Origin of the sequence: Streptomyces sp. NPDC006326 (assembly GCF_040612915.1) — a bacterium.
Classification (GTDB): Bacteria; Actinomycetota; Actinomycetes; order Streptomycetales; family Streptomycetaceae; genus Streptomyces.
Genome location: NZ_JBEXRC010000022.1, coordinates 1 through 54,294 on the forward strand (window position 1 = coordinate 1; position 54,294 = coordinate 54,294).

Below are 54,294 nucleotides of genomic sequence, written 5' to 3' on the forward strand. Positions count from 1 at the left end.
GGTGGGCCGGGCCGTCAAGGGCGCTCCTTCGTCGCGTCGCTTCGCGATGGCCTGCAGCCCCCCTTGACCGCCCGGCCCGCCCCGGAAAGACAAAGACTGCCGGGAAGCCCCCGGGGAATGGCCGGGGGTACGGGTTCGGAGCGGGCCCGTCGGCGATGCCGGGGCCGTTTCCCGCCGCCGGTTCTTCGTTCGGGGCCGACCGCCCTCCTGTTCCGGGTTCAGCCCGGGTCAAGCTGCAGATGGCGACGATGAGATGACCATCGGGGGCCGACCGGGGCCACCAGCGCCTCAGATCGCTACGCGCTCCTCCCGGCTTGGCGTCCGACGACCGTCCGTGGCCGCTGTGGGGGCCGGCCCGCGAGACGTGCAGGTGGGGTGGGGACACTGCGGTGGTGAGTCGAGGATGAGCGGTCACCGCCGCGTCCGTTCGCGATCCCGCGAGGATCCGCGAGCCGAGACGAACTTCCGGAGTGGCACCACCCCGCCACAGGACGCTCCCGGGCAACGACACCGAAGCCGGCGGAGCCCGCCCCGGCCGCAGGCCGGCCCCGGGCAGCGACACCACGCCCGGCGGAGCCCCCGGGGCGCTAGGCCAGGGCCTCCCGCCACGTGGCCACCGCCGACGCGGAGACCGGGGCCGACCAGCCCGAGGGCCTGGCCGCGCCTCCGATGTGGAAGCCGTCCACCCCCGCCCCGAGCAGCACCGGCAGGTGCGACAGCTCCAGCCCCCCGCCCACCAGCAGCCGCGCCCCGTACCCCGGCTCCCCCCGCCGCCCCGCCTCGGCCACCAGCACCGGCAGCCCCGCCCCGACCCCCTCCGCCGACCCGGCCGTCAGGTAGGTGTCCAGCCCCGGCAGCTCCGCGAGGGACTTCCGCAGCTGGTCCCGGTCCGCCGCCCGGTCGATCGCCCGGTGGAAGGTCCACCGGCAGCCCCCCAGCTCCCCCAGCACCGCCTCGATCGCCGCCAGGTCGGCCGCGCCGTCCGGCTTCAGGAACCCGAGGACGAACTCCTCCGCCCCCTCCGCCCGCAGCTCCCGCGCCTGCTCGACGAGGAGGTCGACGGGACCGGCGGCGAACCCGTCCGTCCTGCGGAGCATCACGCGCAGCGGGATGTCGACCGCCGCCCTGACCGCCGCGAAGGTCTCGCGCGACGGGGTGAGCCCGTCGGCGGCCATGTCGGTGACCAGTTCAAGACGGTCCGCCCCACCCGCCTGGGCCGCGACCGCGTCCTCCACGTCGAGGGCGATCACCTCCAGGACTGCACGGTTGCTCATGGGCCCCACTCCTCCGGAAAGCTGCTGGTACGAAAAATAGGTCTAGTCCAATATTTAGAGTACGGGCCCCTGCCCACCCACCACCAGCACAATCACGCCGCCCGCAGAATGTGCCCATGGACACCGCGACCGCAGACCTCCGCGCCCGCTGGGCCGCCACCACCGCCGCCGCCGGCGCCGACCCCGGCCTCGACCCCGCCCCCTACGCCGACCGGCTCCTCACCGCCTGGGCCGAGCCCCAGCGCCGGTACCACACCACCGCCCACCTGGCGGACGTCCTCGCCCGGATCGACGTCCTCGCCCCGCACGCCGCCGACCCCGCCGCCGTCGAACTCGCCGCCTGGTTCCACGACGCCGTCTACCGCCCCGACCGCTCCGAGAACGAGGAGCGCAGCGCCGCCCTCGCCGAGCGGGCCCTGCCCGAACTCGGCATCGACGCGGCCCGCACCGCCGAGGTGGCCCGCCTCGTACGGCTCACCGTCACCCACGACCCCGCCTCCGGCGACACCAACGGCGAGGTGCTGTGCGACGCGGACCTGGCCGTCCTGGCGGGTGGCCCGGAGGCGTACGCCGCGTACACCGCCGCCGTCCGCGCCGAGTACGGCTTCGTCCCCGACGACGCCTTCCGTACCGGCCGGGCCGCCGTCCTGCGCCAGCTGCTGGACCTGCCCCGCCTCTTCCGGACCCCGCACGGCACCGCCCACTGGGAGGCCCCGGCCCGGCACAACCTGGCCGCGGAGCTCGCACGCCTCACCGGCCCCGGGGAATGAGATCCCTTTCGCGGCGGTTCGGCAGAGACATGCCCCCCGCCTCCGCCCGCTCCCGCATGCCCCTCGCCGTCTACGTCCTCGGCCTGTCCGTCTTCGCCCTCGGCACCAGTGAGTTCATGCTCTCCGGGCTGCTGCCCCCCATCGCCGGGGACATGGGCGTCACCATCCCGCAGGCAGGCCTGCTGATATCCGCCTTCGCGATCGGCATGGTCGTCGGCGCGCCCCTGCTGGCCGTGGCCACCCTGCGCCTCCCGCGCCGCACCACCCTCATCTGCCTCATCAGCCTCTTCGGCCTCGGGCAGGTCGCGGGCGCGCTGGCTCCCTCGTACGCGCTCCTCTTCGCCTCCCGCGTCGTCTCGGCGCTCGCCTGCGCCGGCTTCTGGGCGGTCGGCGCGGCCGTCGCCATCGCCATGGTCCGGCAGAACCAGCGCGCCCGGGCCATGGCCGTCATGATCGGCGGCCTGTCCATCGCCAACGTCCTCGGCGTCCCCGCAGGCGCCTTCCTCGGCGAGCACCTGGGCTGGCGTTCCGCGTTCTGGTCGGTCGGCGCGGCCTCGGCGGTCGCGCTCGCCGGCATCGTCGCGCTCATCCCGAGGATCCCGCTGCCCGCCGAGCGGCCGTCACCGGTACGCGAGCTGCGCATCTACCGCGACCGGCAGGTGTGGCTCTCCATCGGCGTCACGGCCCTCGCGGCGGGCGGCGTGTTCTGCGCCTTCAGCTACCTCTCGCCGCTGCTCACGGACGTCGCCGGGCTGGACTCCGGCTGGGTGCCGTGGGTGCTGGCGCTGTTCGGGGTGGGTGCGCTGGCCGGTACGACGGTGGGCGGCCGGTTCGCGGACGCGCACCTGTTCGGGGTGATGCTGTGGGGCATCACCGCCTCCACGCTCTTCCTCGTGGCGCTGGCCCTGCTGGCCTCGTCGGCGGCCGCCGCCGTCGGGCTCTCGTTCCTGATCGGGTTCTCGACCTTCTTCACCGCGCCCGCGCTCAACGCCCGCATGTTCAACGTCGCGGGCGCGGCCCCGACCCTGGCCGGAGCCACCACCACGGCCGCGTTCAACCTGGGCAACACCGGCGGCCCGTGGCTCGGAGGTACGGTCATCGCCGCCGGCCACGGCTTCGCGGCCACCGCCTGGGCCGGATCCGCGATGACGCTCACCGCGATCGGCCTGGGCGCGGTCGCCCTCCGCCTGGAGCGGCGTACGCCGCCGTCCCCGACCCGCATCGTCGCCTCGTCACCCGCCCGCCCGACACCGGCGGACCGCGTCACCACGGGTACGTGAACCACTGCGAGTGCCCCTGACGACCCCCCAGGCGCGGTCCCCGCGCCGCCCCGCTCCCGGCGGCTACGCCGGGCGGCCCTTCGGGCGGCGCAGGCCCGCCGCCGTCAGGCGGCGGACCAGTTCCTTGCTGCCGACCTCCACCGCGCCCGCGTCCACCGCGTCCGCGTACCGGTCCTCGGGGACGTCGTAGTGGTCGCCGTCGAAGGCCCGCGGCGGGCAGCCGATCTTCGCCGCGAAGGCGTGCAGTTCCTCCACCGAGAGGTCGCTGACCATGTGCGACCACATGCGGCCGTGGCCCGGCCACGTGGGCGGGTCGATGTAGATCGTCACCGGCGGCTCACCGGCCGAAGACGGGGCCGAGGCCGCCCACCGCGGCGACCTTCACTCCCGCCTTCCCGCACACCCAGTGCGGATCGGGTCCGAGTTCGGGTTCGACGTCCAGCGCGTGCGGATCGCCGTGCGAGCAGACCGGGCACAGCGGCCAGCGCCCGTACTTCTCCAGCAGTGCGTCCTGTACGTCCTGGGCGACGAGTCCGGCGAGGTAGTCGACCCCCTCCGGCCACTGCTCCACCCACCACCGGCGGTGCATGACCGAGTCCTCGACGAGGGAGACGACATCGGCCTCGGCGACCTCGCCCGCGACGAGATCGGCGAGTACCAGGGCACGGGCGGCGTGCAGCGCCTGTTCCAGGGGGGTCGCGTGGTCCATGGGGCCATTGTGAACCCGCACCGGCCGGGTGGTGAAGGTCGGTCGGTCCCCGCCCGGCGGCTTGCCGCTCCGAGGTTTCCGAAAATAGATTTCACACATGAGTGAGGTCATGAAGGAAAGTTTCGCCGAGGCGTTCACCGCCCGCACCCCGCTGCACGCCCGCGTCCGCGCGCTCGCCCCCTCCATGACCCGCTCCGTGCTGGCCGTCGCGGAGGCCGTCGCCGCCGACCCGGCCGGGTGCGCCCGGCTCACCGTCACCGCCCTGGCCGAGCACACCGGCACCAGCGAGGCCACCGTCGTCCGCGCCGCCCGCCTCCTCGGCTATCCGGGCTACCGCGACCTGCGCCTGGCCCTCGCCGCGCTCGCCGCGCAGCAGGAATCCGGCGCCGCGCCCGCCGTCACCGTCGACATAACCGTCGACGACCCCCTCCCCGACGTGGTCGCCAAGCTGGCCCGCGAGGAGGCCCAGACCCTCGCCGACACGGCGGCCGGGCTCGACCTCGCCGCGCTCGCCGCCGCCGTCACCGCGCTCGCGACGGCCCGCCGGATCGACATCTACGGCGTCGGCGCCTCGGCGCTCGTCGGCCAGGACCTGGCGCAGAAGCTCCAGCGCATCGGGCTCCTCGCCCTCGCCCATGCCGACCCGCACCTGGCCGTCACCAACGCCGTCCAGCTCCGTCCGGGCGACGCCGCCGTCGCGATCACCCACTCGGGCGCCACCGGTGACGTGATCGACCCCCTCCGTACGGCCTTCGAGCGCGGCGCCACCACCATCGCGCTGACCGGCCGCCCGCAGTCCCCCGTCACCCGGCACGCCGACCACGTGCTGACCACCTCCGCCGCCCGCGAGAGCCGGCTGCGTCCGGCCGCCATGTCCAGCCGCACCAGCCAGCTCCTCGTCGTGGACTGCCTGTTCGTCGCCGTCGCGCAGCAGACGTACGAGACCGCCGCGCCCGCCCTCGCCGCCTCCTACGAGGCACTCGCCCCCCGCCACCGCCCCACCAGCCGCCAGGAGCAACGCCCATGACCGCGTACGCCGACCTCCGCGCCCAGCTCGCGGCCCTGACCACCGAGGCCTTCCGCCCCGAACTGGCCGAGATCGACCGCCTCCCCACCCTGGAACTCGCCCGCCTCATGAACGCCGAGGACGCCACCGTCCCGGCCGCGGTGGCCGGCCAGCTGCCCCGGATCGCCGCCGCGATCGACGCCATCGCGCCCCGCATGGCCCGCGGCGGGCGGCTCGTCTACGCGGGCGCCGGCACTGCCGGCCGCATCGGCGTGCTCGACGCCAGCGAATGCCCGCCCACCTTCAACACCCACCCGGCCCAGGTCGTCGGCCTGATCGCGGGCGGCCCCTCCGCGATGCTCCGGGCCGTCGAAGGCGCCGAGGACTCCGCCGAGCTCGCCGAAGCCGACCTCATCGCCCTGGACCTGGGCGCCGACGACACCGTCGTCGGCATCTCCGCCTCCGGCCGCACCCCCTACGCGGTCGGCGCCATCGGCTTCGCCCGTACGCGCGGTGCGCTCACTGTCGGTCTGGCCTGCAACGCCGGCTCCGCGCTCGCCGCGGCCGCCGAACACGGCATCGAGGTCGTCGTCGGCCCGGAGCTGCTGACCGGCTCCACCCGCCTGAAGGCCGGCACCGCGCAGAAGCTCGTCCTGAACCTCATCTCGACGCTCACCATGATCCGGCTCGGGAAGACGTACGGGAACCTGATGGTCGACCTCCGCGCCACCAACGACAAGCTCCGCGCCCGCTCCCGCCACATCCTGGCCCTCGCCACCGGCGCCCCCGACGAGGAGATCGAGGCCGCGCTCACCGCCACCCGCGGCGAGGTCAAGCAGGCCCTCCTCGTCCTCCTCGGCGGTGTCGACGGACCGACCGCCGCCGCCCTGCTCACCGCCGCGGACGGCCATCTCCGCGCGGCCCTCGACCGCACCCCGCAGGCCCCCTGACCGCACCGCCCGGCAGCACCCCGCACGCCTCCCGACCCCACGGTTCCCCTCCCCCGGTTCCCTCACGGCAAGGCGACCCTCACATGAGCACAGACAAGAACCGCGCCACCGCCGCCGCGCTCCTCCCCCTGGTCGGCGGCCCCCACAACATCGCCTCCATCGCCCACTGCATGACCCGGCTGCGCCTGGCCCTGCACGACCGCTCGCTGGTCGACGACACGGCGCTGCGGGCGCTGCCCGGGGTGCTGGGCGTGGTCGAGGACGCCGACACCTACCAGATCGTGCTGGGCCCAGGCACCGTGGCCCGCGTGACCCCGGAGTTCGAGGCCCTGGTCGAGGAGGGCCGGGCCGCAGCCCCGCCCCTGCCGGTCACCGCCGCGGAACTCGCCGAGCGGGGAGCCGCGTTGAAGGAAGCGCAGAAGGCCCGCAACAGCACCCCCTTCAAGCTGTTCCTGCGCCGCGTGGCGAACGTCTTCGTGCCGCTGATCCCGGCGCTGATCGGCTGCGGCATCATCGCCGGGCTGAACGGCGTACTGGTGAACACGGGCCGGCTGCCCGCCGTGGCCCCGGCGCTCGCCGCCCTCGCCTCCGGCTTCATGTCGCTGATCGCGGTCTTCGTCGGCCACAACACCGCGAAGGAGTTCGGCGGTACGCCCGTCCTCGGCGGCGCGGTCGCCGCGATCATCGTCTTCCCGGGCGTCGCCAAGGTGGATGCTTTTGGCCAACATCTCTCCCCCGGCCAGGGCGGCGTCCTCGGCGCCCTCGCGGCCGCGCTGCTGGCCGTCCACGTGGAGAAGTGGTGCCGCCGGTGGGTTCCGGAGGCGGTGGACGTCCTGGTCACCCCCACCCTCACCGTCCTGGTCGCGGGCCTGGTCACCCTGTTCGGCCTGATGTTCCTCGCCGGCGAGGTCTCCACCGCCATCGGTACGTCCGCCCACTGGCTGCTCGCCCGCGGCGGCGCCTTCGCGGGCCTGGTCCTGGGCGGGCTGTTCCTCCCGCTGGTGATGCTCGGCCTGCACCAGGCGCTGATCCCGATCCACACCACCCTGATCGAGCAGTCCGGCTACACGGTCCTGCTGCCGATCCTGGCCATGGCGGGTGCGGGCCAGGTGGGGGCCGCCCTCGCCGTCTACTGCCGGCTGCCGCGGAACCGCTCCCTGCGGACGACCATCAAGTCGGCCCTGCCCGCGGGCTTCCTGGGCGTCGGCGAACCGCTGATCTACGGGGTCTCCCTCCCGCTCGGCCGCCCCTTCGTCACCGCCTGCGCCGGCGGCGCGGCGGGCGGAGCCTTCGTCGGCCTCTTCCACCAGCTCGGCGTCACCTTCGGCTCCACGGCCATCGGCCCGTCCGGCTGGGCGCTGTTCCCGCTGCTCGACGGCACGGCGGGCCTGGGCCTGAGCCTCGCCATCTACGCGGGCGGCCTCGGCGTCGGCTACCTGGCCGGCTTCGTCGCCACCTACTTCTTCGGCTTCACCCGGCAGATGCTGACCGACCTGAACACGGACGCCGAAAACACGGATCCGGCCACCGTCCAACCGGCGCAGGGGCCCGCTATGGCCAAAATCTAGGGCGAACGGAGAGACTTTCCGGATGGAGTTCCCCGCCGACGCCGTTGCCGCCACCGCCCTGATCGAGGTCGTACGCCTCACCGAGCGCCCGCAACGGTTCGGCGATCCCGTCACCGGGAGCCGCCTCGCCTCCTGGACCGCCAAGGACGCCTCCGAGGCGCTCGCGCTGCTCTCCTCCATGGAGCCGGGCGGGCGCCGCGCCTGCCCGGCCCCGGGCTTCGGCCTGCGCGTCTACGACGCCGTGGAGGAGCTCCTGTTCGAGATGGTCTTCTGCTTCAGCTGCGACCGCACCTGGCTCTGGGGCCCCGCCGTCCCGCCCGACCTCACCCTCGGCGCAGAGCCCGACGCACTCCTGTCCCACTTCCACGACGCCGCATGATGGGCGCATGACCGACATACCCCCCGTGGTTGCGCCGGGCCGCCTGGCCGCCCTCGCACAGCCGTCCTTCGCCCTCCCGGGCGGACTCGTCCTGCGGCCCTGGGCCGCGCAGGACGCCCCGGCGCTGGTACAGGCCTGCCTGGACCCGGACATCCGGCACTGGAACCGCCCCGGGCTGCTGTCACCGGAGCAGGCGCGGGAGCGCATCGCCGCGTGGGAGGACCGCCGCCTGGCCGAACGGGCCGTGATGTGGGCCGTGGCACCGGCCGAAGGCGGCCTGCCCGTCGGGCTGATCGGGCTCGCCGACTTCGATCTGCCGGGTGGCAGCGCGGAGTTCCTCTACTGGCTGCTCCCGGCCGGCCGCGGCAGCGGCGCGATGGCCCCGGCCGTGGACCGGGTCAGCAGCTGGGCCTTCGAGGAGCTCGGCCTGCACCGGCTGCGCATCACCCACTCCGTGGCCAACCCGGCCTCGTGCCGGATCGCGGCCAAGGCCGGCTTCCCCCTGGAGGGCACCATGCGGGGCGCCCTCCTCCACGCGGACGGCTGGCACGACGAGCACCTGCACGCCCGCCTCCGCACGGACCCGGTACCGCCGCCCGCTCAGGCCGCCCGGGACGCGGTGCGCAGGAAGGTCACCAGGTCGTCGGTGCTGTAGCCGAGCTTCGGCGCCCGCTCCGCCGCCATCAGCAGCAACTGCCCGACGATCTCGGCGCCCCAGCCGTCCGTGCCGTCCTGCGACCACTCCCACAGCTTCTCGATCCCCAGGTCGGCCATCACCAGCCCGTACCCCGCCCGGATCTCACCGCAGAGCTCCGCCACCGCGTCCAGCAACCGCGCCCCCGGCCGCTCGCACCGCATCCCGAAGCACCCGCCGACGTCCTCGACCACGCACCCCTTCGGCGGCCGCACCCGGATCGCCTCGTAGCGCGGCTCGTCCTCCTCCGACGAGCCGTCCACCGGGCAGTGGATGAGCGTGAACCGGTGCCACCCCGGCGGCGGGGGCGGCTGCGGCCGCCACGCCGTCAGCCCGAGCGCCTCCTGCACCAGGGCCGTCGCCTCGTCCGCCGTACCGGCCATCTCCCGCACCCGCCGTTCCCCGTCATCACCGACGGCCGTCCACAGACCACTGCGCGCGTCCTGCTCCGCCCGGACCGAAAGGCCCGTGCCCGGACGCCGCCACCCTTCCCCGACCAAGCCCTTCTCCAACCAGCACAGCTTCCAGGCCAGCTCGAACTCCCACCCCCGCGCCACCTCGAAGAACCCCTCCAGGGCGGCCTCGCACCGGGCCCGCTCGTCCCCGCTCACGGGTGCGCCCGCTCGTGGAGCACGGCGGCCAGTCGCAGCGCGGTGTCGAGGTTGCAGCGGCCGAGTTCGACCAGCGGCAGCCCGTACGTCCCCGCCGCGGACACCACGTCCACCCCGAGCGACGGGAGCACCACACCCACCCCGCTGAGCGCCAACTTCAGCTGTGCCACCGCCTCTTCGGCCGCTTGCAGCCGCTCCTTGGGGGAGAGCACCATGACATGTCACCTTTCTACTCTGAGTGTTCGTCTTCTGTACACAGAGTGGTGACGGGATGGATAGCCTTCAAGGACGAACCCGAAACAACCGGACCTGTTGGCCAGGGAGTTGCCATGGCAGGCAAGAGCCTCGACCCGTCCTCCTCGCCCCGCGCCCTGCTCGGCGCCGAACTCCGCGTCGCGCGCGAGCGCGCCGGCCTCAGCCAGGCCGAGTTGGGCGAACCCCTCTTCGTCAGCGGCTCGTTCATCGGCCAGCTCGAAGCGGGCACCCGCCGGATGCACATCGAATTCGCGCGGCAGATAGACGAGATCCTCCACACGGACGGGTTCTTTGTCCGCAACTGCAACGCGGCGGCCAAGTCCAAGTACCCGGATCACTTCGCCGCGGCAGCCGAGGCCGAAGCCCTCGCGACGGCGATCCGTGAATACGCACCGTTGATCGTGCCAGGGCTGCTCCAGACAGAGTCGTATGCGCGGGCCGTCTGCCGTGCCTATCAGCCGACTGCGACGACGGACGTCATTGACGAGCTCGTGACGAACCGGCTGGAGCGGGCTGCACTGCTCAATGAGCCAACAACGCCGATGTTGTGGTGTGTCCTTGACGAGGCGGTACTTCGGCGGCAAGTCGGTGGCCCGGCGGTCATGGCCGAGGTACTTCGGCACATCGCTGGTTTGATCCGGTCCCACCGGATCATCGTCCAGGTCCTCCCGTTCAGCCACGGTGCACATGCGTCCACAGGCGGCTCCATCAAGCTGATGTCCTTCGAGGACGCTCCCCCGCTCGCCTATTCTCAAGGCAATGGAACGGGCCTGCTGTTCGACGATCCTGCTGAGGTCGCCCGCCACTCCCTGACCTACGATCTGCTCACGGCTAGTGCGCTGCCACCACACGAATCACTGGCCCTGATCGAGTCTGTAGCGGAGGATTACGCGCATGACCAGCACGCCTGAGTACGACCTGTCAGCGGCCACCTGGCACAAGTCGAGCTACAGCGACGGCAGCGGCGGCGACTGCCTGGAGATGGCCACCTGGCGGAAGTCCACTCACAGCGGCGGCGACGGCGGCGAGTGCCTCGGAGTGGCCGACGGCCACCCGAACCTCGTCCCCGTCCGGGACTCCAAACAGCCCGAAGGCCCGCACGTGGTGTTCCACGCACGGGCCTGGGCGGAGTTCGTCGCGTCCCTCTGACCGGCCAGGTCACAGCCCGCCGGTGAACAGCAGCCGGTTCGGGCTGCCCAGGCTGATGCTGCTCACGATGTCCTTGGTGGACTCGCGCTCCAGGAAGTCGCTGACCTCAGCCGGGTCGGCGTTCGGGTGGGTCGCCTTGTAGAGGGCGGCCACACCCGTGACGTGCGGCGCGGCCATCGACGTACCGTCGAGGGCCATGCTGCCGCCGCCGAGCTTCGCGGAGACGATGTCCTGCCCGGGGGCGTAGAGGCTGAGGCACGTGCCGTAGTTGGAGAAGCTCGTCTCCTGGTCGTACTCGTCGGTCGCGCCGACCGCCACCACGCGCTGCGCCGAGGCGGGCGAGACGCCGCAGGCGTCCTGCGCGGAGTTGCCCGCCGCGAAGACCGGCAGGACGCCCGCGTCGGACAGGGCGGTGGCGGCGGTGTTGACCGCGTCCGACTTGGTGCCGCCGAGGGAGCCGTTCAGGACGGCGGGCTGGACCGCGTTCTCGGCCACCCAGTCCATGCCCGCGATGACGCCCGACCAGGTGCCGCTGCCGTCGCAGCCGAGGACACGGACGCTGACCAGGTGCGCGTTGCGCGCCACCCCGTACGTCGCACCGGCGACCGTACCCGCGACGTGCGTGCCGTGGCCCTGGCAGTCCAGCCCGTTGCGGCCGTCGCCGATCGCGTCGAAGCCCGGCTCGGCACGTCCGCCGAACTCGGTGTGCGTGTAGTCGATGCCGGTGTCGAGGATGTACGCGGTCACCCCGGCCCCGTTGCCCAGCGGGGCGAAGCTGTTGTCGAGCGGCAGTGCGCTCTGGTCGATGCGGTCCAGGCCCCACGAGGCGGCGGGCGCCCGCAGGCCGGGCGCCTTGGTCGGCACCGGTACGGACTGGACCGCCGCGTCCTCCTCGACCGACTTCACCCCCGCGGTGCTGCGGACGGTCGCCAGCTGCGCCGCGGTCATCGATACCGCGAAGCCGTTCATCGCCGAGGTGTAGACGAACGACGGCTTCAGGCCCAGCTGCTGCGCGGCCACCGCACCGTCCACCCCCTTCTCCAGGGAGACGATGTACTGGCCGGGCACGGCGTTCGGCGAGGTGTACAGCGGCGCCGGGGTCGGCTCCGGGCCGGCGGCGGAGGCCGTACCGGCCGCGAGTGGGAGCGCGGTGAGGAGGACGGCCGTGGCCAGACGTGCGAGCAGGCGCATGGAGGTGACTCCCTGAAGGAGAGGGGGGCTCGGCATGGGTGAGGCCGCCTCCACGACGGCGCGTGTCCGTCCGTCCTGGTGCGGCCTTTCCTTCCATCGGGTTGCGCCCCGGTGCGGCTTGACCCGCCGCCGCCCGCCCGGCCGGTCGTCCGCGGTCCGCGTCGGCCCGCGCCGCGCTGTCGCACACCCCGCGCAAGGGGGCGGGCCCTTGCGGGTCAAGGCCGTGCGGGCCCGTCATCCCCGGCCGGCCGGGCCCCGGGCACCTGCGCAAGATCACCCGTATGGTCCGCCCCCGGACCGGCGAGCGCACGGCCGGTGCGCTCCCCGTGCCCCCGCCACACCTGCGGACGTCGTTGACCGGCGGCGGCGCCGCGTGGTGGCCTCACCCCATGCGCCTGCCCCTGAGCCGAGTCCTGCCCGTGGCCCTCGCCGTCCTGGCCGCCGTCGCCTGCCTGCCCGTGTCCGCGGCAACCGCCTCCGTGCGCGGACCCGTGCCGTACGTCTTCCCCGTCGACCACCCGACGTACATCGTCACCGTGCGGAGGGACCTGGACCCGGCCGAGGTGGCGGGGCTGGTCGGGGTCACGCCGGTGCACGTGTTCCGCTCCGCCCTGCACGGCTTCGCCGCCCGGCTCTCCCCCGCCCAGGTCGCGGCGCTGGAGGTGCTGCCGGGCGTGGAGTCCATCGAGGAGGACGGCACCGCCTCCCCGGGCTGGACGTTCTAGGCCGGATCAGCCGCGGGCGGCCTCGACGAAGGCACGGATCAGGTCCGGGGACTTCACGCCGCGGGAGCTCTCGACGCCGCTGGAGACGTCCACGCCCCAGGCGCCGGTGGTCTCCACGGCCTCGCGGACGTTGCCCGGGTTCAGGCCGCCGGCCAGCAGCCAGTGGCCCGCCGGGGCGGTGAACTCCTGCGAGGCCCAGTTCCAGGGCTTGCCGGAGCCGGGGTCGGGGGCGTCGATCAGGAGCAGGTCCTCGCCGAACTCCCCGCACCGGGCGACGTGCAGGGCGGTGGCCCGCAGCAGGGTGCGGCCCTCGGCGCGCAGGGCGTCGTAATACTCGGGGCCCTCGTCGCCGTGCAGCTGTACGCCGCGCACGCCGCTCTCCTCGGTCAGCCGCCGGACCTCGTCCACGGACTGCCCGCGGAACACCCCGACGGTGAGCACCCCGCCCGGCACCCGCGCGGCGAGCTCCCGCGCGGCGCCGGCGTCGACCGTCCGGGGGCTGCCGGGGGCGAACACGAACCCGACGGCGTCGGCCCCGGCCTCGACGGCGGTGTCGACGTCCCGCGCGGTCTTCAGCCCGCAGATCTTGACGAAGGGTGCCCTGCTCTCGCTCATGCCCCCAGTCAAGCAAAACCCCCCGTTCGGTGCCGAGCCGTCTCGGCACCCGGGCGCGGCCCCCCACGCGCCGCTAGCCTGGGACGAGGCTCATACCCGGCGGGCAGCACGCCACGGCGGAGGACGACGGTGACGATCATGATCGAACGGGCCACACCGATACAGCACGCGGCACCGCCGACCTTCGAGACCCTCCTGCGCACCGTCGAGGAGATGGACACGCCAGACGGCTTCAAGGCCGAGCTCATCCGGGGGAAGATCATCGTTTCACCGTGGTCCAAGCTGCGCTACTCCCGTCGCATGCGCGTACTGCGCGAGCAGCTTCAGGCCCACGTTCCGGACGGGCACTTCGCGGATACCTCCCCTTTCCTCTTCCGGTTCCCCACGGCAGAGCGCGGCTACGGACCGGACCTTACGTCGCGGATGAGTCCGCCTTCGACGAGGAAGGCCGGCACGCGGACGGCGCGGCCCTGTCGCTGGTCGGCGAGTTCACCTCCCTCTCCACCCATGACGCCGACTGGAACGAGAAGCTGGACGTGTACGGCCGGCTCGTACCGGTCTACCTGGTGATCGACATGGAGGCTTCCGAGATCACCTGCTTCTGGGACCCCTCCCCGCACGGCTACCGCTCCCGCACGACGGTCTCCTTCGGCGAGGACCTGCACGTCCCGAAGCCCTTCGACTGCGTGCTCGACACGAGCGGGTTCTGACGCAGGCCGGGCCGTCGCGGGGAGGCGTACGCGAAGCGGCGCCGACGGCCGCGGCGGCCGACGGGCGGTGAAACGCCCGAGGGCGGCACCCCCCGTACGGGGAGTACCGCCCTCGGTCGAGAACAGCCGATCAGCCGGGGCCGATCAGAAGTCCATGTCACCGCCCGGCATGCCGCCCGGAGCGGCGGCGGCCTTCTCCGGCTTGTCGGCGATGACGGCCTCGGTGGTCAGGAACAGCGCGGCGATCGACGCGGCGTTCTGCAGGGCGGAGCGCGTGACCTTCGCCGGGTCGATGATGCCCTCGGCGATCATGTCGACGTACTCGCCGGAAGCGGCGTTCAGGCCGTGACCGACGGGCAGGTTGCGCACCTTCTCGACGACGACGCCACCCTCAAGGCCACCGTTGACGGCGATCTGCTTGAGCGGGGCCTCCAGGGCGAGCTTCACGGCGTTGGCGCCGGTCGCCTCGTCACCCTCCAGCTCCAGCTTCTCGAAGACCGCGGAGGCCTGGAGCAGGGCCACGCCACCACCGGCGACGATGCCCTCCTCGACGGCCGCCTTCGCGTTGCGCACGGCGTCCTCGATGCGGTGCTTGCGCTCCTTGAGCTCGACCTCGGTCGCGGCACCGGCCTTGATGACGGCCACGCCGCCGGCCAGCTTCGCGAGGCGCTCCTGGAGCTTCTCGCGGTCGTAGTCCGAGTCGGAGTTCTCGATCTCGGCGCGGATCTGGTTGACGCGACCCTGGACCTGGTCGCTGTCACCGGCACCGTCGACGATCGTGGTCTCGTCCTTGGTGATGACGACCTTGCGGGCGCGGCCGAGCAGGTCGAGGCCCGCGTTCTCCAGCTTGAGGCCGACCTCCTCGGAGATGACCGTGCCGCCGGTGAGGATGGCGATGTCGCCGAGCATGGCCTTGCGACGGTCGCCGAAGCCCGGGGCCTTGACGGCGACGGACTTGAAGGTGCCGCGGATCTTGTTGACGACCAGGGTCGACAGGGCCTCGCCCTCGACGTCCTCGGCGATGATCAGCAGCGGCTTGCCGGACTGCATGACCTTCTCCAGCAGCGGAAGGAGGTCCTTCACGTTGCCGACCTTGGAGTTGACGATCAGGATGTACGGGTCGTCGAGCGACGCCTCCATACGCTCCATGTCGGTGGCGAAGTACGCCGAGATGTAGCCCTTGTCGAAGCGCATGCCCTCGGTGAGCTCCAGCTCCAGACCGAAGGTCTGGGACTCCTCGACGGTGATGACGCCTTCCTTGCCGACCTTGTCCATGGCCTCGGCGATGAGCTCGCCGATCTGGGTGTCAGCGGCGGAGATGGAGGCCGTGGAAGCGATCTGCTCCTTGGTCTCGACATCCTTCGCCTGCTCCAGCAGGGCGCCGGAGACGGCCTCGACGGCCTTCTCGATGCCACGCTTGAGGGCCATCGGGTTGGCGCCGGCGGCGACGTTGCGCAGGCCCTCGCGGACGAGCGCCTGGGCCAGCACGGTCGCGGTGGTCGTACCGTCGCCGGCGACGTCGTCCGTCTTCTTGGCGACTTCCTTGACCAGCTCGGCGCCGATCTTCTCGTACGGGTCCTCGAGCTCGATCTCCTTGGCGATGGAGACACCATCGTTGGTGATCGTGGGGGCGCCCCACTTCTTCTCAAGGACGACGTTGCGACCCTTGGGGCCAAGGGTGACCTTGACGGCGTCGGCGAGCTGGTTCATCCCGCGCTCGAGACCGCGCCGGGCCTCCTCGTCGAACGCAATGATCTTGGCCATCTGAAGTGGTCCTCCAGGACTGGGGTTCCCCCTGCGCCGCGAGGCGCGAGGGGAGGGTTGGATTGCTCCGGACCGCGCCCGCGCCCGCGACGGACGGCCTGCGTGCCCGGCGGTTCCTTCCCGCCGGACCCTGCGGGCCTCACCGACCCGGTCCTGTGTAGTAGCACTCTCAGCACGAGAGTGCTAACGCCAATGATTAGCACTCGACCCCCGCGAGTGCAAGCGGCTCAGCCCAACCCGGACCCGTGCGGCCCGCAACCCCGGACACGCACGAGGGCCCGCATCCCGGTCGGGGATGCGGGCCCTCGTGCGTGTGCGTCGGTGGTCGATCGCGCCGGGACTAGACGGCGAGCTTGACCATGTCCGCCTGCGGACCCTTCTGGCCCTGCGAGATCTCGAACTCGACCCGCTGACCCTCTTCAAGGGTGCGGTACCCGTCCATCTGGATGGCGCTGTAGTGGACGAACACATCCGCACCACCGTCGACCGCGATGAAGCCGTAGCCCTTCTCCGCGTTGAACCACTTGACGGTGCCCTGAGCCATGCCTAACTCCCCTATTACTGGCCCTTGCGCAGGACCGCACTTCGCGGTCCCGGGTCAGAACTTGCGCCGGAACGCCTCGACCGCGGCTGAATGTATCTGCACCGGTGCTGTGAGCAACAGGTCAATCCGACGAGAAATCTGGTCACGCAGATACATTGAAATAGAGTGAAAATTTGGCATCTACCCGGGCAACTCGGGCCCGACAAATCTCGCCAAAGCCCCATACCACGCGTGCATATTGACTCAATGTCAACCCTCACGCGACCCGCTCATATGCGGCGGGCAAGAACAGCGGAAGGGACTTCCCCAACTCTAGCGCGCCCAACCAAGCAGAATTACCCCCTCCGCTTATTAACGGAGGGGGTAATTACGGTTGCGCGTGTCAGCAGCCGCCGGCCACGGCGGGGATGATCGAGACCCCGGCGCCGTCCGGCGTGGCCGCCTGCAGGCCGCCCTCGAAGCGCACGTCGTCGTCGTTGACGTACACGTTCACGAAGCGGCGCAGCTTGCCCTGGTCGTCCAGGATGCGCGCCCCGATGCCCGGGTGGTTCTTCTCCAGCGACTCGATGACCTCGGCCAGGGTCGCGCCCTCGGCGGGAACCTCGGCCTGGCCGGCGGTGTAGGTGCGCAGGATGGTGGGGATGCGGACGTTGACGCTCATGGCGCTACTGCCTTTCCGGGGTACGGGGGGAGAGGGTCAGGCCAGGCCGGCGGCGCGGAACGCGTCCAGGCTGGGGCGGATGGTGGCGGTCTGACCGCTGTCCGCGGCCACCGCCTCCAGGGTCTTGAGGCCGTCACCGGTGTTCAGGACCACGGTGGTCAGCGCCGGGTCGAGCAGCCCGTTCTCGATGAGCTTCTTCGTCACGCCGACGGTCACGCCGCCCGCGGTCTCGGCGAAGATGCCCTCGGTCTGCGCGAGGATCTTGATGGCCTCGACGACCTGCTCGTCGTTGACGTCCTCCACGTAACCGCCGGTGCGGCGCGCGATGTCCAGGACGTACGGGCCGTCGGCCGGGTTGCCGATGGCGAGCGACTTGGCGATGGTGTTCGGCTTCTGCGGGCGGACCACGTCGTGACCGGCCTTGAAGGCGGTCGACACGGGCGAGCAGCCCTCGGCCTGGGCGCCGAAGATCTTGTACGGCTTGTCCTCGACCAGGCCGAGCTTGATCAGCTCCTGGAGACCCTTGTCGATCTTCGTCAGCTGCGAGCCGGACGCGATCGGGATGACGAGCTGGTCGGGCAGCCGCCAGCCGAGCTGCTCGCAGATCTCGTACGCGAGCGTCTTGGAGCCCTCGCCGTAGTAGGGGCGCAGGTTGACGTTGACGAAGCCCCAGCCCTCGCCCAGCGGGTCGCCGATGAGCTCGGAGCAGAAGCGGTTGACGTCGTCGTAGTTGCCCTCGATGCCGACCAGGTCGCCGCCGTACACCCCGGCCATGACGACCTTGCCCTGCTCCAGGTCGTGCGGGATGAACACGCACGAGCGGAAGCCGGCCCGGGCGGCCGCGGCGCCGACGGCGCCGGCCAGGTTGCCGGTGGAGGAGCAGGACAGCGTGGTGAAGCCGAAGGCGCGGGCCGCCTCGACGGCGATGGCCACGACGCGGTCCTTGAAGGAGTGCGTCGGGTTGCCGGAGTCGTCCTTGACGTAGAGCTTGCCGGTGACGCCGAGCTCCTTGGCCAGGTTCTCGGCGTCGACGAGCTTGGTGAAGCCCGGGTTCAGGCTGGGCTTGGAGGCCACGTCGGCGGGGACGGGCAGCAGCGGGGCGTAGCGCCAGATGTTGTTCGGGCCGGCCTCGATCGCGGCGCGCAGGGCCTCGGGGTCACCGGTGGGGAGCTCGTAGGCGACCTCCAGCGGCCCGAAGCACTCGACGCACGCGAAGACGGGGCCCAGCTCGAAGCGGGTACCGCACTCACGACACGAGAGGCCGGTGGCAGGTCCGAGATCGACAGAGGTGGCAACAGTCTGTGCAGCCATGATGGCGAGGCCCTTTCTCCTCATCTTCCCCATGGCGCACTTCGCCATGAGACGGAATTGGCACCTTCCCTAGCCGGGGACCCCGCGGCGTGCGTATCGCATCGCGAGAACCGACTGGAGGGTTGCCGGGGCTTCAACGGGCCGTGTCCCTCTGCCCCTCTGGATGAGCGGTATGGCACCGGGCCGCGCGCTCTGTGGCGCACCCGGGCGTTTGTGCACGAGGACCCCCGGCATGCGGCGGTCCTTCGCGTTGTTCAAGACTGTAACCGAAGTGCCCGGGCGGGTGAGACGGCCGTCCGAACCGCGAGATGGATCACTTTTCGGCCGAATGGGCCGGACCCACCGAGGAATCAAGGAGTGCCGATCGTGCTGGAAGAGGTGGAGCGCTGGCTGGCGGACCGCTCCTGGTCCGCTGCCGACCGACCGCTCGACCAGCTGCTTTCCGCCAAACGGGCGGCGGGCACCACGGTCAGCGTGGTCCTGCCCGCCTTGGACGAGGAGGAGACGGTCGGCGCCATCGTCGAGGTGATCCGGCGCGATCTCATCGACGGACTGCCGCTCCCGCTCGTCGACGAGCTGCTGGTCGTCGACTCGGGTTCCACGGACCGGACGGCCGAGGTCGCGGCCGGGGCCGGCGCCCGCGTCGTGCACCGCGACGAGATCCTGCCGCGGATACCGGCCCTGCCCGGCAAGGGCGAGGTGCTGTGGCGCTCGCTGCTGGTGACCGGCGGGGACATCGTCTGCTTCGTGGACGCGGACCTGCGGGACTTCTCCTCCGCCTTCGTCTCCGGGATCGTCGGCCCGCTGCTGACCGAGCCCGGCGTGCAGTTCGTGAAGGCCATGTACGACCGCCCCCTGGGCACGGAGTTCCAGGGGCCCGCCTCCGGCAGGACCCCCGGCCAGGGGGGCCGGGTCACGGAGCTGGTGGCCCGGCCGCTGCTGAACCTGCACTGGCCGCAGCTGGCCGGCTTCGTGCAGCCGCTGGGCGGGGAGTACGCCGTACGCCGCTCCCTGCTGGAGCGCCTGCCGTTCCCCGTGGGCTACGGCGTGGAGCTGGGCCTGCTGGTGGACGCGCTGCACACGGTCGGGCTGGACGCGCTGGCCCAGGTGGACGTCGGCGTACGGCTGCACCGCCACCAGGACGGGCAGGCGCTGGGCCGGATGGCCGCGGCGATCTACCGCACGGCGCAGCTGCGGCTCTCCCGCGCCCATCTGGTCCGGCCGGAGCTCACCCAGTTCGAGCGGGGGCCGGAGGGGTTCGTGCCGCGCACGTACCCCGTGGACACGGAGGAGCGGCCGCCGATGAGGGAGATCAAGGAGTACGCGGGCCGCCGCGTGGCGTGAGGAACATCCACGTTTGAGCGGGGCGGCCCCCGGCTAGGTTGGCGGCATGGCTTCCCAGGTACTCGTTGCAGCGAACCGCGGCCCGCTCTCGTACGCCCTCGACGCCGAGGGCGCCCTTTCCGCCCGGCGCGGCGGCGGCGGACTCGTCTCCGGACTCTCCGCGGCCCTCGCGCAGCAGCCGGACACGCTGTGGATCTGCGCGGCCCTCTCGGAGGGGGACCGGGAGGCGGTCCGCCGGGGCGTGGCCGAGCCGGGGGTCCGGATGCTGGACATCGATCCCGAGGTGTACGACGGCGCGTACAACGGCATCGCCAACTCGGTGCTCTGGTTCACCCACCACCACCTGTACGACATCCCGCGCGAGCCGGTCTTCGACGCCGAGTTCCGGCGGCGGTGGGGCGCGTACACGGAGTACAACCGGGCCTTCGCGCAGGCCCTCGCGCAGGAGGCGGCGGAAGGGGCCTGCGTCCTGGTGCAGGACTACCAGCTGGCGCTCGTGCCGGGCCTGCTCCGGGAGCTGCGGCCGGACCTGCGGATCGCCCACTTCACGCACACCCCGTGGGCTTCGCCGGAGTTCCTGCGGATGCTGCCGGAGGACATCCGCACGCAGCTGCTGTGGGGGATGCTCGGGGCGGACCGGCTGGGGTTCCACACCCGGGAGTGGGCCGCCGACTTCGTACGGGGTGCGGGCATCGACGACGCGAGCGGGAGCGCCGAGGGGGTCTGGCCGAGCGGCGCCGACGCGCCCGGGGTGTGGCACCGCAAGGCGGCCCCGGACGGAAGCGGGCTGTCGGCGCGCCGGTTCACCGAGGTGGCGGCGTACCCCCTCGGGGTGGACGCGGACGAGCTGCGGGCGCTGGCGCACCGGCCCGAGGTGAACGACAAGCTGGCCGCGCTGCGGGCGGAGGTCGGCGACCTGAAGACGATCGTCCGGGTGGACCGCACGGAGCTGTCGAAGAACGTCCTGCGCGGGCTGCTCGCCTACCGGGAACTGCTGGCCGCGCACCCCGAGTGGCGCGGCCGGGTGGTGCACCTGGCCTCGGCGTACCCGTCCCGGCAGGACCTGGAGGTGTACCGCACGTACACGGCGGCGGTGCGGGAGCTCGCCGACGAGATCAACGCGGAATTCGGCGAGGAGGGCGGCTGGCAGCCGGTCCTGGTGTCGGTGCAGGACGACTTCGCGCGCTCGCTGGCGGCGTACCGGATGGCGGACGTGGCGCTGGTGAACCCGGTGCGGGACGGGATGAACCTGGTGGCGAAGGAGATCCCGGTGGTGTCGGAGGAGGGGTGTGTGCTGGTGCTGTCTACGGGGGCGGGGGCGTACGCGGAGCTCCGGTCGGACGCGCTGACGGTGAACCCGTACGACGTGACGGCGACGGCGGAGGCCCTGCACACGGCCCTGTCGATGCCGGCCGCGGAACGCGCGGAACGCACGAAGCGCCTCTCCACCGCGGCCACGGCCCTCCCCCCGTCCCAGTGGTTCGCCAACCAACTGACCGACCTCCGCACCGCCCCGTGAGGCCCGCCTCGGGCCACCGGCCCCGCCGGCGCTTGAGGCGCAGATCCGGGCGAACCCATACCAGCCCCGCCGGCGCTTGAGGCGCAGGTCCGGGCGAAGCAATACCAGCCCCGCCGGCGCTTGAGGCGCAGATCCGGGCGAAGCCATACCAGCCCCGCCGGCGCTTGAGGCGCAGGTCCGGGCGAAGCAATACCAGCCCCGCCGGCGCTTGAGGCGCAGGTCCGGGCGAAGCCCGGGGAACGGTGGAAGGGCGGGTAGGGGACAGCCCCGCAGGGCCCGGCCGCGCCCGACGGGAGCGGTCCGGTCCGGGCAGAGCCACGGCGAGCCCCGGGCCCGGACGGCTTCGCCCGGGCCCGGGGGCCCCCGGGTCAGGTCGCGTCGGGCCCCGCGGAGCGAATGGCTTCGGCCAGGCCGGCCAGGAAGGCCGTGACCTGCCCCGGCCCCGGGAGGACCAGGTCGGCCCGCGCCGCCAGCTCCGGCACCTCCGCGGAGCCGCTGCACACCAGCAGCCCCGGCAGGCCCTCGGCCCGCCGCTTCTCGACCGCGGAGTACGCCGCGAGGTCACCCAGGTCGTCGCCGGCGTACAGCACCGCCTCCGCGCCCTGCTCCTCCAGGAATTCCGTGAGGGCCACGCCCTTGTCCATGCCCGGCGGCCGCAGCTCCAGCACGGCCCGGCCCGGCTCCACCATCAGCCCGTGCCGGGCGGCCAGCTCGGCCAGGGGCTCGCGCAGCGCGGCGAAGGCCGCCGCCGGGTCCGAGGCGCGCCGGGTGTGGACGGCCAGCGCCCGGCCCTTCTCCTCGATCCAGGTCCCGCGCCACGCGCCGATCGCGTCCAGGAAGCCGGGCAGCTCCGCCCGCACCGCCGCCACGCCGGGGTGCTCGGCCGGGGCGTGGACGATGCCGGTCACGGCGTCCCACCGCTCGGCTCCGTAGTGGCCGAGGACCACCAGGTGTTCGAGTCCGGCGACCCCGGCGAAGCCCCCGTACCGTACGGCGACCCCGGCCGGCCGGCCGGTGATCACGGCGACCGAGGCGACCTCGGGGGCGAGCGCCGCCACGGCCGGTACGGCGCCGGGGTGGGCGCGCGCCTGGTCCGGGTCGGGGACGATCTCGGCGAGGGTGCCGTCGAAGTCGAGTGCGACCACGGAACGGCGGGGTACCCGAAGCAGGGCTTCCAGTCCCTCGCGTCCGGCGGCGGTGACGGGCATCGGCAGGCTGCTGTGCGGATGGCTCCCCATAAGGACGACCCTAACGGGCCCGCTCCCTCCCGGCTACGGCGCCTGCGGCGCACTCAGCGCCGGGCCCGCTGCGCCTCGCGGAGCCGCCGCAACCGGTTCACGGTGCCCGGGGCGTGGGCCAGCGCCCGCGGATCGTCCATGAGCGCGTTGAGCAGCTGGTAGTACCGGACCGGGGTCAGCCCCAGGCCCTCCCGTATCGCCCGCTCCTTGGCCCCGGGGCCGGGCCAGCTGCGCCCCTCGTACGCGAGCACCGCGGCCTCGGTCGCCGTGAGCTGCCCGTCGTCCGTCATACGGCCAGATTAACGCCGCCCACCGACACGCCCCCGGGGCCGTCCCCTGCACCGCCGCCGGGCCGTCCCCGGTCCGGGGCGGGCGGTCAGTGCGCGTCCGCCGTCCGCGCGGCCAGCGCGATCTCCTCCAGCACCTTCGCCGGCTGCCCGCCCGGCTGCACGCTCGCGCCGATCTTCTGCTTGACGTCCTCGCTGACCCCGGCCCAGGACTTCTTGCCCACCGGGTAGAGCCGGGCGTTCGGCAGGGCCTGGAGGAAGACCTTCAGCTGCTGCGCCGAGGCGCCCGTGGCGGCCTCCATCGCCCGGTAGCCGCTCGTCGTCGCGGGCAGCAGGTCGTACTTGGCGGTGAAGGCGGTCACGTTCTTCGGCTCGTACAGGTAGTCCAGGAACCTGCCCGACTCCACCCGGTGCCCGTTCTTGAAGGCCATCACCCAGTCCGCGACGCCCATCGTCGGGTGCTCCGTCCCGTCGGCGGTCGGCATGGCCACCATGCCGAACTTCACGCCCTTCTCGGCCGCCTGCTTCAGCAGCGTCGGGTGGCCGTTGAGCATGCCGACCTCGCCCCGGGAGAAGGCGTCGAAGGCGGCCTGCCGGTCGGTCTTGCCCGGCTCCGCCGCGCCGGTCAGCCCCTGGCCGACCATCCTGTCCCGCAGGAACTCGAAGGTCTTGACGTTCTCCGGGGAGTCGATGGCGTAGGCCTCCTCGTTGTCGGTGTAGCCGCCACCGCCCGCGAGCAGCCACATCATCGTCTCGGCCTGCGCCTCCTCGCGGCCCAGCGGCAGCGCGAAGGGGGTGGGCACGCCTGCGGCCTTGAGCTTCTTCGCGGCCGCCTCCAGGTCGGCCCAGCTCTTGGGCTGCCAGCCGCCCTTGGCGTCCTTGGCGAGCACGCCGGCGTCGGTCAGCAGCTTCTCGTTGTAGAAGAGCAGCCGGGTGCTGGAGACGAAGGGCATGCCGTACTGGACGCGCTTGACCTTGCCCGCGTCCGCGAGCGGGGCGAGGAAATCGGCCTCGGTCTTCACGGCGAGCAGTTCGTCGGCCGTGTACAGCTTGCCGGCGGCCGCGTAGTCGGCGTAGGCGCCGATCTGTGCGATGTCGGGCGCCTTCCCGGCCTTGACCATCTCGGCGACCTTGGCGTCGACCTCGGACCAGGAGTAGACGCTGACCTCGACCTTGATGCCGGGGTGGTCCTTCTCGAAGCCCGCGGCGAGGTCCTTCCAGTAGCCGGACGAGGAGTTCTGCGGATTGTCCCCGTAGTCGGCCGCCACGACCCGCAGGGTCACCTCGTTGTCCTCGGTGAGGCTCTCCATGCTGCCGCAGCCGGTCAGCGTCACGGCGGTCAGGCACAGTGCGGCGCCTGCCGCGGCCAGGCTCAGGTAACGGCCCTTCACGGTTCTCGATCCACCCCTTGTTGTCCGTACGATCAACGTAAGGTCTACACCACTTTGGCGGCTCTTCCACATCCGGGCCAGGGGGAGGTCCCGAATTTGTATGGCAGGTCAACAATCCCTCTCAATGGACTAGACCTTTCCCCGCCGAGCACGCGAGACTGTCACCTGTGAAACCCGTGAAACACGTCATCGCCCTCGATGTGGGCGGCACCGGGATGAAGGCCGCCCTCGTCGGCGAGGACGGCACCCTGCTCCACGAGGCGCGCCGCGCCACCGGCCGTGAGCGGGGCCCCGAGGCCGTCGTCGAGACGATCCTGGACTTCGCCGCCGAGCTCGGCGTGCTCGGCCGCGAACGGTTCGGCCGCCCCGCCTCGGCGGCGGGGGTCGCCGTCCCCGGCATCGTCGACGCCGAGAACGGGATCGCCGTCTACGCCGCGAACCTCGGCTGGCGCGACGTACCGATGCGCGAGCTGCTCGGCGGGCGGCTCGGGTCGCTCCCGGTGGCGCTGGGCCACGACGTGCGCACGGGCGGGCTCGCCGAAGGCCGCATCGGGGCGGGGCGCGGCGCCGACCGCTTCCTGTTCGTCCCGCTCGGCACCGGCATCGCGGGCGCCATCGGCATCGCGGGCCGCATCGAGGCGGGCGCCCACGGCTACGCCGGGGAGATCGGCCACATCGTGGTCCGCCCCGGCGGCCCCGCCTGCGGCTGCGGGCAGTACGGCTGCCTGGAGACCCTGGCCTCCGCCTCCGCCGTCAGCCGTGCCTGGGCGGCGGCCTGCGGCAATCCGGAGGCGGACGCCGCGGACTGCGCCAAGGCCGTCGAGTCCGGCGACCCGGCGGCACGCGAGGTGTGGCGGACCGCCGTCGGCGCCCTCGCCGACGGCCTGGTCACCGCGATCACCCTGCTGGACCCGCGCACGCTGATCATCGGTGGCGGGCTGGCGGAGGCGGGGGAAACCTTGTTCACACCCCTACGGGCGGCCGTCGAGGAACGCGTGACGTTCCAGCGCCTGCCCCACATCGTGCCGGCGGCCCTCGGGGACACCGCCGGATGCCTGGGCGCAGGGCTGCTCGCCTGGGACCTACTCGCCACGGAGGTACCTGCCTGATGTCCGGAAGCGCACAGAGCACCGTTCTCTCCGGCGCCAGAGTGGTCCTGCCCACCGGAACCGTGGCGGGCGGCCGCGTCATCGTCGCCGGCGACCGCATCGCGGGCAGCGCCGAGGAGGGGGCGCGGACCGTCGACCTGTCCGGGCACTGGATCGTCCCCGGCTTCGTGGACATGCACAACCACGGCGGCGGCGGAGCCTCCTTCACCTCCGGCACCGCCGAGGAGGTGCTCCAGGGCGCGCGCACCCACCGCGAGCACGGCACCACCACCCTCGTCGCCTCCACCGTCACCGGCGACCTGGACGAGCTGGCCCGACGCGCCGCCCTGCTCGCCGAGCTGACGCAACAGGGCGAGATCGCGGGCATCCACTTCGAGGGCCCCTTCATCAACCCCTGCCGCAAGGGCGCCCACAAGGAGGAGCTGCTCCGCGACCCCGACCCGGCCGAGGTCCGCAAGCTGGTGGACGCCGCCCACGGCGCCGCCCGCATGGTCACCCTCGCCACCGAACTCCCCGGCGGCCTGGACTCCGTACGGCTGCTGACCGAGCACGGGGTCATCGCCGCGATCGGCCACACCGACTCCACGTACGACCAGACGCGCCAGGCCATCGACGCGGGCGCGACCGTGGCCACCCACCTCTACAACGCGATGCCGGGGATGGAGCACCGCGCCCCGGGGCCGATCGCCGCGCTGCTGGAGGACGAGCGGGTCACCGTCGAGCTGATCAACGACGGCACCCACCTGCACCCGGCGATGCTGGAACTGGCCTTCCACCACGCGGGCGCCCACCGGGTCGCGCTGATCACCGACGCGATGGACGCGGCCGGCTTCGGCGACGGGACCTACCACCTGGGCGCGCTGGAGGTGGAGGTCAAGCAGGGCGTGGCCCGCCTCGTCGAGGGCGGTTCGATCGCCGGCTCCACCCTCACCCTGGACACCGCCTTCAAGCGGTCGGTCACCCTGGACCGGCTCCCGGTGGAGTCCGTGGTCCAGGCGATCTCCGCCAATCCCGCCAAACTGCTCGGCCTCTACGACGAGGTGGGCTCGCTGGAGCCCGGCAAGTACGCCGACCTGGTGGTCCTCGACGCCGCGTTCGACGTCAAGGGCGTCATGCGGCGCGGCGAATGGATCGTCAGCCCGCCGGGTCCGCCGCTGGTCTGAGCGGGTATCCGGCGGAGCGGACCACCGGGGGGACTGGGCCGCCCGCACTTCTTTTTGGCATGATCCCGGCACACACCGAGACCGGGGCTTGCCATGATCCTGACCGTGACGCTCAACACCGCACTCGACGTCACCCACCGCGTACCGCAGTTGCTCCCGCACGCCTCGCACCGGGTCACCACCGTGACCGAACGCCCCGGCGGCAAGGGCCTCAACGTGGCCCGGGTGCTGGCGGCGCTCGGCCACGAGGTCACGGCGACCGGCTTCGCGGGCGGCCGCACGGGCGAGACGGTACGCGAACTGCTCGCCGAGGCGGGCGGGGTGACGGACGCCCTGCTGCCCTGCGCGGGCACCACCCGCCGCACCCTGGCCGTGGTCGACGCGGCCTCGGGCGACACCACGCAGTTCAACGAGCCGGGGCCGCACATCGGTTCCGCGGAATGGGCCCGGTTCCTGGAGCGCTACGAGGAGCTGGTCGCGGGCGCCGACGCGGTGGCCCTGTGCGGCAGCCTGCCACCGGGCGTGCCCGTCGGCGCGTACGCCACCCTCGTCCGGGCGGCCCGCGCCGCCGGGGCGCCAGTGCTGCTGGACACCAGCGGAGAGGCCCTGCGCCGCGGGGTCGCCGCCCGCCCCGAGATGATCAAGCCGAACGCGGCCGAGCTCGCCGAGCTGACGGGATCCCGCGAACCCCTCCAGGCCACCCGCGACGCCCGCCGCCGGGGCGCCCACGCCGTGGTCACCTCGCTCGGCCCGGGCGGCCTGCTGGCGGCCACCGCCGAGGGCACCTGGCAGGCGGCCCCGCCCCGCACCCTGGCAGGCAACCCGACCGGAGCCGGCGACTCCGCCGTCGCGGGCCTGCTCTCCGCCCTCACCGAAGGCCTGGACTGGCCGGACCGGCTGACCCGCGCGGTCGCCCTGTCGGCGGCCACCGTCCACGCCCCCACGGCGGGAGACTTCGACCCCCGCACCTACGAGGAGGTACGGGGGGCGGTGCAGGTCACGGCCGCGTAGGCGCCGTCGCGGGGCCGGGCGTCAGCCCTTTTCGAGCCAGAACTGGTCGATGTTGACGTTGCACTTGTTGCCGGTCTCGCAGGACAGCTTGATCGTGTTCGTGCCCTTGTCGAGGGTGACCTGGCCCCAGGTGGTCTGCCACCCCTTCTCCCAGTCCCCCTTGGGGGACTTGGCGAAGTTCCGCATGCTCAGGGGCGTGCTGTTCGGCTTCCCGTTCACGGCCAGGGTGCCGTCGGCGTCCTCGCCGGGGATGCCGAACCGGACGTAGAGCCGGTAAGTGCCCGCCTTGGGGACCTCCAGCGTCCAGGTGACCGCCGCGCCCGGCTGGTTGAAGTTGCCGACGTACTGGCCGCCGGTGCTCTTGGCGCCGGGCACCGTGGTCAGCCAGTTCGCTCCTCCCGTGAGGGCCATGCCGGAGCCGGCCGCCTCGCCCTTGGGCAGCGGCGCCTCCGAGGAAGACGGGGAGCCGCTCGGCCGGGGGGAGCCGGAGTTCTGCGGCTGTGCCGGCTGCTGGCCGCTCGCGGTGTTGCCCTGGTCGGCCTTGTCCTTGTCCTTGTCGCCGAAGGCCAGGGCCGCGCCGATGCCGATCACGACCGCCGCCACCACCGCGACCGCCGCGATCAGCATGCCCTTGCGGCTGGAGCCGCCGCCGTGGCCGCTGCCGTGGCCCGGTGCGGGGACCTGCGCGGTGGCGTGCTGCTGCTGGGGCGGGACGCCGTAGCCGCCCGCCTGGAGCGCCTCGGGGGCCTGGTACTGGGCCTGGTAGGCCGGGGGCTGCTGCTGCGGGACCTGCCCGCGCTGGCCGCCGTACGTCCGCTCGCCGACCGTCCGCACCTGGTTGTACGAGGTACGGGGGACGCCGGGCTGGGCACCGGGCTGACCACCGCCCGTCGGACCGGGGAAGCCGTATCCACCGCCCGAGCTGGGCGGGGTGGCTCCGGCGGCCTGGCCGTCCGCGTAGAGGTATCCGAACGGATCGTCGTCCTCGGGCTTGTTCGCCCCGCTGTTCGGGCCGTTGTTCGCGGGCGTCGTCATCGCAGGTCACTCCTTTCGACCCACGGGAGCCTACCCCGAACACGTGCACCCACGGGCGGCCGATCGCCTCAGCCCGCCCGCCGGTGGGCCTTGGAACGGGACCTCTTCTCGATGTACATCCTCTGGTCGGCCGAGCGCAGCACCTCGTCCGCCGACATGCCGCAGCTGGCCCAGCCGATGCCGAAACTGGCCCCGACCCGCACCGCGCGGCCGTCGACCCGGATCGGCGGGATGATCGCGTTGCGCAGCCGCACGGCCAGATCGGCGGCGTCGGCGGCACCGAGCCCGTCGGCCAGGACGACGAATTCGTCACCACCCAGCCGGGCGACGGTGTCACCGTCCCTGACGCAGGTCGTCAGACGCCGCGCCACCTCGATGAGCACCGCGTCACCCGTGTGGTGACCGAACCGGTCGTTGATCGACTTGAAGCCGTCGAGGTCGCAGAAGAGCACCGCGAGGCCCTTCGTCCCGTCGTCGATGTCCGCCGCGGGCGCCACCGTGTGCACGTGGTGGTCGTACGGCCCGGCGCCCGCCGCGGGAGCCGCTCCCGGGCAGGGGCCCTGGCCGCCGGGGTCGGGGCCCGCGCCCGGCCCGCCGGGCGCGCCGGCGTACTCGTAGGGGTCGGGGAAGCCGTCGGACCGGAACCCGTGCTCGCCGCCGGCCCCCGCGGCCGCGCCGCCCCGCTCGTAGGCCGCGTCCAGCGCCTCGACGGCCGTCGCCCGCACCGACTGCGGCCTGCGGCACAGCCGGGCCCCCAGCCGGGAGCGCAGCTCGGCGCTGTTGGGCAGGCCGGTCAGCGAATCGTGGCTGGCCCGGTGGGCGAGCTGGAGCTCGTGGCGCTTGCGCTCCTCGATGTCCTCGACGTGCGTGAGCAGGAACCGCGGTCCGTCGGCAGCGTCCGCGACCACGGAATTGCGCAGCGAGACCCATACGTACGTGCCGTCGCGCCGCCCCAGCCGCAGCTCGGCGCGGCCGCCCTCGGCGGAGGTCCGCAGCAGGGTCCCGATGTCCTCGGGATGGACCAGGTCGGAGAAGGAGTACCGGCGCAGCACGGAGGCGGGCCGCCCCAGCAGCCGGCACAGGGCGTCGTTGGTCCGCAGCAGCCGGCCGTGCTGGTCCCCGCCCATCTCGGCGATGGCCATCCCGCTGGGCGCGTACTCGAACGCCTGCCGGAAGGACTCCTCGCTGGCCCGCAGCGCCTGCTGCTCGCGTTCGAGCCGGACGAGGGCCCGCTGCATGTTGGCGCGGAGCCTGGCGTTGCTGATCGCAATCGCTGCCTGGAAGGCGTACATCTGGAGCGCCTCGCGCCCCCACGCGCCGGGGCGGCGCCCGTTGCGCGGTCTGTCCACCGAAATGACACCCAGAAGTTCCCCGCCGGACGCATACATGGGGGCGTAGAGCCGGTCCTCGGGGTGCCACTCGTCCTCGAAGCGCGGATCGGGGCCCTCGGTGTGCCACTGGGGTACGTCGTCCTCCAGGAGGACCCAGCCCTCGGTGTGCGGGATGAAGCGCAGGCCGTCCCAGCTCTCCCCCATCGTCAGGCGGCGCTCCCACGAGGAACGGGAGCCGACGCGACCGGTGATGAGGGCTTCGGCGGCGGGGTCGCCGGCGAAGGCGGCGACGACGAGATCCCCGTCAGGGCGTACGAGGTTGACACAGGCGAGTTCGTAGCCGAGGCCCACGACGATGCCGTCCACGACGGTCTGCAGGGTGTCCGCCAGGCTCCTGGCCGTATTGAGCTCGGCCACCACCTGGTGAAGCTGCCGCAGGGTCGCAAGACGGACGTACGGCTCCGACTCGGTCTCCATTGCTCGCTCTCCCCGAGACCTCGACAGCAACTCCAGGTTTGTCATCGGCGTTTCGTTGCGGTGTCCCGTCCACTGAATCACAGTGAGCTGTGCCGCAGGTACACAGGGTCAACAAATCTTGCTCTCTGTGACTCAAGTCACATGAGATGAATAAAGGTGCCCTCTGGGGGTGGTGCGGGCTGGGAGCGCTCCCCTGCCTTCCCGCACGCAAACGATACGCCCGGGCCTAGGCCGAGGGGCGGGGACGCGGCTCGGACCAGGGCCCGATGTGCGCGGCGGGAGGGCGAGACTAGCGTTCCCGGCCTGCCGAATACGACCCCTGTTCCCCTGGCTCCCGTTCCGACCCTTCATCCTGAGGGGGTGAGCAACGACGAGTTCCGGGCCGCGATGTCCCGACTGGCGGCAGGCGTGTGCCTGGTCACCGCGCACGAGGTGCCCCTGACGGCGGACGGCCCGCGCGGCGAGGACGTCGGCATGACCGCGACGGCCTTCATGTCGGTGTCCCTGGAACCGCCGCTGGTACTGGTGAGCCTGCGCGAGGGCTCCCGGATGGACGACCTGCTGGCGGAGCAGCCGCTGTGGGCGGTCTCCCTGCTGGCCGACCACCAGTTGCAGGTGGCGGGGCGCTTCGCGATGAAGGGCCGGATCAGCGACCGCCTGCTCTTCGCGGACCTGCCCTACGTGCGGGGCGAGGCCTCGGGGGCCCCGCTGCTGTCGGGCGCGCTGGCCACGCTGGAGTGCCGTACCGAGGACCGGGTCCCGGCCGGCGACCACACCCTGGTGATCGGCCGCGTCCTGACCTCGGCCCTGCCGTCCCCGGAGGGCGCGCCGCTGACCTACTTCCGCGGACGCTACCGCCACCTGGCCGGTTAGGCCGCCTCGTACGGGGCCCGGGCCCGTGGGCCCGTGGGCCGTTACCAGTCGCGGCCGGTGCGGCCGCGCTTCGTCTCGGAGCGGGCCTTCTTCTCGCGCAGGCGCCGCTCGTTGATCCCCTTCGGGATCTTCGTGGCGCGCCGCGGCTTGGGCGGCGGGGCCGTGGCCTCGGCGAGCAGCGAGGCAAGCCGGACCAGGGCCATCTCCCGGTTGCGCCACTGCGAGCGGTGCTCCGACGCCCGTACGGTGACCACCCCGTCCACCAGCCGCCCGGCGAGCCGCTCCAGCGCGCGCTCCTTCCACACCTGCGGCAGCGCCTTCGTCGCGGCCAGGTCGAACAGCAGCTCCACCCGGGAGTCCGAGGTGTTCACGTGCTGGCCGCCCGGTCCGGAGGAACGCGAGAACCGCCAGGCGAGCTCCGCCTCGGGGAGCACGACCGAACCGCGGATGACATGGGGACCAGGCATGCCCCCCATGATCCCGCCCCGGGCCGCGGCCGTCACCCGCATTTCCCCTCCGCTTTCCCCGCCGCGGAACCCGCGGGCCCCCTCGTCGCGTTATGAAGAGCAGCGGTAACTTGGCCCCACCTCGCGGCCATGCGACGACTGCGACGACGAAGGGACACCAGTCAAAATGGCAGTAAGCCTGTCCAAGGGCGGCAACGTCTCGCTCACGAAGGAGGCCCCGGGCCTCAGTGCCGTCACGGTCGGCCTCGGCTGGGACGTCCGGACGACGACCGGTGTCGACTTCGACCTCGACGCCTCGGCCATCGCGGTCAACGCCATGGGCAAGGTCGTCTCCGACGGGCACTTCGTCTTCTTCAACAACAAGTCCACCCCGGACCAGACCATCGTCCACACCGGTGACAACCGCACCGGCGAGGGCGCCGGCGACGACGAGGCCATCAAGGTCAACCTCGCGGGCCTGCCCGCCGAGGTCGACAAGATCGTCTTCCCGGTCTCCATCTACGACGCCGACTCCCGCAGCCAGAACTTCGGCCAGGTCCGCAACGCGTACATCCGCGTCGTGAACCAGGCCGGCGGCGCCGAGATCGCCCGCTACGACCTCTCCGAGGACGCGGCCACCGAGACCGCCATGGTCTTCGGCGAGCTCTACCGCAACGGCGCCGAGTGGAAGTTCCGCGCGGTCGGCCAGGGTTACGCCTCCGGCCTCACCGGCATCGCCCAGGACTTCGGCGTCAACGTCTGAGTTCCGCCCGGCGCACACGAAGCCCCCTCCCGGCCGGGGAGGGGGCTTCGCCCTGCGGGGCCCGTACCCGGCTTCGCGTTCGGCCAGAGTGCGCCGGGTGATCCTCCAGCCGCTCCGCCGGCCGGCTGGTCGGCCTCGCCGCCACCCTCGCCGCCCTCCTGGAGGACCGCTTCCGCGCGGCGGGCCGCAACGGCGTACGGATCGCCGTCCTGGACGACAACCCGGGCGCCCTCGCGTTCTGGCAGGGCCGAGGGCTACACCGTCCTGCACCACGCCAAGGACCTGGAACGCGGCCGCGACTGCACGGTCCTGCGCAAGCCCCTCCGGGCGGTCCAAGGCCCGGGCGCCTTCCCGGCTGCGGAGCTCTAGGAGGTGGCCCGCGCGGTGGGGCGGCCCTCGCCGTACAGCCAGACGTCCCAGACCTTCTTCAGGTCGCGGCCCGTCTTCTGGTCGGCGTACGCGGTGAAATCGGCCGTGCTCGCGTTCCCGTACCGGTGGTCGGCGGCCCAGCCGCGCAGCAGGGCGAAGAACTTCTCGTCCCCCACCTCCTGCCGGATGCGCTGCAACACCATCGCCCCGCGGTAGTACACCGGCGCCTCGGAGATCTCCTCGGGCCCGGGCGGCGCGGCCGGCGGGAACGCGGCCCAGTCGGAGGCCGCCTCCGGGTCGACGTCCGTGTCGCCCGCGAGGAAGGCGTCGAAGTACTGCTGCGCGGTGGTCCCGCCGCGGTCCTCCGACCACAGCCATTCCGCGTAGGTCGCGAAGCCCTCGTTGAGCCACATGTCCTTCCAGGACTTCGGCGAGACCGAGTCGCCGAACCACTGGTGCGCCAGCTCGTGCAGGACGAGCTTCTCGTCGGGGGCACCGGAGAAGACGGGTTTGGTCTGCGTCTCCAGCGCGTACGTGAGGGAGCCTTCCGGAAACACGATCGCGCCCGCGGTACCGAACGGGTACGGCCCGAAGCGGCCGCTCCCCCACTCCACCATCTCCGGCAGCCGCGCCAGCGCCGGCGCGCTCTTCGCCGCCTCGCCCGGCACCACGGCGTCGTACAGGGCGACTCCGGACGGCGTCCGGCCGGTCGTCACCTTGAACTTCCCGACGGCGGCGACGGCCAGGTAGCTCGCCATCGGCTGCGGGCTGTGCCAGCTGAACCGGGTCCGCCCCTCCGCGGTGTCGGTGCGCGAGGCCAACTCGCCGTTGGAGACCGCCTCGTAGCCCTTGGGCACGGTCAGGGTGATGTCGTACGTCGCCTTGTCGCTGGGGTGGTGGTTGCCGGGGAACCAGGCCATCGACCCGACCGGCTCGCCGACACCGACCGCCCCGTCGTCCGTGGTGATCCAGCCCTCCTTGGAGCGGTCCGGATCGGTGAGGGGCTGCGGCTTCCCGCGGTAGTCCACCTCCGTACGGAAGACCTCGCCCTTCTCCAGGTCCTCGGCCGGACGCACCGTCAGCTCCCGCCCGCTGCGGTTGTACCGGGCCGCGGCCCCCTGCACGGTGACCTCCTCGACCCGCAGGCCGCTGAAGTCGAGGTTGAAGGAGCTGAGGCCCTGTTCGGCGCGGGCGGTGATGACGGCGGTCGCGTTCAACTCCCCGTCCGCCGGGTCGTAGTCGAGGTCCAGGTCGTAGTGCTCCACCTGGTAGCCGCCGTTGCCGGCCTTGGGGAAGTACGGGTCGCGCAGCCCCGACGCACCCGGCCGCCCATGCACCGTGCTGCCCGTACACCCCGTGGTCAGGGCGATCAGGGCGGCAGCGGCGGGGACGGCCAGGCGGGAGAACGCGCGGTGTTTCACGCGCTCGATCCTATGTGCGCATGCTGATGCGGTTCGGGTTGTTTCTGCGGATTACTTCTCCAGGGCGTCGGCTTACTTCTCCAGGGCGTCGACGCCCGCCTTGGCGTACTTCTCGTCCAGGTCGCCGCTCGGGGCGCCCGCCACGCCGATGCCCGCCACCGGCGCGCCCTTGGCCTGCACCGGGGTACCACCGCCCAGGAAGAGGGTGCCGGGGATGTCCTTCAGGTTCGGGGCCTGGGCGAGGCGGCCCGCGAGGACCGAGGTCGGGGCGTTCCAGGACACCGCGGTGTAGGCCTTGCGCTGCGCCGACTCGTAGGACTGCGGGCCCGCGCCGTCGCCGCGCAGCGTGACGATGGTGTTGCCGTTGCGGTCCACGACCGCCACCGTCACCTTCTGGTTCTCCTTCTGCGCGGCCTCCAGCGCGGCCTGGGCCGCTCGGGTGGCGGCGTCGACGGTGAGGTGCGTCGTGGTGGTGAAGTTCTTCTCGTTCGTCTCCCCGTCCTTCTTCGCCACGGCGGCGGCCGGGGCCGACCCCGGCTGCGCGGCGCTGGCGCTGACCGCGCCGAAGGTGCCGGCGCCGAGTGCGACGGCGAGGGCGGTACCGGTGAGAACGCGGGTGCGGGTCTTCATGTCTGCTGCTCCTGAGGGCGTCGGCGAGGCGGCTGGTCCGCCGGGGGCTCCTTCGGTGTTCCGCTGGGGCTCCGTCGGTGCTTCCAGCCTGCGGCCGCGCACCCCGCCCGCCGGTCCCCGTACCGGCTCGGGACGGCTGCCGCACCGGATGACCCCGGGGTCGACCGATCGGTCGATGCGGAGCCGGTGCGGATCCGGATTGGCTGGTCAAAGGGGCACGATGGAGGTGCCCGCCCGATCCGCACACCTGCCCGAGACCCATCCGCACCGCGTCGCCCCGCACCACCCTCCATCGCCCGCATCGCCCCGCACCACCCTCCATCACCCCGCATCACTCCGCCCCGCCACACCCCGCACCCACCGCACGAGGAGCCCGCGTGACCCACCCACCGCCGCGGAAGGCCGACACCCGCGCGCTGGCGGCCGTCATGCACACCGCGTTCTTCCTGCTGCTCGCCGCCTCCGTGGCCCGCTTCCTGCTGCGCCACCCCGGCTCGCCCAGTACCCCGTGGATCATCGCCCTCAGCGTCGCCCTGGCCCTGCTGTACGTCCTCGGGCCCGCGCTCGGAGCCGCCCCCACCCTGCGGCGGCTGCTCTGGCTCGGGCTCGTGGTGGCGGCCTGGGTGGTGCTCGTCGTCCTCGCGCCGAGCTTCGCGTGGTGCGCCGTACCGCTCTTCTACACCGCGCTGCGGACCCTGCCCCCGCGGGCGGCGGTCGTCCTCGTGGCCCTGCTCACCGTCTTCGTCGTGGCCGCCCAGCTGAAACTGTCCACCGCCTTCGACCCGAACCTGCTGCTGGCCCCGCCGGCCGTCGCCGCACTGGCCACCGCCGTCTTCGTCCACATGGAGCGCCAGGCCCAGGCCCAGCGGGCCCTGATCGACGACCTGATCCGGACCCGCCGGGAGCTGGCCGCCACCGAACGCCGCGAAGGGACCCTCGCCGAACGCCAGCGGCTGTCCATGGAGATCCACGACACCCTCGCCCAGCACCTGTCCAGCCAGCAGATGCTGCTCCAGGCCGCCGACCGCACCTGGGACACCGACCCGGCCACCGCCCGGGCCCACGTCCGCACCGCCACCGACATCGCCGCCCGCGGCCTCGCGGAGGCCCGGCGGCTCGTCCACGACCTGGCCCCGCCGGAACTCGAAGGCGACGCCGGCCTGGCCCAGGCCCTGCGCGCCCTGGACGCGGGCCCCGGCATCGACGTCCGCTTCCACCTGGAGGGCACCCCGGGGCCCCTGCCCGACCGCGTCCAGTCGGCGCTGCTGCGCATCGCGCAGGGCGCGCTGGCCAACGTCCGCGAGCACTCCGGGGCCCGCACCGCGGCCCTCACCCTGAGCTACCTCGGCGACCAGGTCGTCCTGGACATCGCGGACGACGGCCGGGGCTTCGCCGCACCCGGGCCGGCAGCCGCCGCGGACCGCGGGCACGGCCTGCCCGCCATACGCGCCCGCGTCCGCCAGCTGGGCGGGACCCTCACCGTCGAATCCGCCGCGGGCGAGGGCACCGTCCTGTCCGCCGCCATCCCCCTGGAGCGCCACCCGTGACCACGATCCTGCTGTGCGACGACCACGCGGTGGTCCGCGCCGGCCTGCTGGCCCTCCTGGGCAGCGCGCCGGACATCGAGGTCCTCGGCGAGGCCGGCAGCGGCGAGGAGGCGGTGGCCCTCGCCGCGAAACTCCGCCCCCAGGTGGTCCTCATGGACCTCCAGCTCGGGGAGGGCATCGACGGCGTCGAAGCCACCCGCCGCATCACCGCCCTCCCGAACCCGCCCGCACCGCCGCACGTCCTGGTGCTCACCACGTACGACACCGACGCCGACATCACCCGGGCGATCGGAGCGGGCGCGACGGGCTACCTCCTGAAGGCGGAACGCCCCGAGGAGCTGTTCTCGGCGATCCACTCCGCGGCCCAGGGCCGCACCACCCTCTCCGCGCCGGTGGCCAGCCGCGTCATGGCCCACATGCGCGGCTCCCGCCCCACCCTGACCGACCGCGAGCTGGACATCCTCGGCCAGCTCGCCCGCGGCCTGGGCAACCGGGACATCGCCCGGGCGCTGTTCATCAGCGAAGCCACCGTCAAGACCCACCTGGGGCGCATCTACGACAAGCTCGGCGTGGACACCCGCGCGGGCGCCGTCTCGGTGGCGAAGGAACAACGCCTCCTGCCCTGACCGGGTCCCGCCCCGGGCCCGGCGGGGCCGGAGCGCCGGGGGTGACGGAGGCCGGCCGGCCGGGGGTGACGGACGGCGGAGCGCCGGGCGCGGCGGACCCGTGACACCATCGGGTACGTGCTCGACATCGGCTACTCCCTCTCCCGGCGCTTCCCGGACCCCCCGCAGACCGACTACCGCTCGGCGGACGTCCACTCCCTGCGCCACGACCTGTTCTGCGGCGACGTCTACCTCGCCGACACGAACGCGGACCGCGAAGTGTCCACGGCCTGGGGATGGGTGCCCGTACTCGACTTCGCCTGGGCCCTGTGCGACATCGTCGAACAGCTCGACCAGGACCCGCGGGGCAGCCGCTCCTCCCACCGCCAGTACGCCGAACTCGACTTCACCGAATCCACCGACCGCATGCTCTTCGAGCGCCGCTTCGGATGGGTCGACATCGAAGCCGACTGGATGCCGCCCGAAGAGGCCCCGCTGACCTTCAGCCACCGACTGCTGCGCCGCGAGGCCCGGGACTTCCTGCACGACCTCATCGCCGACCTCGTCGACATGCACGAGGGCCTGGGCGACAACCCCGTGGTCTGGACCCTCCAGTCCCGCTTCCCGCGCGTCCCCGCGTAGCGGGCCGGCGGCCCGGCGCCGGCTAGCCCAGCACCCGCAGCCCCAGCTGCGCCGCCAGCGCCGGGGCCAGGTCGAACAGCTGCCCGGGGCTGATCACCGCCCCGGACAGGGCGTCCACCCCGCGCGCGATGTCCAGCTCCGCGGCCCCGCGCAGGTCCACGTCCGCCAGCCGCGCCCCGGTGAAGTCCGCCCCGCGCAGCGCACAGCCCCGGAACTCCACCCGCTCCAGCACCGCCCCGCCGAAGTCCGGCTCCACCAGTACGCACTCCTCGAAGACGACGTCCTTCAGCCGGGCCGTCCGCAGGTTCAGGTAGTCGATCTTGCCGCCGCGGACCACCACCCGCTCCCACACCGACCCGTGCAGCTGTACCCCGCCCAGGCGCGCCTCCAGCAGCTCCACGTCCCGCAGCGAAGCCCCGGACAGGTCGGTCCCCACCCCGCGGATCCCCTCCAGCACCGAATCCAGGACCCGTGCCTTCGCCAGCCCCGCCTCGTCCAGCGCGCACCGCCGCAGCGCGCAGTCCATGAACCGGGCGCCGATCCCCTCCTGCCCCGCCAGGTCCAGGTCCGCGAACTCCAGCCCGTCGTAGTCCCCGTCCGGCTCCAGCTCACCGCCCTCCCAGGGGGTCAGCTCAGGGAGCCGCACCTCCGGCCGCCGCGCCGCACCCACCGTCTCCCGCTGCCCCTTGCGCACCATGCCCCCATCCTCCCGGACTCAGCTGGTGCCGCCGAGCCGCCGCAGCGGCTCGTCCGTCAGCCGGTACACCGCCCACTCGTCCTGCGGGCGGGCCCCCAGGGCCTCGTAGAAGGCGATCGTCGGCTCGTTCCACTTCAGCACCGACCACTCCAGCCGCTCGTACCCGCGCTCCACGCAGATCCGCGCCAACTCCGCCAGCAGCGCCTTGCCGTGGCCGCCGCCGCGCACGCCCGGCCGTACGTACAGGTCCTCCAGGTAGATGCCGTGCACCCCGCGCCACGTCGAGAAGCTGAGGAACCACACCGAAAAGCCGACCGGCTCCCCGTCCTCCGTCTCCGCGATGTGCGCGAACGCCGCCGGCCGCTCCCCGAACAGCGCCTCCCGCAACTGCTCCTCGGTCGCCCGCGCCTCGTGCGGCACCCTCTCGTACTCCGCGAGCTCGCGGATCATGGCGTGGATGACGGGCACATCGGCGACGGCAGCGCTACGGATCATCCGAACAGCCTACGGAGCGCACCACCCCGCCCGCACCGGCCACAAGGCCGCCTCCTCCGCCTCAAAACCCGGCATCGCGTACCTGGACACCCTCGCGAAACGCGGTGTAGCAACTCCCCCATGACGATCAACGGCGGCATCTCCTTCTGGTACGCGACCGACCCCACCGCCACCGCCCGGCCACCCCGCGCCCCCCTCACCAGCGACTCCACCGCGGACGTGGTGATCGTCGGCGGCGGCTACACCGGGCTGTGGACCGCCTACTACCTCAAGACGGCCGCCCCCGACCTGCGCGTCACCGTCCTCGAACAGAAGTTCTGCGGCTACGGGGCCTCCGGCCGCAACGGCGGCTGGCTCTACAACGGCATCGCCGGCCGCGACCGCTACGCCCGGCGCCACGGCCACCAGGCCGCGCAGCGCCTCCAGCAGGCCATGAACGAGACCGTCACCGAGGTCATCGACGTCGCCGCGAAGGAAGGCATCGACGCCGACGTCCACCGCGGCGGCGTCCTCGAAGTCGCCCGCACCCCCGCCCAGCTCAGCCGCCTCAAGGCCTTCCACGAGGCCGAACTCGCCTTCGGCGAAACCGACCGCGAGCTCTACGACGCCGTCGAGACCCGCGCCCGCCTCGACATCGCCGACGCGGTCGGCGCCGGCTGGACCCCGCACGGCGCCCGCATCCACCCCTGGAAGCTCGCCAAGGGCCTCGCGGCCGCCTGCGAACGCCTCGGCGTGGTCGTCCACGAGTCCACCCCGGTCACCGAGATCCGCGCGGGCCGGGCCCTGACCCCGTACGGCACGGTCCGCGCCCCGTACGTCCTGCGCTGCACCGAGGGCTTCACGGCCGCCCTCAAGGGCCAGAAGCGCTCCTGGCTCCCGATGAACTCCTCGATGATCGCGACGGCCCCGCTCCCGGAGTCGACGTGGGCGCAGTTGGGCTGGTCGGGGCGGGAGGTGCTGGGTGACATGGCCCACGCCTACATGTACGCCCAGCGCACCGCGGACGACCGCATCGCGATCGGCGGCCGCGGCATCCCGTACCGCTTCGGCTCCCGCACCGACACCGACGGCACGACCCAGCCCGCCACGATCGCGTCCCTGACCGCCCTGCTGACGTCCTTCTTCCCGGCCCTCACCGGGGTGGAGATCACCCACGCCTGGTCGGGGGTCCTGGGCGTGCCCCGCGACTGGTGCGCCACCGTCACCCTGGACCGCACGACGGGCCTCGGCTGGGCGGGCGGCTACGTCGGCTCGGGCGTGGCCACCGCCAACCTCGCGGCCCGCACCCTGCGCGACCTGGTCCTGGGGACACCACCGAGCTGACCGCCCTCCCCTGGGTCGACCACCGCGTCCGCCGCTGGGAGCCGGAGCCCTTCCGCTGGCTCGGCGTCCACGCCCTCTACGCGGCCTACCGCGAGGCGGACCGCCGCGAAGCGGCCACCCACCGCCCCACCACGACCCCCCTGGCCCACCTGGCCGACCGCATCTCGGGCCGCCACTGACCCCCGCCGAGCACGCAGAAGACCCCGGACCGCGACGGTCCGGGGCCTTCTCCCAGAGCCCCCTGTCGGGTTCGAACCGACGACCCCCGCTTTACAAGAGCGGTGCTCTGGCCAGCTGAGCTAAGGAGGCGTAGCCGCCCTCACTTTACACAGCGGCCCCTCGCCCGGGCCATCACGTTCGTCAAGCCACCGGGTGCCCGCAGCGGTTCGGCGCCGGGCCGGCGCCCGCGAGCGTCAGACGGCACCGACAGCGGCGGAGGTCACGTGTCGGGGTGCTGACAGGAGCGGTGGTTGGGGGTAGGTTCGGGCGGAAGTCCACTTTGGTGGACCAGACCAATTCTTCCTTCCACTCGGATCGTCCGGCACGTTCCTGCCGGTAGAAGGGATTCATCACCATGGCTTCTGTCACCTTCGACAAGGCGACCCGGCTCTACCCCGGCGGCGACAAGCCCGCCGTCGACGAGCTGGAGCTGCACATCGAGGACGGCGAGTTCCTCGTCCTCGTCGGGCCCTCCGGCTGCGGCAAGTCCACCTCGCTGCGCATGCTCGCCGGCCTGGAGGACGTCAACGGCGGTGCCATCCGCATCGGCGACCGCGACGTCACGCACCTGCCGCCCAAGGACCGGGACATCGCGATGGTGTTCCAGAACTACGCGCTGTACCCGCACATGACCGTCGCCGACAACATGGGCTTCGCGCTCAAGATCGCCGGCGAGGACAAGGCGACCATCCGCAAGAAGGTCGAGGACGCGGCGAAGATGCTCGACCTCACCCAGTACCTCGACCGCAAGCCCAAGGCGCTGTCCGGCGGCCAGCGCCAGCGCGTCGCCATGGGGCGGGCCATCGTGCGCAAGCCGCAGGTGTTCCTGATGGACGAGCCGCTGTCGAACCTCGACGCGAAGCTGCGCGTGTCCACGCGTACGCAGATCGCGGCGCTCCAGCGCGACCTCGGGATCACCACCGTCTACGTCACCCACGACCAGGTCGAGGCCATGACGATGGGCGACCGGGTCGCGGTGCTGAAGGACGGTCTGCTGCAGCAGGTCGACACCCCGCGCAACATGTACGACCGGCCGGCGAACCTGTTCGTCGCCGGGTTCATCGGCTCCCCCGCGATGAACCTGGTCGAGGTGCCGATCACCGACGGCGGTGTGAAGTTCGGGGACAGCGTGGTGCCGGTGTCGCGCGAGGCGCTGTCCGCCGCCGCGGACGCGGGCGACCGCACCGTCACGGTGGGCGTGCGTCCCGAGCACTTCGACGTCGGCACCGAGGGCGGTCTGACGATCACGGTCAACGTCGTCGAGGAGCTCGGCGCCGACGGCTACGTCTACGGCCAGACCGCCAAGGCCGACGGCGGCCAGGACATCGTGGTGCGCGTCGGCGGCCGCCAGGTGCCGGAGAAGGGCTCTTCGCTGCACGTGGTGCCGCGGGCCGGCGAGATCCACGTGTTCTCCACCTCCTCCGGCGAGCGGCTCTCCGGCTGAGCCGGGTGACGGTCGACGGGTGACGGTCGACGGGTGACCGCGAGGGGCGTTCCCGGGATTCCGGGGGCGCCCCTGCGCAGAGCGGGCAGAGCACCCCATTCGGGTCCGGTCGTCAACACGTGATTCGAAAAGCCACGTCGAACCATCCCTCGACCGGGTGACTAAATGTCGCCAAATCTTCACCGAGCGCTACTCTCGCCCTCGTGACCCACACTGCCCGCCGTATCGGCCGTTCCCTCGCCCTGGTCCTGCCCGTCGTCCTGGTCCTGTCCGGGACCCTCGCGGTCACCATGGTCCCCTGGGCGGACAACACCCCCTCCCAGATCCTGACCGCGTCCGCCGAGGACGTCTCGGTCCCCGCCAAGCCGCGCGCCGCCCACGAGGTGCTGCGCGACAAGCTGCTCGGTGAGCTGCAGCAGGGCGAGACCCCGGGCGACGTCCTGACGCACCTCCAGCGGGAGGTGGACCGGCGGCCGTCGCTCGCCGAGCACTGCGTGGGGATCGCGCGGGCCCTGGGCCGGGCCGCCGTGGACGCCTACGGTCCGACGAAGGCGCAGTCCTTCGCGCGGCCCGTCTGCGACACGTCGTACGCCTCCGGCGTCGCCTCCATGGGCTGACGGGGCCCGACGTACGCCGTCGCGCGGCCGAGCGGCCTCTACCCTGGCCGCCATGACCGACGTACCTGCCGTACCCCATCCCACCGATTCCGCGGCCGCGTTCCCGGCCTCCCTCGTCCAGGCGCCCACTCAGGCGGTCGTCCTGGCGGGGGGCCAGGGTTCGCGGCTGCGTCCGTACACGGACGACCGGCCCAAGCCGATGGTCGAGATCCCGGGGACGGGAATGCCGATCATCGGGCACCAGTTGGCGTGGCTGGCGTCCGAGGGGGTCACCGACGCGGTGGTGTCCTGCGGGCACCTCGCGGAGGTCCTCCAGGACTGGCTGGCCGAGGCCGAGCTGCCGCTGCGGGTGACGACGGTGGTGGAGGAGGAGCCGCTGGGGCGCGGCGGCGGGCTGAAGTTCGCGGCACGGCGGCTGCCGTACGCGGACCAGCCGTGGTACGCGACGAACGGGGACATCTGGACGCGGTTCTCGCTGCGCGAGATGGCGGCCTTCCACGCCGAGCGCGGGGCGACGGCGACCCTGGCGCTGGCCCGGCCGCGGATCCCGTGGGGGGCGGTGGAGACCAACGAGTTCGGGCAGGTCCTGGACTTCATCGAGTCGCCGCCCTCGCCGTACCTGATCAATGCGGGCGTGTACGTCTTCGGCCCCGAATTCGCCTCCCTGCTGCCGGACTTGGGCGACCACGAGCGGACGACCTTCCCGCGGCTGGCGCGCGAGCGGCGGCTGGCGGGCTTCCCGCTGCCCCAGGGCGCCTACTGGCGGGCGATCGACACGGCGAAGGATCTGACCGAGGCGGCCCGCGAGTTGGCCGCCCAGAGCGGCCCCGGCGGCCTCTGAGTCCCTTGTCCCGCCTCTGAGCCGAGCCCCAAAAGAGGAAGGGCCCGGCGTGCCGTGCACGCCGGGCCCTTCGGGGTGAAGCCCTCAGCCGAGGAGGCCGCCGACCAGGCCGGGCTGGCGCGGCTTGCTGCTGCCGCCTCCGCTGCCGGAGGTGCTGCCCGAGGAGGAGGACGGCGGCTTCGGGGTGGACTGCTTGGGGCTGCTGCCCGCGGTGGAGCCGGTGGTGGTGCCGCGGGTGGCGGTGGGTGACTGGGAGCCGGTTCCCGCCGTCTCGCGGGAGCTCGTACCGGCAGTGGCGCGCCCGGCCTTGGCGGTGGGGCTGCCGGCGCCGGCGGTGGGTTCCGCGGGCTTCGAGGACTGCGGGGCGGTGGGCTGCTGCTGTTGCTGCTTGCCCGGCGGCTGCGGGAGCGGGGAACCCGGCAGGTAGTTGCTGGGGGCCTGGCCCGGGCCGGGCACGGTGACCACGGTGGTGGAGCGGACGGCGCCGCCGAGCACGGAGCCGATGAGCAGGGTGAGCCCGCACACCACGGCGGCCATGACGGAGCCGCGGCGCAGGACGCGCCGGCGCAGCTCCCAGACCTCGGAGCGGGGGCCCAGGGTGCGCCAGGCCTCTCCGGCGAGGCGGCCGTCGAGCGAGTAGACGGGGGCGCCCGCGATGATCAGCGGGCTCCAGGCGGCGAGGTAGATGATGTCGGGGGCGTCGTACGCGGGCACGGTCGCCCAGCTGACCGTCATCAGCAGGGCGGCGGACAGGAGCGCGCCGAAGCAGGCGGCGAACCGCTGCCACAGGCCGAGCACGGTCAGCACGCCCACGATGACCTGGAGGAAGGCCACGCTGAGGCCGGCGCCGACCGGGTGCGCGAGGGCGAAGTCGCGCAGGGGTTCGGCGAGGGCCCAGGGGTGCAGGGTGCGCAGCCAGGTGACCATGGAGCCGCGTTCCCCGCCGTCGAAGTAGACGGGGTCGCACAGCTTGCCCATGCCGGCGTAGATGGAGATGAAGCCGAGGAAGACGCGCAGCGGGAGCAGCACGACACCGAGGTTCATCCGGCGGCCGGGGTAGTACGAGGCCTGCGCCCGGGCCTCGGAGGCCGCGCGGCGGGAGTCGCCGCCGGGGCCGGTGCCGGGCGGGTCGTCGTAGGGGGTGTCGTAGGAGGTGTCGTAGCCGGCCCCGCCGCCGCCCGCGTACGGCGGCGCGTACGGCAGGTCCCGTACGGCGGCCAGCGGGCGCGTGTCGTCGGGGTCGCCGTAGGTGCGCTGGCCGATGACGGTCGGGGTGGCGACGGTGTCCCCGGCGAGGTCGTGTGCGAGGTCCACCCGGGGGATGACCTGGGTGGCTCCGCCGTCGTACTCGTCGTGACCGCGCCCGTGTTCGCGTACGGCCTGGAGGAGTCCTCCCATGGCGGCGGAGTCGCCGCCCGGGGCGGCCTTGCCGCTCCATACGACGGGGGCGCGGCGGCGGGTGGCGCCCGCGGCGGCCACGGCGCCGCCGAGGACGGGCACGCGCCCGGGTGCGCCGGGGGCGTTCGCGGGCTTGGAACGCGCGCTCGGGCTCGGTGCGAGCCGCACGCGGAAGCTGGCGTGGTTGACGATGACCTGTGCGGGGTCGCACGGCACCTTGACCATGCTCAGCGCGGGCTGGTCGTCGAACCCTGACGTTCTGGTGTCCACACTCATCTAACCGAGTGATCAGTGTTTAGGACACTGCCTTGACAGCAGGGATGTGTCCGAGACCCGTCAAGATCAAGCCACCCCGCCCGAAACGGGCGGGGTGGCACGCTCACGGGTCACGCTGCGTGAGCCAACTGGCAGAGGCCGGGGGCCCGGCCGGGCCCGTTCAGCCGCGGCGGCGGGCCGCCTCGTAGAGCACGACGCCCGCGGCGACACCGGCGTTGAGGGACTCGGCGCCGCCCGGCATGGGGATGCGGACGAGGTAGTCGCAGTTCTCGCCGACGAGGCGGCCGAGGCCCTTGCCCTCGGAGCCGACGACGATGACGACCGGACCGGAGAGCGCGTCGAGGTCGGCGACGGTGTGCTCGCCCTCGGCGGCGAGGCCGACGATGGCGAGGCCGGCCTTCTTGTACTCCTGGAGGGCGCGGGTCAGGTTGGTGACGCGGGAGACCGGGGTGCGGGCGGCGGTGCCGGCCGAGGTCTTCCAGGCGCCGGCGGTCATGCCGGCGGCGCGGCGCTCGGGGATGACCACGCCGTGGCCGCCGAAGGCGGAGACGGAGCGGACGATCGCGCCGAGGTTGCGGGGGTCGGTGACGCCGTCGAGGGCGACGATGAGGGGGTCCTCGCCGTTGTCGTAGGCGGCGGCGGTGAGGTCCTCGGGGTGCGCGTACTCGTACGGCGGGACCTGGAGGACCAGGCCCTGGTGGTTGAGCCCGTTGGTCATCCGGTCGAGCTCGGGGCGCGGGGCTTCCATCAGGTTGATGTTGCCGCGCTCGCCGGCGAGCTGGAGGGCCTCGCGGACGCGCTCGTCGTTGTCGATGAACTGCTGCACGTAGAGGGTGGTGGCGGGAACGCCGTCGCGCAGGGCCTCGAAGACCGGGTTGCGGCCGACGACCATCTCGCTGGTGCCCTTGGGGCCGCCGCGGCGGGGGGCGGGCCGGCGCTTGGCGGCCTGCCGGGCCATGGCGTTGGAGACGCGGTGCGCCTTGTGGCCCTTGCGGTCCTCGGCCTTGGGCGTGGGGCCCTTGCCCTCCAGGCCCTTGCGCCGCTGGCCACCGCTGCCGACCGTCGGGCCCTTCTTGTTCGACGTGCGGCGGTTCCTGCGCTGGCTGTTCCCGGCCATGACCTCTACCTGTTTTCGTTGGTGCTGCAGTACGTACGTATGAAGAGTGTGCCGCCCGGATGCCCGGGCGGCACAACAGAGCTGGTCCGGGCGGGTCCGGCTAGCGCGGGCCGAGGGTCCAGCGCGGTCCGGACGGGCTGTCCTCGATGACGAGTCCGGACTGCTGGAGCTGGTCGCGGATGGCGTCGGCCGTGGCCCAGTCCTTGCGGGCGCGGGCGGACTCGCGCTGCTCCAGGACGAGGCGGACGAGCGTGTCGACGGCCCCATGCAGGTCCTCGCCGCGGTCGGTCTCCTCGGCCCAGTGCGGGTCGAGCGGGTCCAGACCGAGGACGGCCAGCATGGCCCGTACCTCGGCGAGGCGGGCGACGGCGGCTTCCTTGTCGTCGGCGGCCAGCGCGCTGTTGCCCTGGCGGACGGTGGTGTGGACGATGGCGAGCGCCTGCGGGACGCCGAAGTCGTCGTCCATGGCCTCGGCGAACGCCGGGGGCACCTCCGCGGCCGGCTCGACGACGCCCCCGGCCTTCTCCACCACGCGCTGGATGAAGCCCTCGATGCGGGCGAAGGCGGATTCCGCCTCGCGCAGGGCCTCCTCGCTGTACTCGATCATCGAGCGGTAGTGCGGGGTGCCGAGGTAGTAGCGCAGGACGATCGGACGCCAGTTCTTGACCATCTCGGAGACGAGCACCGAGTTGCCCAGGGACTTGGACATCTTCTCCCCGGACATGGTGACCCAGGCGTTGTGGGCCCAGTACCGGGCGAACTCGTCGCCGTAGGCCTTGGCCTGGGCGATCTCGTTCTCGTGGTGCGGGAAGATCAGGTCGAGCCCGCCGCCGTGGATGTCGAAGGCGCTGCCCAGGTACTTGTGCGCCATGGCCGAGCACTCCAGGTGCCAGCCGGGGCGGCCGTGGCCCCACGGGGTCTCCCAGGAGGGCTCGCCGGGCTTGACGGCCTTCCACAGGGCGAAGTCGCGGGGGTCGCGCTTGCCGGTCTCGCCCTCGGCGGACGGCTGGAGCAGGTTGTCGAGGTCCTGGTTGGAGAGCTTGAGGTAGTCGGGGTACGAGCGCACGTCGAAGTAGACGTTGCCGTCCGCCTCGTACGCGTGGCCGCGCTCGATCAGGACGCGCATCATCTCGATCATCTCGGGCACGTGGCCCGTGGCGCGCGGCTCGTAGGTGGGCCGCAGGCAGCCGAGCGCGTCGTAACCGGTGTTGAACGCGAGCTCGTTCTCGTAGCCGATGGACCACCAGGGGCGGCCCTGCTCCGCGGACTTGGCGATGATCTTGTCGTCGATGTCCGTGACGTTGCGGATGAAGGTGACGTCGTAGCCGCGGTAGGTGAACCAGCGGCGCATGACGTCGAAGTTGAGGTACGACCTGATGTGCCCGATGTGCGGGGCCGCCTGAACGGTGGCACCACACAGGTAGATCGAGACGCAGCCCGGGACGAGCGGGGTGAAGTCGCGGATCTGCCGGGCGCTGGTGTCGTACAGGCGAATAGTCACGGCATCCAGGGTAGTGCGCCTGCGGGAGTGCCCCGCGACCCTTTCGGGCCGCGGGGCGGCTTTACCGCCGAAGAGGGTGACGTCGGTGACGCCGGGGTTGCGGCCGTACGTCGTACTCAGGTGCGGTTCGTCCGGTAGACGAGGGCCGTGGCGATGGCGGCGAGCCCTTCGGCGCGGCCGGTGAGGCCGAGGCCGTCGGTGGTGGTGCCGGAGACCGAGACAGGGGCGCCCGCGGCGGCGGCGAGCGCCTTCTGCGCTTCCTCGCGCCGTTTGCCGATCTTCGGGCGTACGCCGATCACCTGGATGGCGATGTTGCCGATCTCGAAGCCCTCGGCGCGGACGATACGGGCGGCCTCCGCCAGGAGGGTGACACCGGCGGCGCCGGACCACTCGGGGCGGGAGGTGCCGAAGTGGGCGCCGAGGTCGCCGACGCCCGCGGCGGAGAACAGGGCGTCGCAGGCGGCGTGCGCGGCGACGTCGCCGTCGGAGTGGCCGGCGAGCCCGTCCTCGCCCTCCCAGAGCAGGCCGGCGCACCACAGCTCGCGGCCGGCCTCGAAGGCGTGCACGTCGGTGCCGATGCCGACCTGCGGGAGCAGCGGGGCGGGCGCGGCGGCGGGGCCGGCGGGCTGCTCGGGGGCTGCGGGACTAGTAGGCATCGGTGGCCCTCCTGCGGGCGAGTACGGCTTCTGCGAGGACCAGGTCGAGCGGTCGGGTGACCTTGAAGGCCTCTTCGTGGCCGGGGACCACCATCACGGTGACGCCGAGCCGTTCCACCATGCCGGCGTCGTCGGTGGCGCCTTGGCCGTCGGCTGCGTCCACTGCGAACTTCTCGTGGGCGCGCAGGAGCGTGGCGAGGTCGAAGCCCTGCGGGGTCTGGACGGCGCGCAGCCGGGCCCGCTCGGGCGTGGCGACGACGGGCTCGGGCTCGCCGGGCCTGCCGGGCTCGACCTCCTTGACGGTGTCGGCCAGGGCCAGCGCGGGCACCACGGCGGGCGAGCCCCCGCGGACGGCCTCGATCACGGAGTCGACGGTGTCGACGGGGACGAGCGGGCGGGCCGCGTCGTGGATGAGGACGGAGGTGATGTCCTGCGGGAGCGCGGCGAGGCCGGCGCGTACGGACTCCTGGCGGGTCTCCCCGCCGGGCACGACCAGGATCTCGGTGCGGTCGGGCAGCGCGTGCTCGTCCAGCAGGCGGCGGACCTCGACGGCTCCGTCGGAGGGAGCGACGACCACCACGGCGCAGACGGCCCGGGAGCGGGCCATCGCGCGGACGGCGTGGATGAGCATGGGGGTGCCGCCGAGGGCCCGCAGGGCCTTGGGCGCACCGGGGCCGAGGCGTACCCCGCGGCCGGCGGCCGGGATCACCGCGGCGGTGCGGTGGGGGCGCGTTTCGTCAGACATCAGTAGCTCCGAGCCAGGTTTGTGACTTCGGCCGACATGGGTATGGCCTGAGGGGTGCCGGGTGCGACGCCCTCGCCCCTTCCGTGACGACCGGTCGAGCCGGCTGCCCGGACCCGGCACGCCAGTGAGGAAAACGGTATGGGTACAGACATGCCGCAGCGCCCGGCAACAGCCCCCTCCCGGGAGAGAGGGCGTGTCATCGGGCACCGCGGCACAACTGTGTGACGAGGTGTCCTCGCGTCAGGACGCGAGAACCTCGTCGAGGAGGGCCTCTGCCTTGTCCTCGTTGGTGTTCTCAGCGAGCGCGAGCTCGCTCACCAGGATCTGGCGCGCCTTCGCGAGCATGCGCTTCTCACCCGCGGAAAGCCCGCGCTCACGCTCGCGACGCCACAGGTCACGCACCACTTCGGCGACCTTGATGACATCGCCAGAAGCGAGCTTCTCCAGATTTGCCTTGTAGCGCCGGGACCAGTTCGTCGGCTCTTCGGCATACGGCGCACGAAGCACCTCGAAGACCCGGTCCAGCCCGTCCTGGCCGACTACGTCGCGAACGCCGACGAACTCCGCATTGTCCGCAGGCACACGAACCGTCAGGTCGCCCTGGGCGACCTTGAGCACCAAGTAGGTCTTGTCCACGCCTTTGATCTGGCGAGTTTCGATGGCCTCGATCAGCGCGGCCCCGTGATGGGGATAGACCACGGTGTCGCCAACCTTGAACGTCATGTGACAGGTACCCCTTCCGTGGCTATCCAGGGTAACACGAGAACTGACTGTTATGAATGGCGTTTTCGCAGGTCAGGGCACATCTCGGGGCTTGACAACAGCGACAGGAACGTGCTGCGAAGGGCTTCCGGAAGGGGGTATTCGCAGGTCGGAGGCGCTGTGCGGACCGGGCGAAACGGCCACGCTACACCGGACCGGCAGGCCCGTCAGTGTGACGTACGTCCCGTTTTGCCGGTTTCAAGGCAGGGAAACCGAACTACTCCGTTCGACTGGCGACCACCCGTACGGAGCGGTTCCGGCCCAATCCCGAATTGATCACGGAGCGCCCTTCGGCGGAATCCCGGAATTGATCACGGGCGGCGGAGCGGCTTACCCCGGTGCGATACCCCGCGGTATATGTGAGCGGCACATGAACGGCGGCCGGAATGCAAGATCGCGGGGGCCGGCGCAGGGCGGCCCCCGCGCTGCGGAGGGTCGGGTGCGGGGGCGGGGCGGCGGCTCGGTAACCTAAGCGCGCTGACACACCCTTAGGGCGGCTTTACCTCGGCCGCCCCGGGGGACGCCCACCCTTCCGTTCCGTACGTCCAAGGAGTTGCCGCCGCCGTGAGCCGCAGCCTTCGACGCGGCGCCCTCGCCGCCACCGCCATCGTGTTCTCGATCGCCTCGCTGGCCGCTTGCGCTGCCGGCAAGGACGCGGAGACGCTCCAGATCAAGCCGGACAACGCCGCCGTCACCAAGGGCGACATCAAGGTCCAGAACGCGCTGGTGATCACCCAGGGCGGCAAGGACAAGAAGGGCGGCCCCGCCGCCGTCTCCGCGACGGTCTTCAACATGGGCACGGCGCCGGAGACGATCGACGCCATCACCCTCCCGGGCAGCAAGGGCAAGGTCGTCCTGAAGACCGCCGAGGGCGCCGCCGCCGGCAAGGTCATCGTGCCGCCCGGCGGTTCCGTGGTCCTGGGCGGCAAGGGCAACGCCTCCGCCGTCATCGAGGGCGGCGAGTCCGTCAAGGACGGCAACGCGCAGAAGGTCGTCTTCCAGCTCAGCCGGGCGGGCGACGTGGCGCTGGATGCGTTCGTCGTCCCGGCCACGGGCATGTACTCCGGCTTCGGACCGACCGAGGCCCCCGCCACCGGCGCCGCCGGAGCCACCCCCTCGGGCAGCCCCGCGGCCACTCCGGCGGGTGCCCCCTCCGGCTCCCCGGCCCCCGGCGCCGCCCCGTCGGGTGCGGCCTCGGGCAGCCCGGCCGCCACTCCGTCGGGCTCCGCGTCGCACGCCGCCGGTCACTGACCCCCGCGCCGTCCGCGTACACGTACGGGAAGGGCCCCCACCGCCTCTGCGGTGGGGGCCCTTCCCGTATACGACGGGTACGACGGGGGCCAGTGCTCGAACCCCTCACCCGAGCGACCGCCGGAGGCCTACGGCTCGAACTTGTAGCCGAGGCCGCGGACCGTGACCAGGTAGCGCGGCGCGCCCGGGTCCGGCTCGAACCCCTCACCCGTGCGCCCCTCGCACCGCTCGGCCCAAGGGGGCCTCACGGGCTTCGAGACGCTGTGCCGGCCTCCGACCGGCCACACACGAGCGACCGCCGGAGGCCTACGGCTCGAACTTGTAGCCGAGGCCGCGGACCGTGACCAGGTAGCGCGGCGCGCCGGGGTCCGGCTCGATCTTGGCGCGCAGGCGCTTCACGTGGACGTCCAGGGTCTTCGTGTCGCCGACGTAGTCCGCGCCCCACACCCGGTCGATCAGCTGCATACGCGTCAGCACCCGGCCCGCGTTGCGCAGCAGCATCTCCAGCAGGTCGAACTCCTTCAGCGGGAGGTCCACCTTGGCTCCGGCGACCGTGACCACGTGGCGGTCGACGTCCATCCGTACGGGACCGGCCTCCAGCGCGGCCGGGGTGACCTCTTCCGGCTCGCCGCGGCGGCGCAGGACCGCGCGGATGCGGGCGACCAGCTCCCGCGAGGAGAAGGGCTTCGTGACGTAGTCGTCGGCTCCTATCTCCAGGCCGACGACCTTGTCGATCTCGCTGTCCTTGGCGGTCACCATGATGACGGGGACGTTGGAGCGGCCGCGCAGCTGCCGGCAGACCTCCGTGCCGGGCAGGCCGGGGAGCATCAGGTCGAGGAGGACGAGGTCGGCGCCGTTGCGCTCGAACTCGTCGAGCCCGTCGGGCCCGGTCGCGGCGATGGCGACCTCGAAGCCCTCCTTGCGGAGCATGTAGGACAGGGCGTCGCTGAAGGATTCCTCATCCTCGACGACGAGCACTCGGGTCACGGAAGGACCTCCGGGGCAGGGATGGCTGGTTCTGGTGAGGCAGGTCAGGCAGGGGTCGAGTGGGGGGTGGTGGGGGCCGGGGCGCCGGCCGGGCCGGCGGGGCCGGCCTCGGTCCCGGGGTCCGGGGTCTGGGCGCGTGCGGCTGCTTCCGGGAGCCGCAGGGTGAAGGTGGAGCCCTGACCCTCCGAGCTCCAGACCGACACCTCCCCGCCGTGCGAGGCCGCCACGTGCTTGACGATCGCGAGGCCGAGGCCGGTTCCTCCGGTGGCGCGGGAGCGGGCCGGGTCCACGCGGTAGAAGCGTTCGAAGATGCGCTCGCGGTCCTTCTCCGGGATGCCGATGCCCTGGTCGGTCACCGCGATCTCGATCAGGTCCCCGCCCGGCGCCGACACCCGGCGGCCGGCTATGCCGACGCGGGTGCGGGCCGGACTGTAGTTGACGGCGTTCTCGACCAGGTTCCCGAGGGCTGCCGCGAGCTGTCCGCGGTGGCCCCAGACGCGCAGGTCGGCGGTGCCGCCCGCGGCCATGGTGATCTGCTTCGACGAGGCCGTGTGGCGGCAGCGGTCGATGGCCTCCGCCACGAGCGTGTCCACGCGTACGGGCTCGGCGTCCTCCAGCGGGTCGTCGTTCTGCACCCGGGAGAGGTCGATGAGCTCCTGTACGAGGTTGATCAGGCGGGTGGACTCGATCTGCATGCGGCCCGCGAAGCGGCTGACCGCCTCGGGGTCGTCCGCGGCGTCCATCACCGCCTCGGAGAGCAGGGAGATCGCGCCGACCGGAGTCTTCAGCTCGTGCGACACGTTCGCGACGAAGTCGCGCCGTACGGCCTCGATGCGGCGGGCCTCGGTGAGGTCCTCGACCAGGAGCAGCACCAGCCGGGAGCCGAGCGGGGCGACGCGCGCGGAGACCGCGAGGGCCTCGCCGCGGCCGGTGCCGCGCCGGGGCAGGTCGAGCTCGACCTGGCGTATCTCCCCGTCGCGGCGGGTGTCGCGGGCCATGTGGAGCATGGGCTCCACGGCCAGCTTCCCGCCGCGGACCAGTCCGAGGGCGTACGCCGCCGAGCTGGCCTTGACCACCGCGTCCCCCTCGTCGAGCACGACGGCGGAGGAGCGGAGGACGGAGAGGACGGTGTCCACGCCGGGCGGCAGGACCGCATTGATGTCGGGGCGCATGGAGCTCCTCGTGGGGCGGGCCTGGTCGCGCTCGCTCCAGCGGAACGCCAGCATCGCGATGACGCCGGTGCACACACCGGCGATCGCGGCAGCTGCGGCGACCGCCGCGTTCACGTCCATGCATCCAGGTTAAGCAGGCACGACGGCACTTCCACAGCCGTTCGGGTGGCACCTCGAACAGTCGTCGCCCAGAGTTCACCCTGGCGACGGGGTTGATTCACTTGTGGTGCCGGAGTCCGACGCGTTGGCGTCCGAACGTGTCAACGTGGGGGCAGGAGGCCACCCCGGCCCGCGCCCCCGGGCACCAGACGCAGCAGGCCAAGAGAGGGACACCCATGCGTGACGCGTACCACGAGGAACTGGACTCGATCGGAGAAGGCCTGGTCGAGATGGCCCGGCTCGTCGGTTCCGCGATCGGGCGGGCCACGACGTCCATGCTCGACGCCGACCTGAAGCTGGCGGAGAGCGTCATCGCCGCCGACCAGAAGGTCGACGACCTCCAGCACGACCTGGAGGCCCGCGCCATCGCGCTGCTGGCCCGCCAGCAGCCGGTCGCCACCGACCTGCGCATCGTGGTGACCTCGCTGCGGATGAGCGCCGACCTGGAGCGCTCGGGCGACCTCGCCCAGCACGTGGCCAAGCTGGCCCGGCTGCGCTTCCCGGACACGGCGGTCCCCCGGGACCTGCACGCGACCATCCTGGAGATGGGGCAGCTGGCGCAGCGCCTGATGGCGAAGGCGGCCGAGGTCATCATCACGAAGGACGTGGACCTGGCGCTCCAGCTGGAGACGGACGACGACGAGATGGACCAGCTGCACCGCACGCTGTTCCAGCACCTGATGGACGACCGCTGGAAGCACGGCATCGAGACGGCGGTCGACGTGACCCTGCTGGGCCGCTACTACGAGCGGTTCGCGGACCACGCCGTGTCGGTGGCCAAGCGCGTGGTCTACCTGGTCACGGGCGAGCACGCGGACGAGCTCCAGCCGCCCACGCACGTCGAGGGCGTCTGAGCCGTTCTGCCCCCGTGCGCCGTTGACGCGCCGGTGTGGCTGGGCATGAATGGGGCGAAGGCACTCCGCCGCCTGCGAGGAGGAACCATGCCCGATTCCCCCGTCCCCATCACCCCCGAGCACGAGCAGCCGCCGCCGGCCCGGCCGGAACCGCTCCGCCTGCCGCTGCTCGCGGCCTGCGGCTGCGGCTCGGGCTGCGGCTGCGGTTGCCAGTCCGGTGCCCCGTGCCAGTGCGGCGGCTGACCGCCGCCGGCGAGCCGGGGGCCCCGTCCGGAGTGCCGGACGGGGCCCTTTGCGTGGGCCCTCGTCTGTGACGCAGACGCCCCCGCCGACGGCATGCCTTCGGGCGGGGGCGTTGAACATGTGGACCGCTCCGTCTAGTCCTGGAGGAAGTAGCCGCTCACGTCGGCGAT

At 72.6% G+C, this 54,294-nt stretch carries 57 protein-coding genes, 1 tRNA gene, 1 pseudogene and 1 riboswitch (1 of these 60 only partly in view); of the genes and pseudogenes, 28 read left to right on the forward strand and 31 right to left on the reverse strand.

All coding sequences use genetic code 11. The features are described from left to right. Positions 1–587: 587 nt before the first annotated feature. Positions 588–1,274 carry a copper homeostasis protein CutC gene (locus ABZ128_RS18460; RefSeq protein WP_356849511.1) on the reverse strand — a complete coding sequence of 229 codons (687 nt, stop codon included), beginning with the start codon at positions 1,272–1,274 and terminating at the stop codon, positions 588–590. 116 nt (positions 1,275–1,390) lie between these two features. On the opposite strand from ABZ128_RS18460, the gene ABZ128_RS18465 reads away from it, so the two are divergent. Continuing rightward, on the forward strand, positions 1,391–2,044 hold the full coding sequence (locus ABZ128_RS18465) for a hypothetical protein (RefSeq protein ID WP_356849513.1): 654 nt from the start codon (positions 1,391–1,393) through the stop codon (positions 2,042–2,044). A gap of 56 nt (positions 2,045–2,100) precedes the next feature. Continuing rightward, positions 2,101–3,324, forward strand: coding sequence for a Cmx/CmrA family chloramphenicol efflux MFS transporter (locus ABZ128_RS18470; protein ID WP_356849666.1), 1,224 nt, complete (start codon positions 2,101–2,103; stop codon positions 3,322–3,324). Positions 3,325–3,387: 63 nt separating this feature from the next. On the opposite strand, the gene ABZ128_RS18475 is transcribed toward ABZ128_RS18470, so the two are convergent. Both ABZ128_RS18475 and ABZ128_RS18480 read right to left on the reverse strand, forming a co-directional pair. Continuing rightward, positions 3,388–3,654, reverse strand: a complete 267-nt coding sequence (locus ABZ128_RS18475) for a DUF4031 domain-containing protein (protein WP_356849515.1) — start codon at positions 3,652–3,654, stop codon at positions 3,388–3,390. Between the two features lie 7 nt (positions 3,655–3,661). Next, positions 3,662–4,033, reverse strand: a complete 372-nt coding sequence (locus tag ABZ128_RS18480) for a hypothetical protein (protein WP_356849517.1) — start codon at positions 4,031–4,033, stop codon at positions 3,662–3,664. 97 nt (positions 4,034–4,130) lie between these two features. Here ABZ128_RS18480 and ABZ128_RS18485 point away from each other — a divergent pair, with 97 nt between their 5' ends. From ABZ128_RS18485 to ABZ128_RS18505, 5 genes are all read left to right on the forward strand, one after another. Then, positions 4,131–5,060, forward strand: a complete 930-nt coding sequence (locus tag ABZ128_RS18485) for a MurR/RpiR family transcriptional regulator (protein ID WP_356849518.1) — start codon at positions 4,131–4,133, stop codon at positions 5,058–5,060. Continuing rightward, positions 5,057–5,989, forward strand: a complete 933-nt coding sequence (gene murQ / locus ABZ128_RS18490) for an N-acetylmuramic acid 6-phosphate etherase (protein WP_356849519.1) — start codon at positions 5,057–5,059, stop codon at positions 5,987–5,989. The genes ABZ128_RS18485 and murQ overlap by 4 nt, the downstream gene beginning before the upstream one ends. Positions 5,990–6,072: 83 nt before the next feature. After that, positions 6,073–7,557 (forward strand): PTS transporter subunit EIIC, encoded by a 1,485-nt coding sequence (locus tag ABZ128_RS18495; protein ID WP_356849520.1) that lies wholly within the window; start codon positions 6,073–6,075, stop codon positions 7,555–7,557. Positions 7,558–7,579: 22 nt separating this feature from the next. Beyond that, positions 7,580–7,936 carry a hypothetical protein gene (locus tag ABZ128_RS18500; protein WP_356849522.1) on the forward strand — a complete coding sequence of 119 codons (357 nt, stop codon included), beginning with the start codon at positions 7,580–7,582 and terminating at the stop codon, positions 7,934–7,936. 7 nt (positions 7,937–7,943) lie between these two features. Next, a complete protein-coding gene (locus ABZ128_RS18505) occupies positions 7,944–8,591 on the forward strand; it encodes a GNAT family N-acetyltransferase (RefSeq protein WP_356849523.1) in 648 nt (215 codons plus the stop codon). Here the strand turns inward: ABZ128_RS18505 and ABZ128_RS18510 are convergent. Together ABZ128_RS18510 and ABZ128_RS18515 are read right to left on the reverse strand one after the other, a co-directional pair. Next, positions 8,537–9,241 (reverse strand): hypothetical protein, encoded by a 705-nt coding sequence (locus ABZ128_RS18510; protein ID WP_356849525.1) that lies wholly within the window; start codon positions 9,239–9,241, stop codon positions 8,537–8,539. The genes ABZ128_RS18505 and ABZ128_RS18510 overlap by 55 nt on opposite strands. Further along, a complete protein-coding gene (locus tag ABZ128_RS18515) occupies positions 9,238–9,456 on the reverse strand; it encodes a hypothetical protein (protein WP_356849526.1) in 219 nt (72 codons plus the stop codon). Before ABZ128_RS18515 ends, ABZ128_RS18510 begins: the two co-directional genes overlap by 4 nt. 114 nt (positions 9,457–9,570) lie before the next feature. Between ABZ128_RS18515 and ABZ128_RS18520 the strand changes: the two genes are divergently transcribed. Continuing rightward, positions 9,571–10,407, forward strand: coding sequence for a helix-turn-helix transcriptional regulator (locus ABZ128_RS18520; protein ID WP_356849528.1), 837 nt, complete (start codon positions 9,571–9,573; stop codon positions 10,405–10,407). After that, the gene (locus ABZ128_RS18525) at positions 10,391–10,645 is read left to right on the forward strand and encodes a DUF397 domain-containing protein (protein WP_356849529.1); all 255 of its coding nucleotides are present in this window, start codon (positions 10,391–10,393) and stop codon (positions 10,643–10,645) included. The genes ABZ128_RS18520 and ABZ128_RS18525 overlap by 17 nt, the downstream gene beginning before the upstream one ends. Before the next feature lie 9 nt (positions 10,646–10,654). On the opposite strand, the gene ABZ128_RS18530 is transcribed toward ABZ128_RS18525, so the two are convergent. Further along, complete coding sequence (locus ABZ128_RS18530; protein ID WP_356849531.1) at positions 10,655–11,836, reverse strand: S8 family peptidase; 1,182 nt, start codon at positions 11,834–11,836, stop codon at positions 10,655–10,657. A 389-nt stretch (positions 11,837–12,225) separates the two neighbouring features. Here ABZ128_RS18530 and ABZ128_RS18535 point away from each other — a divergent pair, with 389 nt between their 5' ends. Beyond that, on the forward strand, positions 12,226–12,561 hold the full coding sequence (locus ABZ128_RS18535; protein WP_356849532.1) for a protease inhibitor I9 family protein: 336 nt from the start codon (positions 12,226–12,228) through the stop codon (positions 12,559–12,561). 6 nt (positions 12,562–12,567) lie between these two features. On the opposite strand, the gene ABZ128_RS18540 is transcribed toward ABZ128_RS18535, so the two are convergent. Next, entirely contained in the window at positions 12,568–13,176 is a 609-nt protein-coding gene (locus tag ABZ128_RS18540; protein ID WP_356849533.1) for a phosphoribosylanthranilate isomerase, read from the reverse strand. 536 nt (positions 13,177–13,712) lie between these two features. On the opposite strand from ABZ128_RS18540, the gene ABZ128_RS18545 reads away from it, so the two are divergent. Next, positions 13,713–13,886, forward strand: coding sequence for a hypothetical protein (locus ABZ128_RS18545; protein ID WP_356849534.1), 174 nt, complete (start codon positions 13,713–13,715; stop codon positions 13,884–13,886). 144 nt (positions 13,887–14,030) lie between these two features. Here the strand turns inward: ABZ128_RS18545 and groL are convergent, their stop codons facing one another. The 4 genes from groL to thrC form a co-directional block, all read right to left on the reverse strand. Continuing rightward, positions 14,031–15,650, reverse strand: a complete 1,620-nt coding sequence (gene groL / locus ABZ128_RS18550) for a chaperonin GroEL (protein ID WP_356849535.1) — start codon at positions 15,648–15,650, stop codon at positions 14,031–14,033. Positions 15,651–15,990: 340 nt separating this feature from the next. Continuing rightward, the gene (locus ABZ128_RS18555) at positions 15,991–16,194 is read right to left on the reverse strand and encodes a cold-shock protein (protein ID WP_005315736.1); all 204 of its coding nucleotides are present in this window, start codon (positions 16,192–16,194) and stop codon (positions 15,991–15,993) included. Positions 16,195–16,576: 382 nt separating this feature from the next. Continuing rightward, positions 16,577–16,855, reverse strand: coding sequence for a MoaD/ThiS family protein (locus ABZ128_RS18560; RefSeq protein WP_356849537.1), 279 nt, complete (start codon positions 16,853–16,855; stop codon positions 16,577–16,579). A gap of 36 nt (positions 16,856–16,891) precedes the next feature. Further along, complete coding sequence (thrC, locus tag ABZ128_RS18565) at positions 16,892–18,166, reverse strand: threonine synthase (RefSeq protein WP_356849538.1); 1,275 nt, start codon at positions 18,164–18,166, stop codon at positions 16,892–16,894. 17 nt (positions 18,167–18,183) lie between these two features. Beyond that, a riboswitch (SAM riboswitch) is annotated at positions 18,184–18,336 on the reverse strand. 196 nt (positions 18,337–18,532) lie between these two features. Here thrC and ABZ128_RS18570 point away from each other — a divergent pair. Further along, on the forward strand, positions 18,533–19,510 hold the full coding sequence (locus ABZ128_RS18570; protein WP_356849539.1) for a glucosyl-3-phosphoglycerate synthase: 978 nt from the start codon (positions 18,533–18,535) through the stop codon (positions 19,508–19,510). Between the two features lie 46 nt (positions 19,511–19,556). Further along, on the forward strand, positions 19,557–21,029 hold the full coding sequence (locus ABZ128_RS18575) for a trehalose-6-phosphate synthase (protein ID WP_356849540.1): 1,473 nt from the start codon (positions 19,557–19,559) through the stop codon (positions 21,027–21,029). Positions 21,030–21,397: 368 nt separating this feature from the next. On the opposite strand, the gene otsB is transcribed toward ABZ128_RS18575, so the two are convergent. The 3 genes from otsB to ABZ128_RS18590 form a co-directional block, all read right to left on the reverse strand. Further along, a complete protein-coding gene (gene otsB / locus ABZ128_RS18580) occupies positions 21,398–22,267 on the reverse strand; it encodes a trehalose-phosphatase (protein WP_356849542.1) in 870 nt (289 codons plus the stop codon). A 53-nt stretch (positions 22,268–22,320) separates the two neighbouring features. Next, positions 22,321–22,557 (reverse strand): DUF3263 domain-containing protein, encoded by a 237-nt coding sequence (locus ABZ128_RS18585; RefSeq protein ID WP_356849544.1) that lies wholly within the window; start codon positions 22,555–22,557, stop codon positions 22,321–22,323. An 86-nt stretch (positions 22,558–22,643) separates the two neighbouring features. Continuing rightward, positions 22,644–23,945: an extracellular solute-binding protein gene (locus ABZ128_RS18590; protein WP_356849545.1), complete on the reverse strand. Its 1,302-nt coding sequence runs from the start codon at positions 23,943–23,945 to the stop codon at positions 22,644–22,646. Between the two features lie 176 nt (positions 23,946–24,121). Here ABZ128_RS18590 and ABZ128_RS18595 point away from each other — a divergent pair, with 176 nt between their 5' ends. From ABZ128_RS18595 to ABZ128_RS18605, 3 genes are all read left to right on the forward strand, one after another. Beyond that, the gene (locus tag ABZ128_RS18595; protein ID WP_356849667.1) at positions 24,122–25,054 is read left to right on the forward strand and encodes an ROK family protein; all 933 of its coding nucleotides are present in this window, start codon (positions 24,122–24,124) and stop codon (positions 25,052–25,054) included. Beyond that, positions 25,054–26,217 carry an N-acetylglucosamine-6-phosphate deacetylase gene (nagA, locus tag ABZ128_RS18600; RefSeq protein ID WP_356849547.1) on the forward strand — a complete coding sequence of 388 codons (1,164 nt, stop codon included), beginning with the start codon at positions 25,054–25,056 and terminating at the stop codon, positions 26,215–26,217. Before ABZ128_RS18595 ends, nagA begins: the two co-directional genes overlap by 1 nt. A 93-nt stretch (positions 26,218–26,310) precedes the next feature. Next, entirely contained in the window at positions 26,311–27,228 is a 918-nt protein-coding gene (locus ABZ128_RS18605) for a 1-phosphofructokinase family hexose kinase (protein ID WP_356849548.1), read from the forward strand. Between the two features lie 21 nt (positions 27,229–27,249). Here the strand turns inward: ABZ128_RS18605 and ABZ128_RS18610 are convergent, their stop codons facing one another. Beyond that, entirely contained in the window at positions 27,250–28,263 is a 1,014-nt protein-coding gene (locus ABZ128_RS18610; protein ID WP_356849549.1) for a CBM35 domain-containing protein, read from the reverse strand. Positions 28,264–28,331: 68 nt separating this feature from the next. Further along, positions 28,332–30,071, reverse strand: coding sequence for a diguanylate cyclase CdgB (gene cdgB, locus ABZ128_RS18615; RefSeq protein ID WP_356849551.1), 1,740 nt, complete (start codon positions 30,069–30,071; stop codon positions 28,332–28,334). A gap of 303 nt (positions 30,072–30,374) precedes the next feature. Here cdgB and ABZ128_RS18620 point away from each other — a divergent pair, with 303 nt between their 5' ends. After that, on the forward strand, positions 30,375–30,944 hold the full coding sequence (locus tag ABZ128_RS18620; protein WP_356849669.1) for a flavin reductase family protein: 570 nt from the start codon (positions 30,375–30,377) through the stop codon (positions 30,942–30,944). 41 nt (positions 30,945–30,985) lie between these two features. On the opposite strand, the gene arfB is transcribed toward ABZ128_RS18620, so the two are convergent. Next, positions 30,986–31,411 (reverse strand): alternative ribosome rescue aminoacyl-tRNA hydrolase ArfB, encoded by a 426-nt coding sequence (arfB, locus tag ABZ128_RS18625; RefSeq protein WP_356849552.1) that lies wholly within the window; start codon positions 31,409–31,411, stop codon positions 30,986–30,988. A gap of 166 nt (positions 31,412–31,577) precedes the next feature. Here arfB and ABZ128_RS18630 point away from each other — a divergent pair, with 166 nt between their 5' ends. Continuing rightward, complete coding sequence (locus tag ABZ128_RS18630) at positions 31,578–32,153, forward strand: TerD family protein (protein WP_356849553.1); 576 nt, start codon at positions 31,578–31,580, stop codon at positions 32,151–32,153. A gap of 365 nt (positions 32,154–32,518) precedes the next feature. On the opposite strand, the gene ABZ128_RS18635 is transcribed toward ABZ128_RS18630, so the two are convergent. Further along, a complete protein-coding gene (locus ABZ128_RS18635) occupies positions 32,519–33,943 on the reverse strand; it encodes a M1 family metallopeptidase (RefSeq protein ID WP_356849554.1) in 1,425 nt (474 codons plus the stop codon). A 72-nt stretch (positions 33,944–34,015) separates the two neighbouring features. Beyond that, positions 34,016–34,573, reverse strand: coding sequence for a heme-binding protein (locus ABZ128_RS18640; RefSeq protein ID WP_356849556.1), 558 nt, complete (start codon positions 34,571–34,573; stop codon positions 34,016–34,018). 428 nt (positions 34,574–35,001) lie between these two features. On the opposite strand from ABZ128_RS18640, the gene ABZ128_RS18645 reads away from it, so the two are divergent. The 3 genes from ABZ128_RS18645 to ABZ128_RS18655 all read left to right on the forward strand — a co-directional run bounded on the left by ABZ128_RS18645 (position 35,002) and on the right by ABZ128_RS18655 (position 37,367). Beyond that, positions 35,002–36,120, forward strand: coding sequence for a sensor histidine kinase (locus ABZ128_RS18645; protein WP_356849671.1), 1,119 nt, complete (start codon positions 35,002–35,004; stop codon positions 36,118–36,120). Further along, positions 36,117–36,746, forward strand: coding sequence for a response regulator transcription factor (locus ABZ128_RS18650; protein ID WP_356849557.1), 630 nt, complete (start codon positions 36,117–36,119; stop codon positions 36,744–36,746). The genes ABZ128_RS18645 and ABZ128_RS18650 overlap by 4 nt, the downstream gene beginning before the upstream one ends. A 117-nt stretch (positions 36,747–36,863) precedes the next feature. Next, positions 36,864–37,367, forward strand: a complete 504-nt coding sequence (locus tag ABZ128_RS18655) for a hypothetical protein (RefSeq protein WP_356849558.1) — start codon at positions 36,864–36,866, stop codon at positions 37,365–37,367. A gap of 22 nt (positions 37,368–37,389) precedes the next feature. Here ABZ128_RS18655 and ABZ128_RS18660 read toward each other — a convergent pair whose 3' ends face one another. Both ABZ128_RS18660 and ABZ128_RS18665 read right to left on the reverse strand, forming a co-directional pair. Continuing rightward, a complete protein-coding gene (locus ABZ128_RS18660; RefSeq protein ID WP_356849559.1) occupies positions 37,390–38,064 on the reverse strand; it encodes a pentapeptide repeat-containing protein in 675 nt (224 codons plus the stop codon). A gap of 18 nt (positions 38,065–38,082) precedes the next feature. Beyond that, the gene (locus tag ABZ128_RS18665; RefSeq protein ID WP_356849560.1) at positions 38,083–38,559 is read right to left on the reverse strand and encodes a GNAT family N-acetyltransferase; all 477 of its coding nucleotides are present in this window, start codon (positions 38,557–38,559) and stop codon (positions 38,083–38,085) included. A 120-nt stretch (positions 38,560–38,679) separates the two neighbouring features. Between ABZ128_RS18665 and ABZ128_RS18670 the strand changes: the two are divergent. Next, positions 38,680–40,061 (forward strand): annotated as a pseudogene (locus tag ABZ128_RS18670) (FAD-binding oxidoreductase). Between the two features lie 56 nt (positions 40,062–40,117). Here the strand turns inward: ABZ128_RS18670 and ABZ128_RS18675 are convergent. Further along, positions 40,118–40,191, reverse strand: a tRNA-Thr gene (locus tag ABZ128_RS18675). A 265-nt stretch (positions 40,192–40,456) separates the two neighbouring features. On the opposite strand from ABZ128_RS18675, the gene ugpC reads away from it, so the two are divergent. The 3 genes from ugpC (at position 40,457) to ABZ128_RS18690 (ending at position 43,003) form a co-directional block, all read left to right on the forward strand. After that, positions 40,457–41,545, forward strand: coding sequence for a sn-glycerol-3-phosphate ABC transporter ATP-binding protein UgpC (gene ugpC, locus ABZ128_RS18680; RefSeq protein ID WP_356849562.1), 1,089 nt, complete (start codon positions 40,457–40,459; stop codon positions 41,543–41,545). Between the two features lie 203 nt (positions 41,546–41,748). Further along, the gene (locus tag ABZ128_RS18685) at positions 41,749–42,162 is read left to right on the forward strand and encodes a hypothetical protein (RefSeq protein WP_356849563.1); all 414 of its coding nucleotides are present in this window, start codon (positions 41,749–41,751) and stop codon (positions 42,160–42,162) included. 52 nt (positions 42,163–42,214) lie between these two features. After that, the gene (locus tag ABZ128_RS18690) at positions 42,215–43,003 is read left to right on the forward strand and encodes a nucleotidyltransferase family protein (RefSeq protein WP_356849565.1); all 789 of its coding nucleotides are present in this window, start codon (positions 42,215–42,217) and stop codon (positions 43,001–43,003) included. A gap of 84 nt (positions 43,004–43,087) precedes the next feature. Here the strand turns inward: ABZ128_RS18690 and ABZ128_RS18695 are convergent, their stop codons facing one another. The 6 genes from ABZ128_RS18695 to ABZ128_RS18720 all read right to left on the reverse strand — a co-directional run bounded on the left by ABZ128_RS18695 (position 43,088) and on the right by ABZ128_RS18720 (position 49,419). Next, positions 43,088–44,677, reverse strand: a complete 1,590-nt coding sequence (locus ABZ128_RS18695; protein ID WP_356849567.1) for a DoxX family membrane protein — start codon at positions 44,675–44,677, stop codon at positions 43,088–43,090. A 160-nt stretch (positions 44,678–44,837) separates the two neighbouring features. Beyond that, positions 44,838–45,794, reverse strand: coding sequence for a 23S rRNA (guanosine(2251)-2'-O)-methyltransferase RlmB (gene rlmB / locus ABZ128_RS18700; RefSeq protein ID WP_356849568.1), 957 nt, complete (start codon positions 45,792–45,794; stop codon positions 44,838–44,840). 100 nt (positions 45,795–45,894) lie between these two features. Beyond that, positions 45,895–47,295: a cysteine--tRNA ligase gene (gene cysS, locus ABZ128_RS18705; protein ID WP_356849570.1), complete on the reverse strand. Its 1,401-nt coding sequence runs from the start codon at positions 47,293–47,295 to the stop codon at positions 45,895–45,897. A 116-nt stretch (positions 47,296–47,411) separates the two neighbouring features. Then, positions 47,412–47,951, reverse strand: a complete 540-nt coding sequence (ispF, locus tag ABZ128_RS18710; RefSeq protein WP_356849572.1) for a 2-C-methyl-D-erythritol 2,4-cyclodiphosphate synthase — start codon at positions 47,949–47,951, stop codon at positions 47,412–47,414. Beyond that, positions 47,941–48,696: a 2-C-methyl-D-erythritol 4-phosphate cytidylyltransferase gene (gene ispD / locus ABZ128_RS18715; RefSeq protein ID WP_356849574.1), complete on the reverse strand. Its 756-nt coding sequence runs from the start codon at positions 48,694–48,696 to the stop codon at positions 47,941–47,943. Before ispD ends, ispF begins: the two co-directional genes overlap by 11 nt. A 240-nt stretch (positions 48,697–48,936) precedes the next feature. Then, on the reverse strand, positions 48,937–49,419 hold the full coding sequence (locus ABZ128_RS18720) for a CarD family transcriptional regulator (RefSeq protein ID WP_003953493.1): 483 nt from the start codon (positions 49,417–49,419) through the stop codon (positions 48,937–48,939). 603 nt (positions 49,420–50,022) lie between these two features. Between ABZ128_RS18720 and ABZ128_RS18725 the strand changes: the two genes are divergently transcribed. Beyond that, positions 50,023–50,709 (forward strand): DUF461 domain-containing protein, encoded by a 687-nt coding sequence (locus ABZ128_RS18725; RefSeq protein WP_356849576.1) that lies wholly within the window; start codon positions 50,023–50,025, stop codon positions 50,707–50,709. Between the two features lie 306 nt (positions 50,710–51,015). Here the strand turns inward: ABZ128_RS18725 and ABZ128_RS18730 are convergent, their stop codons facing one another. Next, on the reverse strand, positions 51,016–51,696 hold the full coding sequence (locus ABZ128_RS18730) for a response regulator transcription factor (protein WP_007265514.1): 681 nt from the start codon (positions 51,694–51,696) through the stop codon (positions 51,016–51,018). 44 nt (positions 51,697–51,740) lie between these two features. After that, positions 51,741–52,988: an ATP-binding protein gene (locus ABZ128_RS18735; protein ID WP_356849577.1), complete on the reverse strand. Its 1,248-nt coding sequence runs from the start codon at positions 52,986–52,988 to the stop codon at positions 51,741–51,743. 215 nt (positions 52,989–53,203) lie between these two features. On the opposite strand from ABZ128_RS18735, the gene phoU reads away from it, so the two are divergent. Together phoU and ABZ128_RS18745 are read left to right on the forward strand one after the other, a co-directional pair. Beyond that, complete coding sequence (gene phoU, locus ABZ128_RS18740) at positions 53,204–53,881, forward strand: phosphate signaling complex protein PhoU (protein ID WP_356849579.1); 678 nt, start codon at positions 53,204–53,206, stop codon at positions 53,879–53,881. An 87-nt stretch (positions 53,882–53,968) separates the two neighbouring features. Continuing rightward, on the forward strand, positions 53,969–54,124 hold the full coding sequence (locus ABZ128_RS18745) for a hypothetical protein (RefSeq protein ID WP_356849580.1): 156 nt from the start codon (positions 53,969–53,971) through the stop codon (positions 54,122–54,124). Positions 54,125–54,258: 134 nt separating this feature from the next. Here the strand turns inward: ABZ128_RS18745 and ABZ128_RS18750 are convergent, their stop codons facing one another. Further along, on the reverse strand, positions 54,259–54,294 hold the 3' end of the coding sequence (locus ABZ128_RS18750) for a hypothetical protein (protein WP_356849582.1). 1,734 nt of this gene lie beyond the right edge of the window; 36 of the gene's 1,770 nt are visible here — the last part of the coding sequence; the start codon falls outside the window, past its right edge; it ends in the stop codon at positions 54,259–54,261.

Bases quoted from the DNA above. Each gene is read 5' to 3' on its own strand.
- ABZ128_RS18460 (WP_356849511.1), bottom strand. From the start codon at position 1,274: ATGAGCAACCGTGCAGTCCTGGAGGTGATCGCCCTCGACGTGGAGGAC.
- ABZ128_RS18465 (WP_356849513.1), top strand. From the start codon at position 1,391: ATGGACACCGCGACCGCAGACCTCCGCGCCCGCTGGGCCGCCACCACC.
- ABZ128_RS18470 (WP_356849666.1), top strand. From the start codon at position 2,101: ATGCCCCTCGCCGTCTACGTCCTCGGCCTGTCCGTCTTCGCCCTCGGC.
- ABZ128_RS18480 (WP_356849517.1), bottom strand. From the start codon at position 4,033: ATGGACCACGCGACCCCCCTGGAACAGGCGCTGCACGCCGCCCGTGCC.
- ABZ128_RS18485 (WP_356849518.1), top strand. From the start codon at position 4,131: ATGAGTGAGGTCATGAAGGAAAGTTTCGCCGAGGCGTTCACCGCCCGC.
- murQ (WP_356849519.1), top strand. From the start codon at position 5,057: ATGACCGCGTACGCCGACCTCCGCGCCCAGCTCGCGGCCCTGACCACC.
- ABZ128_RS18495 (WP_356849520.1), top strand. From the start codon at position 6,073: ATGAGCACAGACAAGAACCGCGCCACCGCCGCCGCGCTCCTCCCCCTG.
- ABZ128_RS18500 (WP_356849522.1), top strand. From the start codon at position 7,580: ATGGAGTTCCCCGCCGACGCCGTTGCCGCCACCGCCCTGATCGAGGTC.
- ABZ128_RS18505 (WP_356849523.1), top strand. From the start codon at position 7,944: ATGACCGACATACCCCCCGTGGTTGCGCCGGGCCGCCTGGCCGCCCTC.
- ABZ128_RS18515 (WP_356849526.1), bottom strand. From the start codon at position 9,456: ATGGTGCTCTCCCCCAAGGAGCGGCTGCAAGCGGCCGAAGAGGCGGTG.
- ABZ128_RS18520 (WP_356849528.1), top strand. From the start codon at position 9,571: ATGGCAGGCAAGAGCCTCGACCCGTCCTCCTCGCCCCGCGCCCTGCTC.
- ABZ128_RS18525 (WP_356849529.1), top strand. From the start codon at position 10,391: ATGACCAGCACGCCTGAGTACGACCTGTCAGCGGCCACCTGGCACAAG.
- ABZ128_RS18530 (WP_356849531.1), bottom strand. From the start codon at position 11,836: ATGCGCCTGCTCGCACGTCTGGCCACGGCCGTCCTCCTCACCGCGCTC.
- ABZ128_RS18535 (WP_356849532.1), top strand. From the start codon at position 12,226: ATGCGCCTGCCCCTGAGCCGAGTCCTGCCCGTGGCCCTCGCCGTCCTG.
- ABZ128_RS18540 (WP_356849533.1), bottom strand. From the start codon at position 13,176: ATGAGCGAGAGCAGGGCACCCTTCGTCAAGATCTGCGGGCTGAAGACC.
- groL (WP_356849535.1), bottom strand. From the start codon at position 15,650: ATGGCCAAGATCATTGCGTTCGACGAGGAGGCCCGGCGCGGTCTCGAG.
- ABZ128_RS18555 (WP_005315736.1), bottom strand. From the start codon at position 16,194: ATGGCTCAGGGCACCGTCAAGTGGTTCAACGCGGAGAAGGGCTACGGC.
- ABZ128_RS18560 (WP_356849537.1), bottom strand. From the start codon at position 16,855: ATGAGCGTCAACGTCCGCATCCCCACCATCCTGCGCACCTACACCGCC.
- thrC (WP_356849538.1), bottom strand. From the start codon at position 18,166: ATGGCTGCACAGACTGTTGCCACCTCTGTCGATCTCGGACCTGCCACC.
- ABZ128_RS18575 (WP_356849540.1), top strand. From the start codon at position 19,557: ATGGCTTCCCAGGTACTCGTTGCAGCGAACCGCGGCCCGCTCTCGTAC.
- otsB (WP_356849542.1), bottom strand. From the start codon at position 22,267: ATGGGGAGCCATCCGCACAGCAGCCTGCCGATGCCCGTCACCGCCGCC.
- ABZ128_RS18585 (WP_356849544.1), bottom strand. From the start codon at position 22,557: ATGACGGACGACGGGCAGCTCACGGCGACCGAGGCCGCGGTGCTCGCG.
- nagA (WP_356849547.1), top strand. From the start codon at position 25,054: ATGTCCGGAAGCGCACAGAGCACCGTTCTCTCCGGCGCCAGAGTGGTC.
- ABZ128_RS18605 (WP_356849548.1), top strand. From the start codon at position 26,311: ATGATCCTGACCGTGACGCTCAACACCGCACTCGACGTCACCCACCGC.
- ABZ128_RS18610 (WP_356849549.1), bottom strand. From the start codon at position 28,263: ATGACGACGCCCGCGAACAACGGCCCGAACAGCGGGGCGAACAAGCCC.
- cdgB (WP_356849551.1), bottom strand. From the start codon at position 30,071: ATGGAGACCGAGTCGGAGCCGTACGTCCGTCTTGCGACCCTGCGGCAG.
- arfB (WP_356849552.1), bottom strand. From the start codon at position 31,411: ATGCCTGGTCCCCATGTCATCCGCGGTTCGGTCGTGCTCCCCGAGGCG.
- ABZ128_RS18630 (WP_356849553.1), top strand. From the start codon at position 31,578: ATGGCAGTAAGCCTGTCCAAGGGCGGCAACGTCTCGCTCACGAAGGAG.
- ABZ128_RS18640 (WP_356849556.1), bottom strand. From the start codon at position 34,573: ATGAAGACCCGCACCCGCGTTCTCACCGGTACCGCCCTCGCCGTCGCA.
- ABZ128_RS18645 (WP_356849671.1), top strand. From the start codon at position 35,002: ATGCACACCGCGTTCTTCCTGCTGCTCGCCGCCTCCGTGGCCCGCTTC.
- ABZ128_RS18660 (WP_356849559.1), bottom strand. From the start codon at position 38,064: ATGGTGCGCAAGGGGCAGCGGGAGACGGTGGGTGCGGCGCGGCGGCCG.
- ABZ128_RS18665 (WP_356849560.1), bottom strand. From the start codon at position 38,559: ATGATCCGTAGCGCTGCCGTCGCCGATGTGCCCGTCATCCACGCCATG.
- ugpC (WP_356849562.1), top strand. From the start codon at position 40,457: ATGGCTTCTGTCACCTTCGACAAGGCGACCCGGCTCTACCCCGGCGGC.
- ABZ128_RS18690 (WP_356849565.1), top strand. From the start codon at position 42,215: ATGACCGACGTACCTGCCGTACCCCATCCCACCGATTCCGCGGCCGCG.
- ABZ128_RS18695 (WP_356849567.1), bottom strand. From the start codon at position 44,677: ATGAGTGTGGACACCAGAACGTCAGGGTTCGACGACCAGCCCGCGCTG.
- rlmB (WP_356849568.1), bottom strand. From the start codon at position 45,794: ATGGCCGGGAACAGCCAGCGCAGGAACCGCCGCACGTCGAACAAGAAG.
- ispF (WP_356849572.1), bottom strand. From the start codon at position 47,951: ATGCCTACTAGTCCCGCAGCCCCCGAGCAGCCCGCCGGCCCCGCCGCC.
- ispD (WP_356849574.1), bottom strand. From the start codon at position 48,696: ATGTCTGACGAAACGCGCCCCCACCGCACCGCCGCGGTGATCCCGGCC.
- ABZ128_RS18720 (WP_003953493.1), bottom strand. From the start codon at position 49,419: ATGACGTTCAAGGTTGGCGACACCGTGGTCTATCCCCATCACGGGGCC.
- ABZ128_RS18735 (WP_356849577.1), bottom strand. From the start codon at position 52,988: ATGGACGTGAACGCGGCGGTCGCCGCAGCTGCCGCGATCGCCGGTGTG.
- phoU (WP_356849579.1), top strand. From the start codon at position 53,204: ATGCGTGACGCGTACCACGAGGAACTGGACTCGATCGGAGAAGGCCTG.
- ABZ128_RS18745 (WP_356849580.1), top strand. From the start codon at position 53,969: ATGCCCGATTCCCCCGTCCCCATCACCCCCGAGCACGAGCAGCCGCCG.